This window comes from Chryseobacterium sp. KLBC 52 (assembly GCF_003347605.1).
Taxonomy (GTDB): domain Bacteria; phylum Bacteroidota; class Bacteroidia; order Flavobacteriales; family Weeksellaceae; genus Chryseobacterium.
Window position 1 is genome coordinate 1 of sequence record NZ_QDFZ01000009.1, and the last position, 57,671, is coordinate 57,671.

Annotated in this window: 56 protein-coding genes and 16 tRNA genes (1 of these 72 running past the window's edge); 11 read left to right on the top strand and 61 right to left on the bottom strand. The window is 36.2% G+C overall.

What is annotated here, in order from left to right:
- Positions 1-465: IS3 family transposase (locus DDF69_RS11105; RefSeq protein ID WP_114820850.1), on the top strand; the 465-nt coding region annotated here is incomplete at its 5' end.
- A 62-nt stretch (positions 466-527) separates the two neighbouring features.
- Here the strand turns inward: DDF69_RS11105 and DDF69_RS11110 are convergent.
- From DDF69_RS11110 to DDF69_RS11140, 7 genes are all read right to left on the bottom strand, one after another.
- Positions 528-1,571 (bottom strand): TerC/Alx family metal homeostasis membrane protein, encoded by a 1,044-nt coding sequence (locus DDF69_RS11110; protein ID WP_114820851.1) that lies wholly within the window; start codon positions 1,569-1,571, stop codon positions 528-530.
- A gap of 85 nt (positions 1,572-1,656) precedes the next feature.
- Entirely contained in the window at positions 1,657-2,265 is a 609-nt protein-coding gene (locus DDF69_RS11115) for a TerD family protein (protein WP_089694597.1), read from the bottom strand.
- Between the two features lie 66 nt (positions 2,266-2,331).
- Complete coding sequence (locus DDF69_RS11120) at positions 2,332-3,279, bottom strand: hypothetical protein (RefSeq protein WP_114820852.1); 948 nt, start codon at positions 3,277-3,279, stop codon at positions 2,332-2,334.
- A 16-nt stretch (positions 3,280-3,295) separates the two neighbouring features.
- Positions 3,296-4,471, bottom strand: a complete 1,176-nt coding sequence (locus DDF69_RS11125; RefSeq protein WP_185144336.1) for a toxic anion resistance protein — start codon at positions 4,469-4,471, stop codon at positions 3,296-3,298.
- A 2-nt stretch (positions 4,472-4,473) separates the two neighbouring features.
- On the bottom strand, positions 4,474-5,031 hold the full coding sequence (locus tag DDF69_RS11130) for a TerD family protein (RefSeq protein ID WP_114820853.1): 558 nt from the start codon (positions 5,029-5,031) through the stop codon (positions 4,474-4,476).
- Positions 5,021-5,845 carry a phosphoribosyltransferase family protein gene (locus DDF69_RS11135; protein ID WP_114820854.1) on the bottom strand — a complete coding sequence of 275 codons (825 nt, stop codon included), beginning with the start codon at positions 5,843-5,845 and terminating at the stop codon, positions 5,021-5,023. Before DDF69_RS11135 ends, DDF69_RS11130 begins: the two co-directional genes overlap by 11 nt.
- Positions 5,846-5,847: 2 nt before the next feature.
- Entirely contained in the window at positions 5,848-6,522 is a 675-nt protein-coding gene (locus tag DDF69_RS11140) for an HAD family hydrolase (protein WP_114820855.1), read from the bottom strand.
- A gap of 630 nt (positions 6,523-7,152) precedes the next feature.
- On the opposite strand from DDF69_RS11140, the gene fusA reads away from it, so the two are divergent.
- A complete protein-coding gene (fusA, locus tag DDF69_RS11145) occupies positions 7,153-9,219 on the top strand; it encodes an elongation factor G (protein WP_114820969.1) in 2,067 nt (688 codons plus the stop codon).
- Positions 9,220-9,328: 109 nt separating this feature from the next.
- On the opposite strand, the gene DDF69_RS11150 is transcribed toward fusA, so the two are convergent.
- Positions 9,329-10,867 carry a SulP family inorganic anion transporter gene (locus DDF69_RS11150; protein WP_114820856.1) on the bottom strand — a complete coding sequence of 513 codons (1,539 nt, stop codon included), beginning with the start codon at positions 10,865-10,867 and terminating at the stop codon, positions 9,329-9,331.
- Between the two features lie 619 nt (positions 10,868-11,486).
- Between DDF69_RS11150 and DDF69_RS11155 the strand changes: the two genes are divergently transcribed.
- Together DDF69_RS11155 and DDF69_RS11160 are read left to right on the top strand one after the other, a co-directional pair.
- Positions 11,487-11,915, top strand: a complete 429-nt coding sequence (locus tag DDF69_RS11155) for a transposase (protein ID WP_079240508.1) — start codon at positions 11,487-11,489, stop codon at positions 11,913-11,915.
- Positions 11,916-11,925: 10 nt separating this feature from the next.
- Positions 11,926-12,264 carry a helix-turn-helix domain-containing protein gene (locus DDF69_RS11160; protein WP_114820970.1) on the top strand — a complete coding sequence of 113 codons (339 nt, stop codon included), beginning with the start codon at positions 11,926-11,928 and terminating at the stop codon, positions 12,262-12,264.
- Positions 12,265-12,700: 436 nt separating this feature from the next.
- On the opposite strand, the gene DDF69_RS11170 is transcribed toward DDF69_RS11160, so the two are convergent.
- The 4 genes from DDF69_RS11170 to DDF69_RS11185 all read right to left on the bottom strand — a co-directional run bounded on the left by DDF69_RS11170 (position 12,701) and on the right by DDF69_RS11185 (position 17,170).
- On the bottom strand, positions 12,701-13,540 hold the full coding sequence (locus tag DDF69_RS11170; RefSeq protein WP_114820858.1) for a hypothetical protein: 840 nt from the start codon (positions 13,538-13,540) through the stop codon (positions 12,701-12,703).
- A 529-nt stretch (positions 13,541-14,069) separates the two neighbouring features.
- On the bottom strand, positions 14,070-14,594 hold the full coding sequence (locus DDF69_RS11175; RefSeq protein WP_114820859.1) for a DUF6584 family protein: 525 nt from the start codon (positions 14,592-14,594) through the stop codon (positions 14,070-14,072).
- Between the two features lie 241 nt (positions 14,595-14,835).
- Complete coding sequence (locus DDF69_RS11180) at positions 14,836-15,495, bottom strand: hypothetical protein (protein ID WP_114820860.1); 660 nt, start codon at positions 15,493-15,495, stop codon at positions 14,836-14,838.
- Between the two features lie 157 nt (positions 15,496-15,652).
- Positions 15,653-17,170 carry a TROVE domain-containing protein gene (locus DDF69_RS11185; RefSeq protein WP_114820861.1) on the bottom strand — a complete coding sequence of 506 codons (1,518 nt, stop codon included), beginning with the start codon at positions 17,168-17,170 and terminating at the stop codon, positions 15,653-15,655.
- A gap of 417 nt (positions 17,171-17,587) precedes the next feature.
- Between DDF69_RS11185 and DDF69_RS11190 the strand changes: the two genes are divergently transcribed.
- Entirely contained in the window at positions 17,588-18,040 is a 453-nt protein-coding gene (locus tag DDF69_RS11190) for a VOC family protein (protein ID WP_114820862.1), read from the top strand.
- Positions 18,041-18,122: 82 nt separating this feature from the next.
- Here DDF69_RS11190 and DDF69_RS11195 read toward each other — a convergent pair whose 3' ends face one another.
- From DDF69_RS11195 to DDF69_RS11205, 3 genes are read right to left on the bottom strand one after another with little or no spacing between them, the layout of a single operon-like run.
- The gene (locus DDF69_RS11195) at positions 18,123-19,469 is read right to left on the bottom strand and encodes an SWIM zinc finger family protein (protein WP_114820863.1); all 1,347 of its coding nucleotides are present in this window, start codon (positions 19,467-19,469) and stop codon (positions 18,123-18,125) included.
- Positions 19,470-19,472: 3 nt separating this feature from the next.
- Positions 19,473-22,169 carry a DUF6493 family protein gene (locus DDF69_RS11200; protein WP_114820864.1) on the bottom strand — a complete coding sequence of 899 codons (2,697 nt, stop codon included), beginning with the start codon at positions 22,167-22,169 and terminating at the stop codon, positions 19,473-19,475.
- Positions 22,170-22,174: 5 nt separating this feature from the next.
- Positions 22,175-22,468 (bottom strand): hypothetical protein, encoded by a 294-nt coding sequence (locus tag DDF69_RS11205; protein WP_114820865.1) that lies wholly within the window; start codon positions 22,466-22,468, stop codon positions 22,175-22,177.
- Between the two features lie 824 nt (positions 22,469-23,292).
- Here DDF69_RS11205 and DDF69_RS11210 point away from each other — a divergent pair.
- From DDF69_RS11210 to DDF69_RS11225, 4 genes are read left to right on the top strand one after another with little or no spacing between them, the layout of a single operon-like run.
- On the top strand, positions 23,293-23,718 hold the full coding sequence (locus DDF69_RS11210; protein ID WP_114820866.1) for a MarR family winged helix-turn-helix transcriptional regulator: 426 nt from the start codon (positions 23,293-23,295) through the stop codon (positions 23,716-23,718).
- Between the two features lie 7 nt (positions 23,719-23,725).
- Positions 23,726-24,064, top strand: coding sequence for a GIY-YIG nuclease family protein (locus DDF69_RS11215; protein ID WP_114820867.1), 339 nt, complete (start codon positions 23,726-23,728; stop codon positions 24,062-24,064).
- 4 nt (positions 24,065-24,068) lie between these two features.
- On the top strand, positions 24,069-24,506 hold the full coding sequence (locus DDF69_RS11220; protein ID WP_114820868.1) for a DUF1330 domain-containing protein: 438 nt from the start codon (positions 24,069-24,071) through the stop codon (positions 24,504-24,506).
- Positions 24,507-25,391: an alpha/beta fold hydrolase gene (locus DDF69_RS11225; protein ID WP_114820869.1), complete on the top strand. Its 885-nt coding sequence runs from the start codon at positions 24,507-24,509 to the stop codon at positions 25,389-25,391. It abuts the gene before it with no gap.
- 65 nt (positions 25,392-25,456) lie between these two features.
- Here the strand turns inward: DDF69_RS11225 and DDF69_RS11230 are convergent, their stop codons facing one another.
- The 32 genes from DDF69_RS11230 to DDF69_RS11370 form a co-directional block, all read right to left on the bottom strand.
- The gene (locus DDF69_RS11230) at positions 25,457-26,008 is read right to left on the bottom strand and encodes a 3'-5' exonuclease (protein WP_114820870.1); all 552 of its coding nucleotides are present in this window, start codon (positions 26,006-26,008) and stop codon (positions 25,457-25,459) included.
- 109 nt (positions 26,009-26,117) lie between these two features.
- Positions 26,118-26,660 carry a 3'-5' exonuclease gene (locus DDF69_RS11235; protein WP_114820871.1) on the bottom strand — a complete coding sequence of 181 codons (543 nt, stop codon included), beginning with the start codon at positions 26,658-26,660 and terminating at the stop codon, positions 26,118-26,120.
- Positions 26,661-26,740: 80 nt separating this feature from the next.
- Positions 26,741-27,304, bottom strand: a complete 564-nt coding sequence (locus tag DDF69_RS11240) for a metallophosphoesterase family protein (RefSeq protein ID WP_114820872.1) — start codon at positions 27,302-27,304, stop codon at positions 26,741-26,743.
- A 186-nt stretch (positions 27,305-27,490) separates the two neighbouring features.
- Positions 27,491-28,507, bottom strand: a complete 1,017-nt coding sequence (locus tag DDF69_RS11245) for an RNA ligase, Rnl2 family (protein WP_114820873.1) — start codon at positions 28,505-28,507, stop codon at positions 27,491-27,493.
- 15 nt (positions 28,508-28,522) lie between these two features.
- Positions 28,523-28,894, bottom strand: a complete 372-nt coding sequence (locus DDF69_RS11250; protein WP_114820874.1) for a cyclic-phosphate processing receiver domain-containing protein — start codon at positions 28,892-28,894, stop codon at positions 28,523-28,525.
- 50 nt (positions 28,895-28,944) lie between these two features.
- Positions 28,945-29,430 carry a ribonuclease H-like YkuK family protein gene (locus DDF69_RS11255; RefSeq protein ID WP_114820875.1) on the bottom strand — a complete coding sequence of 162 codons (486 nt, stop codon included), beginning with the start codon at positions 29,428-29,430 and terminating at the stop codon, positions 28,945-28,947.
- Between the two features lie 78 nt (positions 29,431-29,508).
- Positions 29,509-29,579 (bottom strand) — tRNA-Trp (locus DDF69_RS11260).
- 8 nt (positions 29,580-29,587) lie between these two features.
- Positions 29,588-29,659, bottom strand: a tRNA-Gln gene (locus DDF69_RS11265).
- A gap of 97 nt (positions 29,660-29,756) precedes the next feature.
- A tRNA-Phe gene (locus DDF69_RS11270) sits at positions 29,757-29,829 on the bottom strand.
- Between the two features lie 85 nt (positions 29,830-29,914).
- A tRNA-Leu gene (locus DDF69_RS11275) sits at positions 29,915-29,990 on the bottom strand.
- A 91-nt stretch (positions 29,991-30,081) separates the two neighbouring features.
- Positions 30,082-30,155 (bottom strand) — tRNA-Leu (locus DDF69_RS11280).
- A 409-nt stretch (positions 30,156-30,564) separates the two neighbouring features.
- Positions 30,565-30,636, bottom strand: a tRNA-Glu gene (locus tag DDF69_RS11285).
- 77 nt (positions 30,637-30,713) lie between these two features.
- Positions 30,714-30,800 (bottom strand) — tRNA-Tyr (locus DDF69_RS22045).
- Positions 30,801-30,996: 196 nt separating this feature from the next.
- Positions 30,997-31,078 (bottom strand) — tRNA-Cys (locus tag DDF69_RS22050).
- A gap of 217 nt (positions 31,079-31,295) precedes the next feature.
- Positions 31,296-31,367, bottom strand: a tRNA-Asn gene (locus tag DDF69_RS11290).
- A gap of 4 nt (positions 31,368-31,371) precedes the next feature.
- Positions 31,372-31,445, bottom strand: a tRNA-Ile gene (locus DDF69_RS11295).
- A gap of 5 nt (positions 31,446-31,450) precedes the next feature.
- Positions 31,451-31,522, bottom strand: a tRNA-Glu gene (locus DDF69_RS11300).
- Positions 31,523-31,528: 6 nt separating this feature from the next.
- Positions 31,529-31,600 (bottom strand) — tRNA-Pro (locus tag DDF69_RS22055).
- Positions 31,601-31,668: 68 nt separating this feature from the next.
- Positions 31,669-31,742 (bottom strand) — tRNA-Arg (locus tag DDF69_RS11305).
- 7 nt (positions 31,743-31,749) lie between these two features.
- Positions 31,750-31,823 (bottom strand) — tRNA-Lys (locus DDF69_RS11310).
- A 68-nt stretch (positions 31,824-31,891) separates the two neighbouring features.
- Positions 31,892-31,965, bottom strand: a tRNA-Arg gene (locus tag DDF69_RS11315).
- Between the two features lie 8 nt (positions 31,966-31,973).
- Positions 31,974-32,041: transfer RNA gene (locus DDF69_RS11320), tRNA-His, on the bottom strand.
- A 63-nt stretch (positions 32,042-32,104) separates the two neighbouring features.
- The gene (locus DDF69_RS22390) at positions 32,105-32,230 is read right to left on the bottom strand and encodes a hypothetical protein (RefSeq protein ID WP_262510849.1); all 126 of its coding nucleotides are present in this window, start codon (positions 32,228-32,230) and stop codon (positions 32,105-32,107) included.
- A 387-nt stretch (positions 32,231-32,617) separates the two neighbouring features.
- A complete protein-coding gene (locus DDF69_RS11330) occupies positions 32,618-32,746 on the bottom strand; it encodes a penicillin-binding protein (protein WP_185144337.1) in 129 nt (42 codons plus the stop codon).
- A gap of 490 nt (positions 32,747-33,236) precedes the next feature.
- A complete protein-coding gene (locus tag DDF69_RS11335) occupies positions 33,237-34,265 on the bottom strand; it encodes a soluble NSF attachment family protein (protein ID WP_228411971.1) in 1,029 nt (342 codons plus the stop codon).
- Positions 34,252-35,949, bottom strand: coding sequence for an APC family permease (locus tag DDF69_RS11340; RefSeq protein ID WP_114820878.1), 1,698 nt, complete (start codon positions 35,947-35,949; stop codon positions 34,252-34,254). Before DDF69_RS11340 ends, DDF69_RS11335 begins: the two co-directional genes overlap by 14 nt.
- The gene (locus DDF69_RS11345; RefSeq protein ID WP_114820879.1) at positions 35,939-38,317 is read right to left on the bottom strand and encodes a hypothetical protein; all 2,379 of its coding nucleotides are present in this window, start codon (positions 38,315-38,317) and stop codon (positions 35,939-35,941) included. Before DDF69_RS11345 ends, DDF69_RS11340 begins: the two co-directional genes overlap by 11 nt.
- Positions 38,308-39,051, bottom strand: coding sequence for a hypothetical protein (locus DDF69_RS11350; RefSeq protein ID WP_114820880.1), 744 nt, complete (start codon positions 39,049-39,051; stop codon positions 38,308-38,310). The genes DDF69_RS11345 and DDF69_RS11350 overlap by 10 nt, the downstream gene beginning before the upstream one ends.
- The gene (locus DDF69_RS11355) at positions 39,024-40,157 is read right to left on the bottom strand and encodes an AAA family ATPase (protein WP_114820881.1); all 1,134 of its coding nucleotides are present in this window, start codon (positions 40,155-40,157) and stop codon (positions 39,024-39,026) included. The genes DDF69_RS11350 and DDF69_RS11355 overlap by 28 nt, the downstream gene beginning before the upstream one ends.
- Positions 40,158-40,169: 12 nt before the next feature.
- Positions 40,170-40,751, bottom strand: coding sequence for a DUF4919 domain-containing protein (locus DDF69_RS11360; RefSeq protein ID WP_114820882.1), 582 nt, complete (start codon positions 40,749-40,751; stop codon positions 40,170-40,172).
- Positions 40,738-41,394 carry a hypothetical protein gene (locus tag DDF69_RS11365; RefSeq protein ID WP_185144338.1) on the bottom strand — a complete coding sequence of 219 codons (657 nt, stop codon included), beginning with the start codon at positions 41,392-41,394 and terminating at the stop codon, positions 40,738-40,740. Before DDF69_RS11365 ends, DDF69_RS11360 begins: the two co-directional genes overlap by 14 nt.
- A gap of 242 nt (positions 41,395-41,636) precedes the next feature.
- A complete protein-coding gene (locus tag DDF69_RS11370) occupies positions 41,637-42,029 on the bottom strand; it encodes a VOC family protein (RefSeq protein ID WP_114820883.1) in 393 nt (130 codons plus the stop codon).
- Positions 42,030-42,284: 255 nt separating this feature from the next.
- Here DDF69_RS11370 and deoD point away from each other — a divergent pair, with 255 nt between their 5' ends.
- Complete coding sequence (gene deoD, locus DDF69_RS11375) at positions 42,285-42,995, top strand: purine-nucleoside phosphorylase (protein WP_034693505.1); 711 nt, start codon at positions 42,285-42,287, stop codon at positions 42,993-42,995.
- Positions 42,996-43,047: 52 nt separating this feature from the next.
- On the opposite strand, the gene DDF69_RS11380 is transcribed toward deoD, so the two are convergent.
- The 3 genes from DDF69_RS11380 to DDF69_RS11390 all read right to left on the bottom strand — a co-directional run bounded on the left by DDF69_RS11380 (position 43,048) and on the right by DDF69_RS11390 (position 45,475).
- On the bottom strand, positions 43,048-43,833 hold the full coding sequence (locus tag DDF69_RS11380) for a TatD family hydrolase (RefSeq protein WP_114820884.1): 786 nt from the start codon (positions 43,831-43,833) through the stop codon (positions 43,048-43,050).
- Between the two features lie 274 nt (positions 43,834-44,107).
- On the bottom strand, positions 44,108-44,758 hold the full coding sequence (locus DDF69_RS11385) for a hypothetical protein (protein ID WP_114820885.1): 651 nt from the start codon (positions 44,756-44,758) through the stop codon (positions 44,108-44,110).
- Positions 44,759-44,761: 3 nt separating this feature from the next.
- On the bottom strand, positions 44,762-45,475 hold the full coding sequence (locus DDF69_RS11390; RefSeq protein WP_185144339.1) for a DUF434 domain-containing protein: 714 nt from the start codon (positions 45,473-45,475) through the stop codon (positions 44,762-44,764).
- Between the two features lie 268 nt (positions 45,476-45,743).
- Here DDF69_RS11390 and DDF69_RS22280 point away from each other — a divergent pair, with 268 nt between their 5' ends.
- Entirely contained in the window at positions 45,744-46,583 is an 840-nt protein-coding gene (locus DDF69_RS22280; protein ID WP_228411972.1) for a DUF4822 domain-containing protein, read from the top strand.
- A 93-nt stretch (positions 46,584-46,676) separates the two neighbouring features.
- Here DDF69_RS22280 and DDF69_RS11400 read toward each other — a convergent pair whose 3' ends face one another.
- From DDF69_RS11400 to DDF69_RS11445, 11 genes are all read right to left on the bottom strand, one after another.
- Positions 46,677-47,726, bottom strand: coding sequence for an MBL fold metallo-hydrolase (locus tag DDF69_RS11400; RefSeq protein ID WP_114820887.1), 1,050 nt, complete (start codon positions 47,724-47,726; stop codon positions 46,677-46,679).
- A 163-nt stretch (positions 47,727-47,889) separates the two neighbouring features.
- Complete coding sequence (locus DDF69_RS11405; RefSeq protein ID WP_162800908.1) at positions 47,890-48,528, bottom strand: hypothetical protein; 639 nt, start codon at positions 48,526-48,528, stop codon at positions 47,890-47,892.
- Positions 48,529-48,859: 331 nt separating this feature from the next.
- Positions 48,860-50,611: an alkaline phosphatase D family protein gene (locus DDF69_RS11410; protein ID WP_114820889.1), complete on the bottom strand. Its 1,752-nt coding sequence runs from the start codon at positions 50,609-50,611 to the stop codon at positions 48,860-48,862.
- 237 nt (positions 50,612-50,848) lie between these two features.
- Positions 50,849-53,035, bottom strand: a complete 2,187-nt coding sequence (locus DDF69_RS11415) for a peptidase domain-containing ABC transporter (protein ID WP_162800909.1) — start codon at positions 53,033-53,035, stop codon at positions 50,849-50,851.
- Positions 53,036-53,044: 9 nt separating this feature from the next.
- Positions 53,045-53,962: a hypothetical protein gene (locus DDF69_RS11420; protein ID WP_114820891.1), complete on the bottom strand. Its 918-nt coding sequence runs from the start codon at positions 53,960-53,962 to the stop codon at positions 53,045-53,047.
- Positions 53,963-53,972: 10 nt separating this feature from the next.
- Positions 53,973-55,328: a radical SAM/SPASM domain-containing protein gene (locus DDF69_RS11425; RefSeq protein WP_114820892.1), complete on the bottom strand. Its 1,356-nt coding sequence runs from the start codon at positions 55,326-55,328 to the stop codon at positions 53,973-53,975.
- A 56-nt stretch (positions 55,329-55,384) separates the two neighbouring features.
- Positions 55,385-55,561 carry an ecotin gene (locus DDF69_RS11430; protein WP_228411973.1) on the bottom strand — a complete coding sequence of 59 codons (177 nt, stop codon included), beginning with the start codon at positions 55,559-55,561 and terminating at the stop codon, positions 55,385-55,387.
- 110 nt (positions 55,562-55,671) lie between these two features.
- Entirely contained in the window at positions 55,672-55,872 is a 201-nt protein-coding gene (locus tag DDF69_RS11435) for an ecotin (RefSeq protein WP_114820894.1), read from the bottom strand.
- A 339-nt stretch (positions 55,873-56,211) separates the two neighbouring features.
- A complete protein-coding gene (locus DDF69_RS11440; RefSeq protein WP_228411974.1) occupies positions 56,212-56,445 on the bottom strand; it encodes an ecotin in 234 nt (77 codons plus the stop codon).
- A 55-nt stretch (positions 56,446-56,500) separates the two neighbouring features.
- The gene (locus tag DDF69_RS22060; RefSeq protein ID WP_162800910.1) at positions 56,501-56,692 is read right to left on the bottom strand and encodes an ecotin; all 192 of its coding nucleotides are present in this window, start codon (positions 56,690-56,692) and stop codon (positions 56,501-56,503) included.
- Positions 56,693-56,742: 50 nt separating this feature from the next.
- Positions 56,743-57,671 carry the end of an outer membrane beta-barrel family protein gene (locus DDF69_RS11445; protein WP_114820895.1) on the bottom strand. It continues 1,198 nt past the right edge of the window, so the window shows 929 of its 2,127 coding nt (coding positions 1,199-2,127); its start codon lies beyond the right edge, outside the window — the gene reads right to left on this strand; the stop codon is at positions 56,743-56,745.

The following is a 57,671-nucleotide window of genomic DNA, read 5'->3' on the forward strand; positions in this document are numbered from 1 at the left end:
ACAGAATTTAACGTTTCGGGCAGTAAATTGTATCTTTCGCCGATAATTGACCTTTACAATGGCGAGATTATCAGTTACGATCTCTCAGAAAGGCCTGCCTTTGCGCAGGTTGTGAATATGCTCAAAAAAGGATTCAGAAAAATTAAAAATACTGAAAACCTCATTATCCACTCTGATCAAGGCTGGCAATATCAGATGAAAGCCTATCAGCACCTGTTAAAAGAAAAAGGCATTATCCAAAGTATGTCCCGCAAAGGAAACTGTCTGGATAATGCAGTAATAGAAAACTTCTTTGGAACTTTAAAATCTGAAATGTTCTATACTAAGAAATTTAAAACCATTGATGAGCTCAAAAAAGAAATAAAGAAGTATATCAAGTATTACAATAACGACAGGATAAGACTTAATCTAAAAGGAAAGAGTCCGGTACAGTACCGAACTCTTTCATATAATAATATTGTTTAATTTTGTCTAAACTTTTGGGTGCAGTCTAAATTCCGGAGGCTTTTATATTATTTTAAATGTGATTATTTTTCGTCCAATTCTTCCTTCTTCTCTTCTTCTTTTTCAGGGAAGATGATCGATAAAAGAACAGAGATGACCAATACTCCTCCTACGATTCCCAATGAAACCGGAGACGGAATATGAATCCATGGTGCAATAAGCATTTTAACCCCAATAAAGGATAGGATAATCGCCAATCCGTATGGAAGTTTGCTGAACATATGGATAAAGTTCGCTAACAGGAAGTATAATGATCTTAATCCTAAAATTGCAAAGATATTCGATGTATAAAGGATAAACGGGTCATTTGAAATGGCGAAGATTGCCGGAATAGAGTCTACTGCAAAAAGAACGTCCGTAAACTCGATAACCCCAACCACTACTAGAAGAGGTGTTGCCATTTTGATTCCGTTCTGGATGGTGAAAAACTTATCTCCATCGTAATTGTCTGAAACTTTCCAGAAACTCTTGATTAATCTTGCACCTGCCGTATTGCTGTAATCTTCATCATCGTCATCGTCACCGTCGCCCCAGGATTTGATCCCCGCATACACAAGGAATAATCCGAATAAGGTCATGACTACGTTGATTTTCACTGCTTCTCCGAAGATATTCATTTCAGGAAGATATGTCAGGTTGATCAACCCAACTCCTGCAAAGATGAAGATCGCTCTGAAAATCAGGGCTCCGATAATCCCCCAGAAAAGGACTTTGTGATGAAGGTATTTCGGAACTTTAAAGAATCCGAAAACCAGGATAAAGACAAATAAGTTATCCACCGACAAGGCCTTTTCAATCCAATAGGCAGCCTGATACTGTGTAAATTTCTCTACTGCCAAAGCATGACTTTCAGGACTTCCATCGGTATTGAATACCCAATATACCACTCCTGAAAAAACCATTGAAAGTGAGATCCATACGATAGACCAGATGGTAGCTTCTTTGGAAGATACTTCATGACTTTTTTTATTAAATACCCCTAAGTCCAGGAGCAGCATGATAACAACTGTTACTGCAAATCCCCACACCAGACCAGGGTGCAGTTCTAAAATACTTTGATGTTCCACTTGAGTTATGTTATTATATGATAAAAGCAATAGATGCACAGCGTGCAAATATTGCTATTTTATTTATCTTTTGATTGTCAATTGATTATAGATAATTCATCTGTACCGTCTGAATCGTCTGCTCCAGCTTTTTATCTGCTGTAGGATCTCCGATCGCGTTGAATTTCCACTCTCCGTTTCTCTTATAGAAAACACCCATTACCATAGCGACGTGTCCTCTGAAAGATGCGTCATTGGCAATATCATATTTTGCAAAAACTTCTCTTACATTGGTAGGTGATCCTTCATAAATACGGATAGAAGCAAAAGGAATTGTTCCGAAATCCTGACCTCTGTAGCTGTTCAAAACCATTGCTACGTGCTCTACATTCGGTTCAAGCTGGCTGAAGTCTACTGTGATTACTTCGTTATCCAGTCCGTCATCACCATCTACATCCCCGGTAAGATCATCTCCGCTGTGTCTTACAGATCCGTTTCTGGATTTAAGGTTTCCGAAATAAATTACTTCAGTAACGTTTTTGTTTGAATCATATAAAATACAGCTTCCGTCTAAGTCTACTGCTTCTTTTTTAGTTCCAAAAAATCCTTTCTTTTCAATTGCTCCCCAGTTGATTCCTACACAAGCCTGGGAAAGTTCAGCTCCATTTTCTTTTTTAAGGTTTATTCTTTGACCTTTTTGTAAGTTGATAGCCATCTTTTTATGTTTAGTTGTTATTTATTTTTTGCAAAAAAGTGAATCTTCTCTGCTTCAAATTTCGTTCTAGTTATTATTCAAATTCAAATTAAGCATTGCCCGCAGAATATTCGTCTCTTCATCGAAATCAAATATCTTGCTCATAATGTCCATATTTTCCAGGTTTTTGATATAATCTTTCAAAACACCTTCTACTTCCGGCGGTAACGTACGTTTTCTTTCGTTCATACTGTGTTCCAATTGTTCATTTTTGCTTCTAAGCTGATCAATAATGGAACTCTGGTTAGACTGATTTTCAGAAGTATCCAGCTTATCCAGTTCTTTGTCAAAAAGATACAATTTCTTTTCGTCTACACTGAAAATAAAATGATCATCCGACTGAAAGATTTTAAAAAGCTCATAATCATGGGTTCCAATTAGGTAACCACAGACAAAACGGACTTTAAATCCCTGTATATTAAGCCTTCCCAACAGTTTTCTTTCAATGGAATAATCCTTATACTGATAGGCCGGGAAAGAATCAGATTTCAGCAGCGTTTCATCTGCATCTGTTCTGTAAAATTCCTGAGCATATTTTTTATGAAAATACAGTACATTCTCCCAATTGGCTGTAAAGCTATCTTCTGTAAGATCTTTGTACAGTGTTTTCAGATGTTGGGAAAATACACCGCTGTACATTTTCCTGTCGGTCTGAAAGTTATCTGACTGTCTTTCTTCAAAACCTGAAATATATTTACCGTTGATGTTAATTTCATTAATGACTGCCAGCATATCATTTTCCTTCTGCTTTTTAATTTTAGTCAGAAGCTCTATGAGGCTGTCCGTATACTGCAGGTGAAAAAGTTCCAGTTTATTATAATCTAGAGCCGTATTTTCCTGGAACAGATTGTGAATAATATCCGTTTTGATGTAAATAGATATAATATCAATATGTTCAAAAAAATTAGCGAGAAGCTTAAGCTTTGTTAATCTTCTTTTGCTTTGCGACAATATGGTTGCTGCATCATCCCCCACCTTAGTATGCTATAAATTAACCTCTGACATTAGCTTTAAGTTCATGCTCCAATGTCTGAAGATCCTGATCCAGTTTTCTTCTGTTATCTGCTCCCTGTTTCTGGATTTGTTTCACTTCATTCAATGTATTGATCAGCATTGATGTTGTTTCTCTCAATGTTTCCACAGATACGATAGTCTGCTCGTTCGCTCTGGCAACATTCACAGAATTCTGTCCAAGACGTTCCGCATTCTTTCTTAAGATCTCTTCTGTAGTGGAAGATACTTTCTGCTGGATTTCAATATTCTGCTGTTGTCTGTACATTGCTACAGCCAGTGAAAGCTGGTTTTTCCAGACTGGAAGCGTAGTGGTAAGAATCGTCTGTGCCTTTTCAGCAATAGAAACGTTGTTGTTCTGTACGAGCCTGATCTGCGGAAGCGACTGCATCATGATCACACGTACCACCTTAAGATCTGCCATTCTTCTGTCTAATCTTGCAATAAAATCTCTTTTATCTGCAATCTGATAATCCTGATAAATCTGCGGATTCGCTTCCATCTGAGCAAGCTCGCCTGCAGCTCTTTCCATTCTGATATTACCTGCAATGACAAGATCTTCAATCTGCTTGATAGAATTCACATTGCTTTCAAAAATAGTCTGAAGTACAGCATTATCTTTTGTAGAGGTGATAATCCCAGCATTTACTTTATAAGAAATCTGCTCAATATTATTGATGATCTTGTCATATTTTGCGAATAAGTTTTCTACCTGAGTCATTACCTTCTTCATGAAGGGTAATTTGCTCAGGAAACTTTTCACTTTATTTCCGTTAAGCTCTTCTACGTCAACATAGTTAAGCTCTACCAAAAGGTCGTTGATAAGCCCTCCTACTTCTCCTGAGTTTGATCTTCTTACATTTCCTAAGAAGCTGTCACTCTGGTTGGTTAAAGTTTTCTGAAGCTCTGCTCCAAAATTCACAATGGAACCTGGGTTTGCTTCATCAATAGAGTTCGCAAGAACTTCATATTTCTGACGTTCTTCTGACTGCAATTGCGTCAGGTTTACATTTCCTTCTCTATCCACAAGAACTGCCGGTGCTGCATTCTGAACAGGCTGAGCCGGAGTTGGAGGAACCATTGGAGTTGGTTCAAAGGTTTTAAGAGGTTCTATTGATCCTAGTGGATCTATCGGTTGATTTTCCTGATTGTCCATAATTACTTCTGATAAATTGATACAAATTTCTCAAGGCCTTCTCTCTGTCCTGCCCCTACAGCCTCAAATTTCCATTCTCCGTTTCTATTGTAGATTCTTCCGAATTCTACAGCAGTTTCGATTGAGAAATCTTCGTCTAATTCATATTTTAAGATCTCTTCATTCGTATCTGTATTGAAAATTCTGATGAAAGAATTTCTTACCTGTCCAAAGTTTTGCTTTCTTGAATCAGCCTCGTGAATCGTTACTACTACTGTAATTTCTTTGATAGCGCTGTCAATTTTAGTAAGATCAATTTTGATCTGCTCATCGTCACCTGCACCTTCTCCTGTAAGGTTATCTCCTGTATGAATGACGGATTTGTCCGGAGACTCAAGATTGTTATAGAAAATAAAGTGATTATCTGAAACTAATTTTTTGTCGTCTCCAAGCAAAAATAAAGAAGCATCAAGGTCGAAAGCTGTTCCTGTAGAAGTATTATTGATATCCCATCCTAAACCTACAGTAAATTTAGGTGCGTTAATGTTTTCTCTTTGTCCTTTTTGTAAGTTAATAGCCATAATATAATTCCGTTTGTGTTAAAGTATTGATGTTATTTTCGTATTCTTTTATTAAATGATAATTGTTACTGATTGCCAGCTCCAAAAGCAGGTCCATCTGTTCCTTTTTTACTTTAGACGTAAGATAATCAAAATTACTTGATTCCAGGCCTAAAATATATTTTACAATCCTTGTATTGAACTGAAAACTTTCTTTATTCATCACTTCTGCAACATGTTTTACATTTTTTACGGCATAGTAATTAAAAAAGTTTTCAATTTTCGGGTCAAGGTCAAAATTCATCAGCTCTGCATAATACAGGAACATAAAATCTGCTTCCACGCTATATTGATTCAGGATTCTGTTCACTGTATATTCATGGCTTCCTGTGATTTTTATATCGTCTATAAAAATACAAAGTTTTCCTCTCAAAAAATCCTTATCGATATAATAAGTATCATTGGCAATCAGATTTTTGCGGTCTTCAAAATTAAGATTCCCGTAATCTGTGATGTAAGTATGGTTTCTGTTGATTTTAGATAAAATACTTGATTTCTTTCCTTTCTGAAACAGATAAAAATCCAGGTGTTTTTTAAAGTAGAAACATAAAAAGTTGGATGCGGTAGGAATCGCCATATAAGGGCTTGGAAGCACTACAATCTCTCTTTCAGTATTTAAAAGTTCTTCATTTTCGGAAATAAATCCGTCGAATAATTCTCTTGCAAATTTTTCAGCATACGACTTATCGCCATACTTGAAAAAGCTGTATTCCGCAGGAGAGAAAGTAAACTCATCCGCCGAATGAATGTGGTGTAAGCTGTATCTTTTATTCATGTTTATGGATAGTGTTTAAGTAAATGGGCACTGAAACCGAAGTTCTTTGCTCCCTGATAATCTGCCACCGGATTGTCTCCGATGTGCAGAATCTGGTGCATGGGCAAATCCTGATCATTGATCCTGTTTTTCACTTCCTGAAAAATAAGCGGATTAGGTTTGGAACAGTTGATTTCATCAGAATAAATATGGAAATCTATGTACTGATCCAGGTTTTCATGAATCAGAAATTTTCTCATTGTTTTCCCTTTGATAAATCCGGTGTTACTCAGAATATTAATGGTCTTTCCCTGATTTTTGATATCCTCAAAAAAATCATGAATATTTTCAAAAATTACAACTGGTTTATATTCCAGAAACAATTCTTCACTTTTGTTGTAAAACCCATTGAGCTTTTCCTTATTCAAAAGCTTCACATCCACATCCAGAGCACCTAGAATCATCAGATAAATTTCAAAAGTATCGATATTTTTCCCTGTAACCTCATTGATGGTATTGCAAAGATCATCGTAATATTTTACAGTTTTCGCAACCTGTTCTATCGGTTTATCTACGTTGAAAAATGAGGAGAACAGCTCAACTCTTTTTGCTTTAAATTCAGGATGAGATTTGATTAAAGTGAGCCACAGATCAAAGGAAAAATGACAGTGGTTATGGATGTCGATATCTGTTTTCAATAGGTTTTAAGTTAAAAGTTTTTATTTAGCTTCCTGAAAAAGATTTAAAATTTTTTAATCATCAAAAAGTGTTTACCATACTATTCTTCCCAAAGATAAAATATTTATCATAAAAGCATTACGTCCGTTATCTGTTTTAAGATATTTTTATGAAATTCTATGAATTTGAGAGGCTCAAAGTAGATAGATTACGAAGTGTTTAATATCCCTTTACAAAAAAATAATTTCAAAAATTCTTTGAAAATCAAAAAAAAATTATAATTTCGCAACCGATTAAAAATCAACAATGTCAACAAAAATGATAAATATTATAACTTTAAGCAATCCTGTCAGAGCTGTGTTCTTTGGCAGCAATGAATATTTATCTGAATAGTTCTATAGATCTTTTATACCCAAAAATATATTAAAGACCTGTCTATTCGGATAGGTCTTTTTTGCTGCCCTATTTTCAGACTTTAACAATTCAACAAATTTGTGTTATTTGTTAAGATCTCTGAAAAATTTTCCTTTGATACGAAATACGAAAAATGTTTTGCCGGCTTTATAAGACCGGAGTGTATTTTGTGTTCATTTTTTTTCAGAATCTTTTCTAAACACAGATCTAAAAATCAACAATTTAAATCAAACAAAATGAAATACAACACACGAAATATAGGGATTATAGCACACGTAGATGCAGGAAAAACAACGTTATCAGAAAGACTTCTGTATTACACAGGACTTATTCATAAAATCGGTAATGTAGATGATGGAAATACCACCATGGATAAAGACATCCAGGAAAGAAACAGAGGAATTACCATTTCTTCTGCTGCAGTTTCTACCCAATGGAAAAAAGGCGATAAAGTGTATAACATCAACATTATTGATACTCCGGGACATATTGATTTTGCAGTAGAAGTGGAACGTTCATTAAGAGTCCTGGACAGTGTTGTCGCTGTTTTCTGTGCTTCTTCAGGAGTTCAGCCACAGACTGAAAATGTTTGGTTCCAGGCTGAAAAACATGGAACATCCAAAATCTGTTTCATCAATAAAATGGACAGAATCGGGGCAGATTTCTTTGCGGTTCTCAATGAGATAAAAACCAAACTGAATGCTGTTCCTTTGGCTCTTCAGATTCCGATGGGTGCTGAAATACATTTTGAAGGCGTCATTGATCTTATCAAAATGAAAGCGTTATACTGGGCCGATGAAAATGGTGAAACCATTGTGGAAAAGGAAATTCCCGATTATTATATTGCTGAAGCTGATGAATATAGAATGAAATTAATGGAAACGCTTGCAGAAAATGATGAGAAGTTCTTTGAGATGTTTATGGATACAGAACAAACCTTCACTGTTGAAATGATCTCGGAAGCGATACAAAGAGTCTGCAGATCCGGATCAGCTGTTCCCGTTCTTTGTGGTTCTGCCTTTAAGAATAAGGGAATCCAGCCTCTTCTTGATGCTGTGGTCACTTATCTGCCCGCTCCGGATCAGCTTGCTGACCTGCAGGGAAGAGATCCTCAAACAGAAGAAACAGTAACATTGGAAAGAAATGAAGCGACTGCTTTTTCAGGGCTTGTCTTCAAGGTTGTGATCGACAAACATATGGGAAGGCTGGCGATGCTTAGAGTGTATTCCGGAAGGATACAATCCGGAGATACTATATTGAACGTAAGGACGGGTGAAAGCTACAGGATTTCCAGAATTCTGCAGATGCAGTCCGATAAAACGTTATCACTGGAAGAAGCTAAAGCTGGAGATATTGTTGCCTTAACAGGAATAAAGGATGCCAAAACCGGAGATTCTTTATCGTCTACAGAGCAACCGGTTTTACTGGAAGCCATTACAATTCCGACTCCTGTGATCAGAGTGGCTATCGAGCCAAGAACAAATGGTGATGAGAAATCTTTCGGATTGGTACTGGCAAAAATCCAGGAAGAAGATCCATCTTTGGTGGTTGAAAGAGATCCGCAGACCGGGGAAACTTTATTAAGTGGCTTGGGAGAACTTCATCTCGAGGTTACTCTGGAGAAAATCCGTCTGAATCATGGTATTGAAATCAATCAGGGAAAACCTAAAGTTTCTTATCGTGAGATCTTAACGGAAACGAGAGTTCACAGAGAAAAGCTTTCCAAGCAAAACGGCGGAAGCGGTCAGTTTGCTGATATCACTTTTGAAATCGGACCAGGAAATGATCATGAACATGGACTGGAGTTTGTTAATATGATCAAAGGAGGTGTTATTCCTACTGAGTTTATCCCTTCTGTTGAAAAAGGTTTCAGAGAAGCTATGGAGCATGGCCCATTAAAAGGATATCCTCTGGAAAACATGAAGATCACTCTTCTTGATGGTTCTTTCCACGCTCAGGATTCTGCAGCATTTGATTTTGAAATTGCAGCAAGAGAAGGATTCAAAGCAGCGGCAAAAGGATGTAGTCCTAAATTGATGGAACCTGTCATGCAGGTGGAAATTCAAAGCATTGAGGAATATACAGGTGCTGTCACTGCGGATATCAACAGAAGAAGAGGAATTATTACTTCTATTGATGAAAAGTCAGGAAGAAAGATTTTTGCTGCGGAAATCCCGTTAGCTTCAACTTTCGGGTACATTTCAGACTTAAGAACGCTGACAAGCGGAAGAGCATCTATTAACATGAAATTATCACACTATGCTTTAGTACCTGATTTTATCGCCAATACATTAATAACCTAAACAAGCAAGGACTGTAGATTTTTCTTACAGTCCTTGTCTTGTTATTGGAATATATTCTTGATAATTGATATTGATAATTGATAATTGATAAACAATTCAATTTTATTTTCTATTTTTCCGGCATCACCTTATACGTTGGGTCATCCTGAATATTAACTTCCACCACAGCTTCTGCATTTTTAAGTATTTTCCTGCAGTCCTCACTGAGATGACGCAGATGAAGGGTTTTATGATTTTGCTTATAACGTTTGGATAATTTGTCCAGCGCATCTATGGCACTCATATCTACAATACGGCTTTCTTTAAAATCGATAACCACCTGATCCGGGTCATTCATAGGATCAAATTTATCCGTAAACGCTGTTACTGAACCAAAAAACAAAGGTCCATATATTTCGTAGTACTTCACTCCGTTTTCATCCACATGTTTTCTTGCTCTGATTCTTTTAGCATTATCCCAGGCAAAAACCAATGCTGAAATGATCACTCCAATTAAAACCGCTAAAGCAAGATTGTGTAAAATCACGGTAATTAAAGCTACGGTAACCCCCACGAAAATATCAGATTTCGGCATTTTATTCACAATTCTGATGGATACCCACTGGAAGGTACTGATCGCAACCATCATCATGACTCCTACCAGAGCCGCCATAGGGATTTTCTCTATCACAGGTGCTCCACACAGAATGATGATTAAAATTAACAATGATGCTATTATCCCGGATAATCTGGCTCTGGAACCTGCGTTGAGATTCACCAGCGTTTGTGCAACCATGGCACAGCCACCCATTCCTCCAAAAAAACCATTGGTAATATTGGCTAATCCCTGAGCTACGGATTCTTTATTGGCACTTCCTTTTGTATTTGTAATTTCATCCACCATAGATAATGTCAGAAGAGACTCTATCAGGCCTACTCCAGCCATAATCAAGGCATACGGGAAAATAATCTGTAAAGTTTCCAGAGAAAAAGGAATCTCAGGGATATGGAAACTCGGAAGATTTCCACTGATATGGGCGATATCTGCTACTGTTTTTGTTGGAATATTAAATCCGAGAACCACAGCAAAGACAATGATAATGGCTACCAGAGAGGCAGGAACAGTTTTTGTGATTTTTGGAAAAAAATAGACTACAGCAATTGTAAGCGCCGTTAGTCCTGCCATGATGTATAAAGGCATTCCCTGCAGCCAGCTTACCGTTCCACTGCTATCTGTAATTTTGAATTGTTGTACCTGCGCCATAAAAATAATAATGGCAAGACCATTCAGGAATCCGTACATAACAGGTTGCGGAATCAGTCTTACAAATTTCCCAAGTTTAAAGATTCCGACCGTCATTTGAAGGATTCCGGCAAGTGCAACAGTGGCAAAAAGATATTCTATCCCATGAGATTGTATCAAAGCAATCAGTACAACGATTGTTGCTCCTGCTCCACCGGAAACCATTCCCGGCCGACCTCCCAAAACAGCGGTTACAAGACCCATCATAAAAGCTGCATAAAGACCTGTAAGCGGAGACAGACCGGCCAGGATAGCAAATGAAAGAGATTCGGGAATCATTGTCATCGCTACGGTAAAGCCAGCCAGCAGTTCATTTTTATAATTGATTTTTTTCGAAAAGTCGAATAAGCTTATAGTATTTTTCATTGATTTGCAAAGGTATGGACTGTCCGGATGGTATACAATTTTTTCTTTTTATGTTTTTTCACAGGCAAATATGTTACTTTAAATAATTCACACATCAGTTCTTATAATATGTTAATTTTAATTAAAATAAATACATAAGACATAATTTTTATATTTATGATTGTTTTTACGTCTTATTTTTGTCTACATTTGAAAACGAATAAGCAATTATTTGGTACTAATTAAAAATTCAACGGGTAAAAAGCTGTATATCAATCTATCTGCAGCTTTAATCATAGAATTGTGTAAAACCTTAATAGGTTATATATTATTTCACACAAATGGCAGGAAAAGAAGTTTGAAAAAAAAGAAGAGGAAACCATTGAAAATAAAGAATATAATCCAAGTACGTTAAGGTGATCCCTACCCACCTGTTTTTAAGATATTTGGCAAAATACAGATTTAGTTTTATAGGATATATGGTCTTATTAAATCTGTCGTAAGATTCTTACATCATTATTTCTCCTTCATATCAATTTCAAATTTCTGTGAATTATTTCCCGTTATGTAAAATAATATATATCACCTATTCTCGTTTTTTTATATATAAGTTTAAACAAAAGAACAATATTTAGTAAAAATGTTATATAAAGAAATCCATATTGGGAAATTTATTAAGGAAAGAGTTGATGAAAATGAAATTACAGTAGAGAGGATATGTAAATTTTTAAGTAAAGATGAAGAGGCTGTCGAAATGATGTATGACAGCAGATCAATGGATACGGATCTTCTTTTAAGATGGAGCAAATTGCTGGAATATGATTTTTTCAGACTGTACAGCTCACATTTGATTTTATACGCTCCTCCTTCCGCTATTAACAAAAACCAGCAGAAGTCCGAGAAAACACCTTATTTCAGGAAAAATATTTATACACAGGAAATTAAAGACTTTATCATGAAAAGGATTCTTTCCGGTGAAATGACTCAAAGTGAAGTTATTAAAGAGTATTCTATTCCAAAAAGTACTCTTCACAGATGGCTTCAGAAGAGTGATAATGCAAACGGATAAACAGATAAAGATGCGCCCAAATTACAAAAAGATTTACCAGGATATGCTGAGGATGGAATATCCCGAAAAGCTTAAAGATCCAAAAATTAAAGATCTTCTTGAAAAGCTTCATACGAGCGAAGATGTCCTTAAGTTCAATGAAAAACTGTTCAAGCAATCCAGAGAAAATCAAAAACTTAAAACCTATGACAGGCAGACTATGCTGAAACTGCTTCAGTATCAAAAAAAGCATGGTCATTCTACAAGCTATATGTCACGAAAATATAAAATAAGCCGAACAACGCTTTCAAAATGGAAAGGAATGTTTGAAGAAGAGCTTGAAAATACAATGAAAAATGCCGGTAAGTAATCTACCGGCATTTTTTTAAAGGTAATAGTAAGGAAAAAACCGGGCTAAACGTTTGCCGGAGTCGAACCGGATAACCTTGCCGGAGTGACCGGCTTCGCTATTCCTCCCATAGTTGTGTTACGATGAATTTTTTCCTAACGACACTTCAAAATGGTAATATAAAGAAGCTGGAAGTGGGCAGAAGAAAGGGGTTAAAGCCTGAAAATCTATCTGACTTTATAGAAAATTATGATACAAAGATCTTTCAACCTCCCACTTCCGGCTTCTTGTATGTTTTAAAAACAAGGCTAAAAACGAATAATGTAGTCGTGCTCTAACCAACTGAGCTACTCTTCCTATATAGACCGTGTTTTTTTGTTGTGGAAGAGACGGGATTCGAACCCGTGACCCCGTCGTGATGAGCGAAGTAACATTTTTCTACGGCACTTGTTTGTTTTTATTTTTCTTCTTCAGCAATATATGTTTTGACAATAGGATGAATCCGGGCATCTTCAGAATAATAGCTTAAACCAAACCCACGCCATCCGGAGGACCAATAGAGAATCATTTCTTTCAGATAAGGAATGTCTTTGGTTTCATCATACTTAAAGTTTTCATTGAATATTTGTTGTACCTCATCAATAAGTTCCGGATAAAACCTCTTATCTTCTTCATCATATACGTCTGTATAAATATCAAGATGATCTCTTAGTTCATATAGTAAGTATGTTCTGAAATCCCAACCCAGAATAACAACATCCGAACCACTAACGCTTACTACAGGATTCCATTTTAAATTGTTGTTTTCTACAACACAAGCTGAATCCCTGACAGGTAATAATTGGGGAAGCTTTGAAAACCATTCATCAAAAATTTCTTTTTTTCTCTCCAAAGATTTAGGCTTTATTCCCCAGGATTTCAACCAAACGTGATTGACACTCATAATATCATCCCACATCCATTTATAAACAGAATTTATCTGACTGATAATTTCTGTTTCATTCTCTAACCAATTATAAAAGAAAGTACATTCTTCTGCAATCAGTGTCCCTTCATCTTCATATTCAACAATTTCTTTTTTGTCAATTGCATGAAGAATCTTTAGAAATTCTCTGTGTTCAGACGTAAAGCTCACCTCATATTTTCTTTCAACCTGATCAATCTGTTCTTCAGAAAGCCCTTGCCATTTGGCTCCGTAAAATCCTTTTGGACAATTTTCATCATTTACAGACCACAATTTTTCTGTGCGTTCTTTGACCCAGTGTAAAAATTCAGTCAGATTACTTGGTATATGCATGGTTATTCATTTTAAAATAAAAAAGAGGCAAGATTCGAAAAGACTTGTACAAGATCACTTTCATGACCTTCTGGAGTCGAACCAAATTAAACCGAAGTAGGCCTTTTCTACGGCACTCTTTTACAAATCAAGGTAATATTTTTCAGAATCTTCCGTGCATTTGCTCTACCTGCTGAGCTACCTCTCCTTTTCGAGGGAGAAGGCAGGATTCGAACCTGCGACCCAATGTTTACTCAATCTCGAAGTATGATTCTAAGACGACACTTGATTTTAATTATTCATAGTTATTAGTTTTCTTTTTACGCAGTTATTTTTTATTAAAAACCAAGCAAAGAATTATAAGAGTAGCTGATGTTCAATTGAAAGTTGACGATGAAACTCTTATTAACGGCATTGGTTAGCTACCGGGCAATCTGGTGAAAGACTCTGTCAGTTTGGAATCGAAGGAGGTCTTTCTAACGGCACCAGTATTATTAACACTGCAAAATTATATTGTAAGTACGCAATCTTTTTACGTAGTTTAAATTTATTAAGAAAATAATGATGAAATCATTTCAAAAAGTTTAAAAATACCTAACAGAGGAAGTGATATAATAAATCCTACGATTAAACAAATTCCGATTTTACTTAAAAAGCCTGTTTTGTTTTCTGAATAGTTTTCTTTCTCTCTTGTTTTGGCTTTGAAAACAGGAATATGTTTTGTGATTTTAAGACTATGTTGTTCAAGTTCAGTGATTACTTTCAATGCAGATTCATCAAGCAGATTTTTATCTCCTCTGAAAACAATATCTTTTAAAATAGCATTTCCTGAATTGCTTAAAGACTTTCTATAAATCTCTACTGCATTTTCCATTTCGTTATTCTCCGGTGTAGACAGAATCCAGAACTTACCTGCTTCATCAAGAAATCCTGCTTCAAAATAAATCTGTCCTAATTTTTTTCTTAGGGAAAGATCATTAGGAAACTGATTGATCATATTTCTTAATCTGTCGCATGCTTTTTTCTTTCTGCCTTCTTTAAGATCCTTTTCAATTCTGTAAAATAGATTTCCCATTGTTTTTTAAGCAGTTTTATTTTTCATTTACATATTCGTTCGTTTTACCTTGAAGCAAAAGAACCAAAAGTTCAAGACCTGGAAACTCCGGCTAAAAATAACCTACACGCTCTAAAAATTCTAAAACTTGCGCGAATCTAATGTTACTTTTTCATTTCACTTTCTGTCTCGCGCTTCAAACAGTAGAATTTTCTTAACGTTCGTATAGCTTATTTTCTTAACGCCTCCGTTTCCTATGTCATTATTTAATTCCAGCCAATTGTTTTGAAATTTTCTCGGAATATTTATAATTCATCGTTTTTAAAACAGATAATATTCTGCTTTTTAAATTGACTTGTTGCATGGTTACTTTTTCCAACTCAGTTTTAAGTTCGGATTCTTCTACTTCTGCAACAATTTTTATATTTTCAACATCTTCAACATTGGATTCTGTATATTCTGAGAAAAAGACTTTCCCATTTTCTCTTTTGTAAAACACCCACGGATGTCCTATCCAAAGCATTCTCCATTCTGAAGTTGGTGTCTTAAAAATATTTTCCCAATCTTCAATATTACTTATATCACTACAACAGTTAGGTTGTATCAGTATTTTATCTTCTATTTTTAATACAATTCCGCCGTCAAAGGCCATGATACCAATATCTTCTTCAGATTCGTCTGATTCCATATCTTCTATTTTGGCTTCTACAATCATCTTAAGATTTTCATCATCGATGGTTTCAATATCCACCAGGCAAGATCCTTTCTCAATAGCCTCAAAATTAAAATTCAGCTGAGAAACTACTTCTTCCCATTTGGCAAACCATTCTTCGGGATCGGGATAATCTGAAATTTCCGGCAATTCGAATTCTTCTTTGGAATATCGTAAAGGACTAATTTCAATGGTATTAATGAGTTTCATAGTATATAGTATATTGTTTAATTTCTAGCCCCGATTGCAACGGCATCCTTTTTCTAAAGGGCTTGAAGAAAGCTTTGGCGAAAAAGATAAAGTGGAAAGCGGGATTAAGCTCCTGAATATATTGATTGTTTTTTCTATATTTTAAAAGCAGTGCCTGTTACAGCACTACTTTTTGAATCATTTTCACTGCAGATTTTTTGTCTTCCAAAGCATTCAATACATCGAAAATTTTGTCTGACCAACCTGCAATAAGGTGTACATCATCCTTTCTGATATCAAGCGGCTGCGTACCATAACCTGCAAGGTCAAAAATATACAGCTTTGCATGAGGTGCGATGGCTTTGTATTTTTTCCACACGTCTTCAAAGGAGTTTCTGTTTCCTGTGCTATCCCACATCTGAGTATCGGTGAACAGCATTACTTTATCTACCTGCTCTCTTCTTTTGATGAGATCTTCAATTACCAGGTAACCATTGGTGGAATATCCTACCTCACCTTCACGTTTGTAGAATGCATCTACATTCCTTAAAATACCGTTTTTCGGCATGGGAACTCTCAGCCAACGGTCACCGAAGATACCTGTCACCACATTTTTACACTGTGACTGGAGGATCATAGACATCAGCAAACCGATATCATACAGTAAAATTTTACTTTTGCGGGAAACTGCTTTCTGCATAGAACCCGACACGTCCGCTGCGATTACCACTGAAGTATCAAAACCAAAGCCTTTGATATTTCTGGCACTTATCACAACAGCATATTCCAATGCTTCCAGTACTGAGGACAAATACGGAGAATCAAAGTTTTTTAATTCTCTGTAAGCCGCCAGGAATCGGAATGGGAGCTGTTTTGAATTGGTTACGGCTCTCTCATCGGAAAGATATCTGCACACTTTGTTCATCGCATCAGAAGATACTTTAGCTTCCAGAATATTCCTCAGGTTTCTCATGGTTGCCATATAGCCCAGTTTGTTGCTGAAGATCAATTCTTCCCATTTATTTTTGACAGCCAGTTTTCTTTCTGCATCATTTGCAAATTTCGTCTGACCCAAAACGGAAAGCTCCACTTCCCATGTATAAGGAGTTTCCAGGGTATTGTTAGCAATTTTGTTGAAAACTGCCTGCTGGTTGTCATCTTTAGCTTTCGGGTGAACCAGGAATAATGCATCTTTCAGCGTTACTTCTGATTTTCTGTTGTATTTGGCAAACTGGTATTCATCAAACTTATTGAATGATTTCACCAGACCTTTCTGAATCTGTTTGGACAGTTTGTTCAGTTTCTTGGTATCTGTTCTTTGATTGGCAAGCTGGTAGTAAGCCAATAATTCTGTGATTTCATCTGCTCTCTGAACGACTCCATCTACTGTTTTGCTTACAAGGTCTGTACCTGAAGTCTGCTTTGCCAATTCAGTTGTCAAAACCAATGGGATAGATCTCAGATACATATCTTTTCTTGCATATACGGCCAGCTTTGCCACAAATTCGGGATCATTTTTTTTGATCAGAGACTGGATTCTTCCTAATCTGTCATTTCCTTTTTCATAGTTGGCATCTGACAGTCCTGTTGTAACAACAGCACTATACAATTCTTCTGCAGGCGTCATGGCATAAGCTTTTGCACCTTCGTAGTTCTGTACTACTTTATTTTCTTTTTTTAAAAAATTAAATTTCATGGTTACTGTTTTTATTGTTAAACATGGGAAGGATTGATACTTCCTCTCTGATTTCTGATGCAAAGTAAAAACAGTGTTGCGCAACCTTTTTGCGTAGTTTATTTTTCTTTGATTTTTTTATTTTTTTAAATGATTCTCGCAGATTATTCAGGATTACGCAGATTTTAAGTTTTGGCTAAGCCGAATGAAAGGTGCTCTATTTGAAAGGCGGGCTAAAGCCCACCGCTATTGAACAGTATTGATTTATAGAATTTATTTTAACCACAGATTAGCATAGATGTTGTGGCGATAAATAGAATTCATCATTAATCATTAATCATTATAAAATCCTTCTATCATTCATTTTCATTAAAGAAATCGCGTATAGAGCGTTTCCAGATGAGAGTTTTCTAGCTTTGTTATTATTAAAATTAAGCTATGATTAAAGGAATATATGAGACTCATGTTCAGGTGAGCAATCTGGAAAATGCAATACAATTTTACACCGATATATTAGGACTGAAGCTCGCTCACAGGGATGAAACCAGACCTATTGCTTTTTTATGGGTGGGAAAAGGAAAAGAGTTTATGCTGGGGCTTTGGGAGCAGAAGGAGAATCTTCAGACCAGACATTTTGCTTTTTCCAGCAGTAAGGAGGATATTTTGAATTATTCTGTGGAGTTTCTTGAAAAGAAGGATTTAAAACCTTACAATTTTCTGAAAAACGGAACTGTAGAGCCTATGGTATTTTCATGGATGCCTGCATTGGCTATTTATTTTAATGATCCAGATGGAAACCAGCTTGAATTTATTTCTATTCTGGAGGGTGAAGGCAGACCGGAACTGGGAGTACTGAGCTATGAGGAATGGATGAAGCAGACTGGTCATTAATAAGACACTCATACAACACAGTGGCGCAAGATGTTGCGCCTTTGTGTTGCTCAACAAAATGATCAGATGAGCATCAGCAGTATTAAACATTAACCAGTTTTTTCACTGCCAATACATGTTTACAAGGGCCTCTTTCCCCTTGATACTTACTGAACCACTCGCAGGTACAGCGTTCTTTTTCTTCCTGAATGATTACTGTATGATCTACACCGGTTCCTTTTACTCTGGCTTCTGTTCTTTCTTTATTATTATTCAAGATTTCTACTTTTCCGTCTTCGATCAGTTTTTCCGCATTTTTTATGCGGGGATTAAGCCCGATAATACGGCTTAATTTAAAAGGAAGTCTACGATAGAAAAATTCTCCGTCATTGAGATCGTAACCAAGTAATCCCATTGCAGCGAGTCTGCCAGTACTATTTTCAATTTTTTCAAAACTGATATTCTCTTCCAAAGCAATTCTGCCAGGATTAAAAGTCTGATTGGCATAGGCATATTTATCCAACGCATCAATCCACTCATCAGGGACATCTGAAATCAGGCTATCCAACACTGCTCCCTCACCTGAAAAACCTCTCCAGCATTCTCGTGATAAAGAAAAACTGAACCGGATATTTCCCATAGTGAGCTGCCATGTGGTAGACTGCATATGAGCATGTGCAAAAACCTGCAACCCATCAATATAAGGAAGAAGAGGTTCTAATAGGCGCAGTCTGTGAAGTCCTCCTATACAAACAGAATCTGCAGATTTTACCGGAGAAAAAACAGGTTTATTTCCTCTCACAATTAAATAATAATCTGACTTCACCACTCCTTTCGGCATTCCTCTGAACAATTGCTGTGTCTGGATTTTGTTGAAGGTATTATGACGCTTTTCGGATTCTGATAAATACACCTGAACAGTTCCCAGTCCTCTGATCCATTTAGCAGGCAATGGTACTTTTCTTTCTATTATTTTGCTTTCCCCCTTGTATAGCCCTACTTCTTTTTGCCCTACAGAAAGCATAATTTTTTCATTCGGACGAATACTTCCCAAAGCTGTTATCATAGGCTGATTGAAATCCACATTCGTAGTTCCGTTTTCAAGAAACTCCCCATCTAAGCCCTCTGGCAGCACATCTACTCTTGCATACACTCCCGCACAATGAGAAAAACCTTCAAACCTTACTCTTTCATTTCCTGCTGTCACAATAGGATCTTTAAGAAGCGACATCTGAAAAGGCGACAGGTTAAAACTGGATTTCACAATGTTGGAAAGTGTGATCAGACATCGGGCCAAAATAAAGGGTTGCCTTACATCTCCCCAGAAAAAGCAGGGAACATCGGTATTTTTATCAATCTCACTGTATTGGGCAAGAAATAGTTCTTCAAGTGCACCTCTCCTGACTAAAGAGGACGTTCCTGAATAGTTATAACTAAGTATATCTTCCATGATCTATTTTTTCAGAAGAAGATTACATATTTTTTTAAGACTCGAATTTTCTTTCCAGTTGTTTAATTTTTCAACGACTTCCTGATGTACTGAGGAATGATTCAAAGCCAATACTTCATGGTAGATTTCCAGAATTCTTTTCAGATTGGTAACCGGTTCTTCCATTTGGAGTAAAATATTGAAAATCAATTCTTCGAGCGCTGCATTATGATTTTTACTTACATTAAGCATGTGGTGCTGCATCAGATCGGTTAATCTTTTCACCGGTGCCCATTCTAATTTTTCGTGCAGGCCAATCACTCTTCCCAGTCTTGCATTATCCATCATCTGACCAGAAACATGTTCAAGCCAGATTTCAGCAGCTGTTCCACGAATAGTTTTGTCACTGTCCAGGAAAATAGTTCCAAGAAACAGATACCCAATTTCATCCAGAGGTTTTTTGATCTGATACAACGTATTTGCAGTATTCAGAACAAGGCTTCTTTCAAAAACTTCTGCAATTCCTGAATAGAAAAGGCAGTATTTAATTACTTTCGCTAACGCATTTGCAGGTGTATTGGGGAAGCAAAGCATCAGCGCAGGAATTTCATTAAGCTCTTTCTGCTCGGCAACAAAATATTCCATGAACAAAGGTTCTGTTCTTTTTTCAAGATGATATTTTGGAATTGTAATGTTCAGCTCTACCGGATAATATGAGTTTTTCTTATTGTCAATAGTTTTCCATTGATAATCCCCTGAAAAGAATTCTGTGGGAATATTATCATATCCGAAATTTTTAAATTCCTCAAAAACAGCTTCCGGTGAACGGGTAATTCCAGCTGTCATCCACCATGAAGGGTGTATAAACTTACCTTCCGGCTTTTCATTTTTTCCAAAGAAGAAAAGCAGTAATTCTTTATACTCACCTTTTAATCTTTTCTCTGTTTCTTCAATAGCTTTTGAAGTATCATCTAAAGCACAACGTTGCAGGGCCAGCTGAATATCCAGATGGTGAGGCTCTGCATTATTATTCTGATAACTCTCCAATCTCTCAACCAGCGTTACAGGAGAAATCCAGCATGGTGCATGGGTGATTGGGAATAACAACGGAAGTTTGTCTCCTGATTTTATTTTTTCAATTGCATAGATAGCAATCTCCTTAAATGCTTGTCGTGCAGGGCAATCTGCTCCTACATCTTCTATCGGACCCAATTTTTTCTGATAATTGGAGTAAGACTCTCTCGTAGCTTCCTCCTCTTTGGTTTTCTGGTATATTTTTTCCAGACTCTTTAGCTGAATCGGATATTTTTCCATTAAAGCCAGCCCATAATTGATGATTGCATTGCATAGTAAAACATTCAGATAAGGAACTTCCCATTTTGCAATGGTTTTACAGGCTTTCAAAAACACAGGTTCCATCAGTTTTACAGATTCTTCATCCACGTCTCCGGCAAACCTGATAAATCCTGTCAAAGCAATATCACAATGGTAGCTATACGGATCGTCCATTGCTAAAGGCAGATAGAACATGAGATCTTCAAAGTTCTGAAGTATCTGCACTGCATTTTCATCTGAAGTCAGCAATAATTTTTCTGATGCTATCGCCTCAAGTTCCGGCTGTTTCTCTTCAATATATTTTACCAGAAGAGGACGTACATTGGTTAATATATTATCTGAATAATGAGAAAGGGCGACTATCATATTTTCTGAAGCCGGAATGTATTTCAGGATGATCTTCGCTGCTTTTGATTGGATCCCATCATCTTTACTGACAAATGCTGTACTTAAAGCCATCCCAAGCATGTCCAGATCCATTTTCTTTCTCTGGAATATTTTTTCCGTAAGCCCCAGACTGGAAACCACTACTGTTTTTACCTCAGAGCTTAGAAGATTCGGAAGATAATGTGAAAATTCTTCATTCTTAAATTCTGAAGTTCCCACAATTTTTTTCAAGTGGGATAATATTGTATTCACGGCTTTTGACTGTGAAGAAACAAGCCCTGCAAGAAGCTCATCCTGCAGATCAGATAATTCTTCTTCCGTTGGTTTTAATGAGGTAAACGCATCCATAAACCAACCTGTGACATTTTTATTAAAATTCCTGTTGGCAGCCAGAAGGCACTCTTTCAGGAACCTTTTTCTTTCAATTTTCTTATCTGTAATAAGTTTTTGAACAATAGGAAACCATTCTTTGCGGAAAGGTAAAGATTTGGAAGGAAATTCGCACAAATACCAAAAATGAGTATTGAGTGTTTCAGGATGGCGGTCAAGATCTGCCGGATAATTGCTCAGATGATGTCCCAACAATTCTGGTTTGGGCTGTACATATCCTTTCTCCGTCCATCCTAAAATATCTTTATAATTAAATGCTGTAAATTCAGCTTCAACAGATTCATTGATAAAGTCTGAAAACCAATCCGGACATCCCCATTCCAGGATCTGATCAGTCTGTTCTACGTTGCGGAAAAGACTCCAGTAGTTTTTACCAAAATTCTTTTTGTCCATGCAGACAAATGAAGCAATATCTATAATGGAATGCTGATTTACAGATCCTGCCGTATGGTAGGAGTTTTTAGTCATTACAATTTTACTGATCTCACGGTCCATTTTCTTGATAGATGGTACCAGGGTTTTCCTCTCTTCAATACTAAGCTCTTTTAGAAAGGGAATAATCTCATGTATTTTTTCCTCATTAAGGATCTCATAAAGTCTTTCTTTCATGTGCTTTAATTTGATGTATAAATTTGTTTCAGGTTATTCATTTTATGCCATTCTTTACTCTGCATGACAAGATTTTTTTTCATCCCGGCATCATTTTGTTTGATCCGTTCATGATCAGGTTCAAAGAACCTTACAGGATTCTGAACTGTTTTTTCAACTGTTGAAAGAATGGATATCAGCAGTTTTCCGAAAGCAATATAGCAACTGGTAATCAGAATGATAAGTTTTGGAATTTCATGCATAAATCCTTTTATCTGATTCCGTTTAAAACTTAATTTTTTACCGGTTATTGTTCCCACTTCATTTCTTTAAAATTATTTAAAATCATCCTGGTTTTAGGGCTTCAAAAGCCGTACCACATAGCGTTTGATAATATTAAACAGTCCCGAAAAAAGGATTATATAAAGCCTTTTCAGGAAAGGGTATTCTGTTTCATTAAAATATTCACAAACATAATTCCCGTTCAAATAAAACACTGATATTCAAAACCTGACAAGTTTTACTATTTTTCACCTGTCAAAGCAGAGTCTGAAAAAACAGGAAATTCTATACAAATTCTATTCAGCTGGTTATCATAAACACCTTGAAAAAATGGAATGAATTATAAAAAAAAGAAGCACTTTCAGGATATAAAGATCAAAGAATGTACTTACAATATCAACTGATGTTTTATCATATCCGTAATCTTATTCTTTGTACCCTTTTCCTCTTTTGCCATAAGCCAACAGTTTAAGTTTTTCACCTGAAAACCTTTACCAATAAGCATAAATTCATTCTTATCGGCTAAAATAAAAAAAATTGACTGAGAGACAGTAAATTATCCCTTAAAAGTGATTTTTTTAACAAATATTAAGTTAATGAAACAATCACTAATAAAGCATTTAACAGGATAAAAATAAATCCCTGTTTAAAGATATATCAATAGAAAAGTAGCTAAATGCTGTCTAGGATGATATTTACACAACATTTGGTGTCTTATTTTCAGGATTTGTGATCGCCCACAACACAATCAATTTACCACACGGATACGTTAATTTTTTTTAAAATAATAAATGTAGGATTGTAATTCGTTAAATTTTATATATTTGCAGAACAAAATACTTGACAACTCAAATACTTTTCAATGATTAGCACGGAATTATTATTTTTAATCAACATCAATAAACTACAGTCTGTAATTACCAGAAAATTTGATTCTCTGAGTGTTCATGGACTGGGATTCAATGACTTTGTGATTCTTTATGTGCTTTATTCTTCCTCTGAGAGCAGAATGAGAAGAATAGATCTTGCTGAAAAAATAGGTCTGACCGCATCGGGAGTCACCCGTTTATTGAATCCATTGGAAAAAATCGGGCTGGTAGCCAGAGAAACCAACGAAAGAGATGCCCGGGTAAGTTATGTGGTCATCACTCCTAATGGTAAAAAGATATTTGAAGAAGCTAGGCTAAGCGCTGAAAATAGTACTAAAGAAATCCTTTCATCCAAAAAAAATAAATCGCTGCGCATGGTCAATGAGTTTTTATTTGATTTAGGAGGAAATATACAATAATGAAAAGATGAAAAATGCGTTAAAGAAACAGCTAAGAGAAAAGGCAAAAGACCATACAACAACAATGGGAGTACTTGCTGTTACCAACACTTTAAACGGGAAAAAATACGTTCAGGCTTCTTTAAACCTGGAAGCACTGGTGAACAAGATGAAATTTCTTTTAAACGGAGGATTATTTACCCATTCACAATTACAAAAGGAGTGGACTGAGTTGGGAAGTGATTCTTTTACTTTTGAGTTTGCAGTCGTTGTTCCTGATCAGAACAATGAATTTATCAACTATCGTAAAGAGATTCAAAAGGCTGAACAGTTTTATATTTCCGGACTAACTACAGAATTGTATTAAAGTGATGGCAAAAAAATATCTATCTCCTACTTTTGAGGCAGGAAAGCACCTGTTTGCGAAAAATATACAAGGAGCCATTATTAATCTTAATCTCATCAGATTAAAGAAGGAAGCAGATTATTCTGAATATCCGGATTTGAAACCTCACGAGAAAACAAGCGGCAGGGATGCCTATCTTACTTATATCAGGGAAACTGAACCCTATTTAAAGGAAAGTGGTGGAGAAATTCTATTTATTGGAAAAGGAGATCAGTTTCTGATAGGTCCTGAAAGTGAATATTGGGATTTGTGCCTCTTAATCAAACAAAAAAGTGTCAATGATTTTTTCGGTTTCGAAAAAAATGAAGATTATATGAAGATTATGGGTCATAGAATGGCTGCAGTAGAGGATTCAAGGCTTTTACCATTGGAAGAAATAGTATTAAATATACAAAGAGATTAAATGAAAACAGTCAAAATGAATGAGGCGGAATTATGCTATGAGGAATTTGGCGAGAAAAATTCTGATACCATTGTATTAATTTCCGGATTAGGAAGCCAGATGATCCGTTGGGATATTACATTCTGTGATCTGTTGGTTGAAAAAGGATTCAGGGTGATTCGGTTTGATAACAGAGATTCGGGAGTTTCTGTTTTTAATGCAAAAAGAGAAATTCCTGCTGGTAAAAGCATTGAAGAGGTTTTCGGGAATCTCAGTAACGAAGGGATTCCTTATTCTTTAATGGATATGGCGAATGATGTTATTGGTCTTCTTAATTATTTAAATATTGAAAAAGCTCATATTGCAGGGCGTTCCATGGGAGGAATTATTGCACAGCTTTTAGGTTCCTGTTATCCTGAAAGAGTTTTATCATTGACGATCATCATGTCAACATCCTTAAATCCTTCCCTTCCCAAACCTGATCCGGAAGTGATGGCTATGATGACACAGGTGTCCGCTGATCCTGTTCTTCAGAAAGAAAAGTATTTGAAGGAAAAGATCCGTTTTGCAAAAAAAATATCGGGTTCGGGATATATTTTTGATTCGAATCTGGAAAAAGCTTTGCTTGAAGAGGAACTTATCCGTTCCAGAACCAAAAACGGAATTATCCGACAGCTTTTAGCGATGGGTTCCTTTCAATATAATCCTGAAGTATTGAAGAAAATATCGGCTCCGGCTTTAATCATCCATGGAACAGACGATCTGATCTTTCATCCTGATTGCGGAAAAGATATTGCGGATTCTATTCCGGGTGCCGAATGGCTGCTTATTGAAGGAATGGGACATTCTATTCCTATTGAGCTTTACAGTTTTATTAGTGACAGGATATCTGATTTAACAAAATAAAAAAAGGCTGCCTCAACATTTGAGACAGTCTTCATTTTTAAATATCTGTTTCTATTTCAGAGTATTTAATAATTCTTAAGACACCAATGCAGAATCTTTGCAATGTTTTTGGCGTCATCTACACCTCTGTGGTGGGTACCTTCTAAAGTCATACCCAATTCTCCCAAAGCTCTGTTCATTCCTACACTTTTCCTGATCGTAGGATGAATTTCACCAAATAATGTCTTCACATTGATGTGGTCATCGCTCATGGGATAATCTGTGTAGAATCTTCTTGCCTGGTTTTGAAGCATATTCAGATCGTAGTTTCCGTAGCTCGCCCAAGTCAGTTCTTCCGAATCATATTCTGCTCTCAGGATATCGAAAGCATCATCCAGCATAATGCCTTCATGATCCAGCATATTTTGGGTAATAGTAGTCAACTCTGTACAGAACGAACTTACTTTTGAATACTGGGGTTTTACTAAAATTCCTTCATTTTTAGAGATCTTACCTGTTTTTGCATTCATAATGCATACCCCGATTTCAATGATTTCGCTTTCCTGACCTCTTGGCGGGCGGTTTTCCCAACACGTTGCTTCGAGGTCTACTATTAATATATTGTCTGTTGTTTTCACTTGTTTTAAATTTAATTGTTAAAGCATGGATGATGTGGGATTGAAGAAGTTTTTATAACGTCTCATTTACTTCCAGCCTCCAGCATCAATCTTCCAGCCTATTGATTATTTACAGAATCTTACTTAAAATTCTGGCTGTATTATAAGCATCGTCTGCTCCGCTGTGATGGGTGCCTTCAAAATCCATATTCAAATAATGTAAAGCTCTTTTAAGCCCTATTTGTTTATGCAATTTGAAATGTCTTTTAAATTCATGCATCACATTCATATAGTTTTCTGAAAAAGGATTGGTTATCCCGAGCCAGTCACATTGTTCTATGATCTGCTCTCCGTCGAAGTTTCCATATCCTGCCCAGGTAAGCGGTGCGGAATGGTATTGATCTCTGATTAATTCACAGGCTTCTTCGAAATAAATTCCTTTTTCTTCTATCAGTTGTGGCGTAATTCCGGTCAATTGTGTACAGAATCTGTTGATTTCTGAACGTTCCGGAATAACATAAATGCATTGTTTCTGGGAAATTGCCTTTGATGTTAAGTTTAATTTGCAAATTCCTATTTCTATAATATCGACCTGTTGCCCAATGGGAATTCTGTCGTTTTCCCAGCATGTGGCTTCCAGATCGATGATGATCATCTCATTGGTTGTTTTCATGATTTTTTTAGAATTAGAAGCTAGAGGTTAGTTCGGTTTATACTTCTCATATCCTCAAGCTTCATTTTCATCGTTAATTGTTAATTTCTGGGAGCAAATGGAGGCGTCCATTTTTTCCTCTTCATTATTTCTTTGACTTCCTCGTAGGAAACCGGATAAAAATTGTGGCAGTCTACTCCAACATCAAAACTCAGTGCCATCTCATCATCCGGCAAGGTTCCGTGTGAATGGCCGTATAATTGCCAGACCCCGCGATGTGAGCCATTCCATGTACGCATGGCGTAATGGAAAAGAATGATTTTCTGTTTGCCATTACTTTGATCCGGTTCATCAATTCTCAGTTCATGGTAATCTCTGATGGAAGCAAATCGTTTGGGATACGTTAAAGCAGCTCCTTCATGATTACCTTTGATCAGATGAATATTGCCATGTAACTGGTCTAAAATCTCCTTTGTAAAATCCGGTTTTCCTAAACTCATGTCTCCTAAATGGTATACCGTATCACCGGGCTCAACTTTCTCGTTCCATCTTTTAATGAGCTCTTCATTCATATAGTCCAGAGATTCAAAAGGCCGCTCTGAAAATTTTATAATATTCTCATGACCAAAATGATGGTCTGCTGTAAAAAATATATTGGGTTTCATTTTTTTAATTTTTTTTTAAACCACCCCATCAAAAATTCTTTGAATTTTCGCCAACCCTCCAAAGGATGGGAATTGTCACACTTTCAGTAGTTCTATTTCTCTTAAATACAATGAAGTGTTTTCGTTATTCTGACTTTGATGGTTACTTGTTATACATAAAAAAGTTTCGGTAAAAAATTACCGAAACTATACTTTGAGCGTCATTAACTCTTCTTTTATAAAATCAATGACTAGAGAATTCAACTTTTTGTTGATCCTTTTCTGCTCTTCTTTTTCAATAGCTGCAAAAGCTGCCGGGAAGTCTTTCTGGAAATCCTCTAAAATATCCTGTGAAAAAAGACCAATGACCTTACCTATCATTTTAGGTTCAAATTCACCGATTTTGCTTACCACATTATTCAATCTGTTGGCTGTAGCATATTTTTGGATTTCTTCCCAGATCTCCTGCGCTTTTTCGCTGAAGTGAATCTGTTTTTGAACAGTTTTACCCTCTTTTTTAACCATTTTGGACTTTTCGACCCATTTTTCATTCTTATTTTTCAGAATAATTCTGGCACCGTTACCAAAATATCTGGTTTTCAAAGTTTTTACGATGGTACCTTCACACCTATTGTCTTCCAATTCAGGTAATCCAAGCCAAACCGGAATTTTTGAATTGAAAACATTAGGGAATTTCAAAGCTTCCTCAAGAGTTCCCTGAAACAAAATTTTTGCATAGAAAAATCCTGTCTCTTCAAAAATCTGATTGACCACTTCTGTATCCAAATAGGTAATTCCATTCAGTTTAATATCGAAAGCGTAAAATTCGTTGTAAGGTGCATATTCAATACCTTTCTGTACTTTCACAGCATCTTTTACGGGCTCTACTTCTTTATGTTTGTAACCACCACCGAACAATTCACCGTAGATCACTACAGTTTCTACATCCGGGTAAATGGTTTTCACTTTTTGAAACACTTCTATTACATTTTTTCTGTAGCGTTCCAATATCTGATGGGCATTGAAAAATTTCTCATCTTTTTCGATAAAAGCAGTTCTCTTCGCGATTTTAATTTCCTTTCCGTCGGTAAAGAAAGAGAAATTAGCTCCGTGAACTTTTTCCTGTACGATGAAAACCTCATCCCCAAAACCCTGCATCCTGATCTGTTCGATCACGCGGGCCTGGTAAGCATTTTCTATAGCGTTATATGTTTTGAAAATCATTTTGTTTTAGTTTTTTTAATTGTTTCTAAAATTTTTTAAAAGGTTTAGAATATTTTCCTTTCCTACCGGATTCATGGAATGGCAATAGAATTCAGGAAGGCCCAGATCATTGTCCATGCAATATTCTATCAGCCATTTGGCACAGTCATATCCTGTTTTTTCAACAAATTCCTGAGAATCCTGTTTCAGATAGTGTTCATCCGCCAGATCATGGTCAAAAGAGATCATTTCCGGAAGTCCTTTTTCCAAAATCCTGTTGACAAACTGTTCGTAATTCCGAGCAATGTGCCAGTCGCTTCTGAGGAAAATATCCTGTTTTGTATAATGATAAGCCTCAATCGGGTATCTTATATCATCCAGAAATAGTAATCTTTTTGTTTTTTCCATGAGTTAATTTTTATAATTTTTAAGCTTCCTGCATCTTGCTTCCAGCTTTATTACACCATCATATCAGCACAGTTGGAACTGGCGAAAGCGTAAGGCTTTGCTTTAAACACATATCCCATTCCCAGAATATATCCCATAGCATCTTTCAGTGCAACATTGGATTTAAAATCCGGGTCGGTATTAATGTCTGCGTGTACCTCCATTTCCACACCATAAGCATCCAACACAGAGCAGATTGCGTATGCAATTTCAACAGATTTGTTGACTTCATTCAGCATTCGCTCCTTGATACTGATACTCTGTATTTCTCTTTCTTTTCTGATAAAGGTAAACGCTCCTTTTCCCTCACGAATAAATACTACTGCCGTAGCATAGTTGATGGCATCTCCGTATACATGGGAGTCTGATCCCACACATACTTTCAGACGGTGTCCGTTGGCCTGTTCGCGGAGGATGGCTTCTTCTACCAGCTGTGTGATAGAGTGTTGGAAAATTTTCCCATTCATATTCTGCCATGTTTGTTGTTGCGTTTCCATTTTTTCTACATGTTTTAAATTTATAAATGATTGTTGATAATTGATAAATGATAACTGTCTATTGGTTGCCATTTTGAGCACTCCGAACCGGACTCGAACCGATACCATCAGTTTTGGAGACTGAGATGCTGCCATTACACCATCAGAGTAAATGCTGTTGATTCATTAGGACTCGAACCTAAACTCCAAGAATCAAAATCTTGTGTGCTGCCAATTACACTATGAATCAATTTCATGAGCAATAAGTAATTGGTAATGAGTAATATCAGAAATCAGTCGGGTATCAATGATTGTTCATTGCTTATTACTTATCATTCATGTTTTTGTGGAACAGACAGGAATTGAACCTGTACCTTTAGTTTTTCAGACTAACGTGCAGACCTTCTACACCACTCTTCCGGATTTTATAAGTAATGAGTAATTGGTAATGAGTAATTTTCACACTACAACATTACTTATTGCTCATTGCTTATCATTTATATTTTGGTACGGGAAGAGGGATTCGAACCCCCAAAAGCTTGATCCTAAATCAAGAGTGTCTACCATTCCACCATTCCCGCAGGTTTTTTATAAGTAATGAGTAATTGGTAATGAGTAATATTTTCTATTTTCATTATTACTCATTGCTCATTACTTATTACTCATATTATGTACCTCTCCCCAGATTCGAACTGGGACTTTACGGGGTTTAAAGCCGTTTTCTCTGCCAATTGGAATAGAGAGGCGTAATTTATTAGTAATGAGTAATCGGTAATGAGTAATTTGAAAATCTATGGTTATTACTTATTGCTCATTGCTTATTACTTATTGCTCATTGCTTATTACTTATTGCTCATTGTTTATTACTTATGTCATGCTAGGTTTGAGAAAGCTCTGTCTGTTGATAAACTATGCCTGTTAGTGTTTGTAAAGATCTTCTGCGCTTGACAAACCTTTCTCGTTTCCTAATTGTATTTTGTTTTAAAAAAGTAAAAGGCTGTCTGTTTTTATTGACTAAAGATCTTCTGCGCTCGACAGTCCTTTTTTCTCTTTTCTTCATTTTTTGTGTGAATGGTAACTGGCCAATTTTTTAAAAAAATCTGAACTTTCATGGTATTATTATCAATTCAATATTGACCAGCTATTCACATCCAGTACTCTATAAGGGAATCGAACCCTTGTTTTCTGCTCGAAAGGCAGGCGTCCTCACCATTAGACGAATAGAGCGTTAATCCACAAACCAGGAATCGAACCTGGACAACAAGAGTACATTTCCTGCATGCTGCCATTACATTATCTGTGGTTGGTGGAAGTAGTAGGATTCGAACCTACTCAGCAATGAAGCAACAGATTTACAGTCTGCCCCGACTCTCCAACCTCGGCGTACTTCCGGATTTTTATGAGTAATTAATAAGTAATTCCTCATTTTTCCTTTTAAAAAGAAAAGGTCTGTCTTTATTGAATGTTTGATTAAAGATCTTCTGCGCTCGACAGCCTTTTTCTTTTATTAATAAAGGATATTCTTTGCTATAGATGATAAAAGATCATTGATAAAAGATTCTTATATTTCCTATAGTTTCTACTTTGAGATGGCTATGGGATTCAAACCCACTCAGTTTACACAACGGTTTTGCAGACCGCCCCGACTCTTCCACTTCGGCGAACCATCAGATTAAAAAATAAAGTCTGTCTTCATTTGTTTGATATAAGAACTTCTGCGCTTGACAAACTTTATTTTACCTAAAAATTTATAAATGATATTCCTACTTTTAATTCATCCGGAGAGAAGAAAAGCCTGTCTCTATTTTTCGTGTTTGGCGTAAAGATCTTCTGCTCTCGACAAACTTTTGCTTTTTCTCCTGAAACAATTAACAATTAGTTACCTGCGATTCTGGAAAGACTCGAACTTTCAACTTCCGGTTTAACAGACCGGTGCTCTGCCATTGAGCTACAAAATCATTGTAATTCCGGAAGGACTCGAACCTTCAACCTTCGGTGTATCAGACCGACACTCTAACCACTTGAGCTACGAAATCATTTGTATTCCATAAGGGGATCGAACCCTTGTCGTCCGGTAGAAAGCCGGATGCACTTGCCACTATGCTAATGGAACCAATTGTCTGGAAAGCAAGATTCGAACTTGCGACCTCCCGCGTCCAAGACGGGTAAACAACCACCGTTATCTTTCCAGCTTTGGGGTTCACTTCTGTTTCTTTTCCGGGAGACAGCCGGATGGGAAATTTTCCATGAACCTTTTTGTGATTCCGAGAGGACTCGAACCTCTAACCCTGGGTTTAGAAAACCCATGCTCTGTCCAGTTGAGCTACGGAACCGTTTTTGTAACCCCAGAAAGATTTGAACTTTCAACCCCCGGTTTAAAAGACCGGTGCTCTAACCATTTGAGCTATGAGATTGTTTTGGTTTTGTGAATCATCAATAATCAATTTGCTTGACTTGCTAATTTTAAAATTCACATTCTTTGTAATCTCAGAAGGACTCGAACCTTCAACCTTCGGTGTCGTAAACCGACGCTCTATCCAATTGAGCCATGAGATTTTCTCCTTTGGGTATCTCCGGGGATCGAACCCTGTTCTCCGGTTCCACAGACCGGCGCTTTACCAAATAAGCTAAAGAAACCATAAAAAAAAGCGCCTCTTTTCGGGAGGCGCTTCATCTATTTAAACGTAAGAGATCATTAAATGACCCACGTATATAAGCACCTTTTATCCACAATTCCACTTTCAAGAATACACGCAACACCTGTCGGCTCCTGTCCGAATAGTCTTGAATATTGATTGAATATGTTGTGTAACTGTTTCATTTTATTTTTGTTTGTTTCTAAATTATTTTTAATTGAATCCTGAAAACCTGTTGCTTTCAATTTTCGGTTGCAAAGTAAATATGAATTTTTCGAATCTGCAAATAAATTTTCGAATTAAAACATTGAAAATCAATTAATTACGCATTAAATTTAGAATAGAGAATTTCTGTCCGCAATATTTTGCAGATATCTTAATTACCTAAATGACTGTCTCTCACCGGGTTGCTTATCACTCTATTTTATCGTATTAAAGTTTCATTGTTGATTAAAAATTTTTCATGTTTATGGTTATTTTTTTTCATTCTAAATAATTTCTGACCTAAAAAACAAAAAACGCCTCGGTTTTCCGAGGCGTTTCTGTTGTATTTTGATTAATTTTTTACAGGTTTATAGTAAATAATTTCCAAAGTCAGCACATTTCGCCTCATTCCATATCACCTCATCATATCCGAATAATCCTTTATTAGAAGGACTTTTGAATAGTTCTGCATTGATATGTGCTCTTTGTATTGTCATAATTTTCTGGTGCAAAGATAAATCTTTTTTAATATTATTTTATAATATTCACAATCTCGGGAAGGTTTTCAGCATGCAAAGGCGCAATATGACATCAAAAAATGGTTATAAGGCGCAAGGATTTTAATTGCGATAAAATTAAATACTTTTTATTTTTTATGACAACTAATACAAATTTACACCATTGTCATTCTGACGAAGGAAGAATCCCATGTAAAGCTTAGATTCTTCATTTCACTGCGTTACATTCAGAATGACAGAGGATAGCAGGATTAATGTAAATTGTATATAAATAACTTTTATTATATACTTACTGAAAATCTTTGCGACTTTGCGATTTTCCAACAAAACAAAATTATTATGTTATCTTCAACGCAAGGTTTTAATTTCAGGAGTTTCTTATTTTAGGGAGCTAAGAAGAATCAATTACGAATTGATTTGATGAAGCAGACGTTTTATTTAATTTTTAAATTATTCAATCTTTACATATTTAATTCCTGAACATTTTATTTCTTCCTGTCTTAAATCTTGAAATATCTTTCAAAATCACTGCGTCATCAGGATTAAAAAATTTCAGTTCGTTTACAATTTCAGAATGGGTGTTTACTTTTTCTGCAATGATTTCGTAGGCTATTTTTCTGGTTGCTGCATGCAGCTTCGGATCTTTTTTAAATTCATATTTTATCGCTTCCAGAAAAGTAATCTTTTTATAGGCTGGAGTGTTTTCATATAAATTCAGAATTTCAGATTCTAATTTTTTAATGTCAAAGATATTGGCAAAGTAGTTATTCAAACAATTGAAAGCATCTTTATCTTCTTCCCATCCTTTCATTAGAACCTTCTGAGCATCTTTTGGCTGCTCCATTTTTTTACGGTACACCAAAGAAGCTTTTACCATCTGGTTGTTTTTCACATAATCGTCCGCTACTATCTGATAATAATAATGGGCATTTTTAAGATCGTTGATTTCTTTATAAAGATCTCCTACCTTTTCTTTCTGTTCCATTTCTTTGTAAAGGTCAATGGCTTTCTTATGTTGTTTTGCTTTTTCATAGCAGGCTGCAGCATCGGATTTATTATTGAGTTTTTTAAGGTATACAACTGCTGCTTCATTGTAGAATCCCCCATTTTCCAGGGTCTTTGCTCCTCTGTAGTTGTCATGCAGAAGATTCATATAGACTCTCGCTGCTTTTTTATAGTCTTTTTCGGCAATGTATTTTTCGGCAAGTTCTTCATATTTGCTCCGGATCCTGTCGAAAAGTGAATTTTCCAGATAAAAACTGCTGCTTCCCCGGCCTTTTTTTCCGGCTGAATTTCTGTCGTTTTGTTCTTTGTCTTTTAAAGAAGTAATCACAAGGAGAATGATAAAAGCCACAATTAAGAAAACTCCTAATGTTCCGATAACACTCCAGAAACTTTCATGGAATAACTGGGCTACAATTCCGACAATCTTAAACATGGCCAACAGCACGAATGCCGCCATGAATTTGTCTATAAATTTCTGTTTATTCATCATCATCTGAGTTTAAAATGGTTTTATCTTCTCTAAACAGACGATAAAGGAGTAACAGCACACAAATTACCAGAATCCATACAAACCAGTTGTATCCAAACATTTCTACCAGCGGGTAAAATAAATATACCAGCATCGCTACAAGAATGGTTATTAAAATAAATTTCACCCAGCCAGGTACATAATCACCGCCAAGGTTTAATGATTTATTTTTAAACAGAAATGAATACAATCCTACTCCGGCAATCATCAGAATTACCATATACAGAATATCGGAAACCGGGGCCTTTTTTTCTAAAGAAGTTCCGTCTGTACCCAAACCTTTTACTTTCGATTTGTCAATGGACGCAGAAGAAGGATCTACGATATCCAGCGTACCGTAAAGTTTTCCTAATGAATCCGCCATCAGGGCTTTCTTCTTTTTCAGAAGATATTTTACAACATCACCATTCACTGCTTTCCCTTTAGTGTATTGCTTTAAAGAATCTGAAATTTTACGTTTCAGATTTTCATTTTTCTGTTCAAGATGTTTTGTAATTTTTTTAGTATAAATACTTTTTAGGGAATCTCTGCTCTGTTTTTCTTTATTAACAAGATTCTCTATGTCTCTTCCTATTTCACTTACGTTTCTTCCTCCCGTTTTTTTATAGTTCTCATTATCTTCTTTTGTTTTGAATTTTGAGATTCGCCCCTTAACAACCTCTTTGGATAATGCTTTTCTCTGCTGATGGTACATTGAATCTATCTTAAGATCAATTTCCGAAGTTCCGGACTGGAAAGCTATCATATCTGAAGATTCTTTTATGGCATTGTCTACAATAGTTCCAGATGAACTCGTGTTTGGTTCCTGTTCTGAACTACTATTATCTGCAGGTAATGCTATCTTTAAAACAATGGCCGCAACAATGATCCCCCAAAATACTCTGCGAAAATTTCTGGTTCCTGCACTTTCTTTTTTACCTCCTGTGCCACCGCCAAACAATCCTTCAAGCCATGTAAATTTACCAAAACCATCTCCTCTGGAAGTTCCCATTACATCCAGAGAAACACCTAATTCAACAGCTCTTTCGGGGTATTTTTCAATATATTTTAAGTATTTTTCTATTTCCTTTTTATTTCCTGACATTACTTTTTTAAGATCAAATGGCAGATCTTTCATCCATTCTTCTTCGGTTTGTTTGGGCTGTAATGCTTCCAATACTTTTTCATCATCCATTTCCACCGTATAGCTTTCTATTTTTTGAGGAATTGAAACGCCATTCAGTGGTTTACGGATACTTTCAGTTATCGATCCCGGCTGTTGAATCAATGCGGTCCAGTCGATTTCATCAGACAGTTTTACCCAGCCGAATTCGGGATGCATAATCAGAAAACGGCAATCAAGTTGTGTCCAGTCTTCAGGATTTATTTTGGGATAGAAGGTTGTATTTTCAGGAATAAAAAGCCTGTCGTCCACACTTTGAAAGTAAGCATTTCTGCCTATTTCATGCGGAGCATGATCATTAAAAATGAGAAAGCAACCGTACAGCACATGGGGATGATCTGCCGGAATCGCAAAAGATTTTACCTGACTTAAGCTGATCCCAAGGATTTCCATTTCCTGAAGCCATACCACAGGTGAAGATCCCCTGATTAAAAGTCCTTTTTTGGGATAAGTATTTTTCGGGAAAGGTTTTATTCTAAGCTCCATAATCCAAAATCTGTTCTATAAAAGGTTTTAAAAACCTGTCATACATATCATCCATTGTTTTTACTTTCAACAGGGCGTGTTCCGGAAGATAATATTCTGATCCTCCAAATTCCGTATAGGTAGCCAACGAGAGAAAACCACCCAGTGTGGACGGAATAAAGAACTCCTCAATACTCTTGTTGCTGCTTCTGAAAGTCAGCATTCCCCTTGAATCAGTAATAATCTCACTTCCATCAGGAAATGTGAATTTATTTTTATTCTGTTCTGCGGAAACTCTGATATCATATTTGTTTTTAGAAAAATTAAGTGTGTTTTCGGAGGCACTGTACAGCTCACTCCCGGAAACAACAAGGTTTTCATTCTGGTTAATTCCTATTTTATTGAAATTATTGATTATCCTCAATCCGCTTTTTTTCAGCTTGGCGACCTCAGCTTCGGCTTTTATGATATTTTTTTCAAATCTTTCTTCTTTTCCGGTCGTAGGCTGCACAGAAATATTCCCGTCAATATTGATTTTGTAATGGGTAACATTGTCCGGATGATACAGATAAAAGCTCCGGCCAAAATAAATCAACCGGTAATATTCGGGAATATTCATTCCTGTAAGGTTCTGCTCAGAATATTCTCCGGTGTTAAGATTAATCTTTGAAACTAATTTCTGAACAGACTGATACTGGCACAGAATAAAATGCTGCTGTCTGTTTTTTGCGAGAGCAAACTGTCCTTTCGGCTTTATAGAGATCTTATCAAAGAGCACTTCACAGCCATGATGGGTTTTATAATAATCATAGGAGTGTCTGTCATAATAATTATCGGAAAGATACGTTTTCAGCAATTGTTTTTTTGAACTCAGAATAAAAAATTCTCCATCATATAAAAATTTAGCAATCTTATTAACAGGTGTTGGGAATAAAATCGGATAGTTTTGCGGAAGATCAGTTTTCTTTCCGTTGAAGTTCTGAGTGGATTGTTTTTGCTGGGGCGGATTGGCCCACAGCTCATGCAGTGGAAGTTTTATTTTCTGGATATGCTTTCTTGCTCCTTTATGGTGTTTGTAAAAATTGATCTCCCCATCGGAAGCCGTTGTTACTAAAAATTTCAGCTGATTCCTTTTCTGATGTACAACCCTCTGAATTTCCTCATCAGCCATATTATCCTGATGGGTAATGAAGAAAACTTCAATATCTTTTTCTGAACGGTATTCATTAAAAAACTTTTCCAGTGCGTCCGAAACTTCCAGAACGGCACTTACCTGATTAAGATTTTCCACCACATCTTCCACTTTGTTCAGCGCAATAGGAGTCGCCGCCTGTCCCAAAGCAAGAACTTTACATTCTGAATGGGCTTTTGGATGTTTAATAACAGCTATTGCAGAAGCATAAGCCAATACTTTTGGTGTTCCCCAGTTTCTAAGGGAGGTATCGATTAAGATAATTCTTTCAAAAATATTCTCTTCAGGCGGAATTTCTCTTTGAATATAAAGTGCTTCGTTGTTGACTACTCGATTCATAAAAACCTCATCTTCACTTGCAAATTCGGAAATAAGCATCCTGTGAAAATCGCCTTTGTTAGTTATATCAGAAATTCCTCCGATAGGCTGTTCACCTGGTGAGAGATGACGCATTGGAATTTTAAGACCGCTCCAGATTCTTTTGATCAGGCTTCCTACCTGAAAAGTCTTGGGCTCATCCTCTAATTCTTTGATAAAATCTTTAGTGGAATCTGCCGTTGTTTCTTCTTCTACGACCTCATCATATAGCTCTGGCTCATGCATCAATCCTTTCATGGCTTCAATGATGGCTTGTACCGTAGGGAACTTTTCGTTCAGGTTCAAAGCACTTAAATCTTTGTTTAAAGCTGATGACCCATCATCATGTTTTTCTGCACTGGAAGCAAGTTCATGCGGTCTTTTATAATAGAATCTCAGGAAACCATCGGAAAGGCTTGGGGACAATCTGTTGTGCCCGTTTTCAAAAAGAGTCTGCAGCAGTACAATTCTGTTCTGTCTCTGTTTATAGGCTTTGGGAAGTTCTTTAATTTTTTCAAGAAATTCAATTTGTTTTTCCACATTGAATTCAAAATCTTCTCCACTATAAAACTCTGCTGTACGTCTTAACGGGTCCGCAAAATCAGTATAGCCGTCCTGCATTGCATACAAAACCATAAGCAATGCCCCGAAAGGAGGCCATCCTACGGGCTGAAGATAATTTAAAATCTCCATGACATAGGGTCTGTAAGCAATGGCACCTACTCCCGGTACCGAGAGGAGATTATGATCATGATAACCGGAATCTCCGGGAACATCTTCATCTGTTTTCCATTCCCAAAAGTAATTTTCGTAGGATTGGAAGTAAGTATTTAGTTCCATTCTCTTGATTTTTCGGTAAGGCGGAATGAGCTTACGGACAAAGCACGGAAATCGGCATTTTTTATTAAAATACAGTTCCCATTTTCATCCCATAACAGCCACCCTTCCTGCTCTTTATTATATTTCTGCTGCAACAGTGGGCTTACATTTTTAAATTCAAAATCCAGACCTGCGGGCAGCAAATGTCTGTCTTTGGTCCAATAGGTTTTTCCGGGTAAGCTTAGCAGGGGAACACCTACAAACAGGGCTTTATCTCCCAGCAAAGTCCATTGTATATTTTCAAGTTTAAATTTGGGCAGTGCCACAATATTTTCTTTAATATCATCAATATTGCTAAGTAAGGCAATCACCGGCTGTTCTTCATTACTTTCTTTTAGTTGTATCTGAACCTGTTCCTGAATTCCAAAATAATTTTGGTTCGAAGGGGGCAGGCTAAGCTGCAATGCTTTGTTGATAGGAATCCAGAGTAATGCTGTTCTCATTTTTTTATGGGGAACCAAGGCCTCTTTTCTGAATAAAAGCCCATCACGAAGTTCGTATAAAATAAAATCCGGCAACTGTTGTAATTCTGAGGCAGCGGCCTGTTCTTCAGTAAAGCCTTTCAGCCAGATTGTATCATCATCTACAGCAAACTGAATATTTTGCCAGTCTCTGATTGAGCCCAGAAAATCTTCATCATTACGGGGAATTTCCGCCCGGAATTCTTTTAAACGCTTTGAAGGATCTTCTGCCATAAGCTTTCAATTTCTTGCTGGATATACTGCTTCTGTTCCGTATTCCTGATCCAGTCGCAACGCGTCTGCAGGTATCTCAGTTTATCTTTAATTACATTCTGTTCTTCAAAGCTCAGTGTTCCTTCATTCCATTTTTCCACAAGAATTTTCACGTCTTTCATGACTTCTTCGGGATTGGGAGTTTTGTTTTGCATAGCCTGTGGATGAGAAGCCGGATGATCATCTTTCTCGATCGTTCTGTTGATAATTCCTTCCAGAATTTCAATCTGTTCTTCTGTATCCCAGATATGTTTCAAAACCCACAAATCAGAAAGTACAGCTTCTTTTCTTCCGCAGATCAGAGCGCTTGCAGCAATCAGGTTCTGAAGTTTCACCGCTCTACGGTCTGAAATGGCAATCCCGGTATTTCTGAGGCTTATGATGGTATTCAGATAAACTTCATAAATGGGTTTAAGATCTATTGTTTTGCACAAGCTCTGAAGCTGTCTGATTTCGTCCGCATGGATTTCCGGAATGTTCGTTTCCTCCTGGATTTCCAGTTTTCTTCCTGCCAAAAGTACCTGTTGTAAGAGTTCAGGATTCACGTAATTTACATTAATTCTTACCAGAAAACGGTCAAATAAGGCGTTCAATGCTTCATCTTCCGGAAGAACATTACTGGCTCCTACAAACATCAGTGCAGGAAGATGTTTGGTTTCTTTACCTCTTTTAAATATTTTTTCGTTGAGAGCTGTCAGAAGTGAATTTAAAATAGCTGAGTTGGCATTGAAGATCTCATCAAAAAAGACCATAGAGGCTTCAGGCATCATTCCTTCTGTATTGGTAAGGAGCTCACCTTCTTTCAGTTTTCTTATATCAAAAGGTCCGAAAATTTCGTTCGGTTCTGTAAAACGAGTTAATAAATATTCAAAATTATTTCCATCTTTAACTGTTTTAGCCAGCGTTCTGACAATTGCAGATTTTGCAGTGCCGGGAGGTCCGTACAAAAAGGCATTTTCTCTTGCCAGCAGGCATATTCCCAACAGATCTACGACATCATTTTTACCTACAAAAGTATCTTTCACGTAGGTAAGGACTGTATTAAGCTGATTGATATTCTGGTTCATTGATTTAAAAAATTAAAATTTCCACCACTTTTTCTTCAGGATTTTCTCTTCTTCTTTACTTTCTGCCTGTCCATTTCTTTTATTAAATGAAAAAGCCAGTCTCTGATAAGGCACTCTGATATCGAAATACAGCTGAGTTCCGTCATCCAGTGTGAGTGCATCCATAATTCGATCTCCATCTTTGATCAAACTTTGTGATACATCCTGTTTATTGAAGTGATGTCTGATCAGATCTCTTTCATCGGAAATTCTTGTGATCATATAAGGAGAATCTTTGGTTCCGTCTCCAGTTTTTTCAAGGCATTCAAAAATAAGCTGTGCTATGGTCATTTCAATATTCCTTCCTTTGTCGTCCCCCAATTCTTTGTAAGCAAAATATTTACAGATATGCGCTCTGGGACTCAGTAGAATGTTGACATTAACATATTGTATAACCTCTTCAAATTTTCCTTCATTTAATAAATCCTGCATGTTTTCAATATCTTCCGAATAGGGATCATATTGCGGATCATGAATCACCAGTTCACGGCATTTCAGGAATGTTTCTTTTGTAGGGTCAGTTAAAAATTCAAATACTTTCTCATATGCTTTCATTGTGGTCTTCGGTTATAGTTTTTAGTTCCCGCCAGAATGCCTCTTTGTGCATTCCGAATTCGGCTATTAGTATTTTATTGATAAACGGAATTTCCGCCAGTTTATAATCTCTTTTTTCAACAATTCTTTCCAGGTAAAGTTTTCTGTACGTGTTGTCATTCAGTTCTTCCTGCCAGTTCACATTCCTCAAGTCAAGATCGTATCCTATTCCGGAATAGTGAAACTGCATCAGAATATTTTCCAGCATAGCAATCAGTGGATCTTCAGGATCAATTGTATGTAATGCAACGATGACCTGTGGTAAAAATCTCAGTGATAAGTCAGCAGATAAGATAGAAGGAATATCCCGGATTCCTTTGAATCCGGGAACAAGATTTTCAATATTTTTTTCTGTATTTTCTCTGATGAGGTAGAGTTGTGCGCTATGGTAGAGCACTTTGGCAGCCCAAACAGCAGTTTCTTTGCTGCAGGTAAATTGATCAGACAAAAACTCAAGTCGTTCTTTTTCAAATTCTGTTTCAAAATAATCTCCTGCTTCCACCTCTTCCTGAGGGGAAATTTGCTGTAAGCTTGAAAAAAGAGTAATACATTCTTCCTTACGAAGCAAAAAGATTGTGTCTAAAAACGGTGACCTGGTTTCCATGATCTAACAAAAATAAAATTATTTCGCTGAGAATAAAATTTTTATGAAGAAGATTCTTGTTAAATATGGAATTAAAGTGTTGGAAAACGCAAAGATGCAAAGGTTATAAGCATTATGCCGTTTTTAAGGTGCAAGAAAATCTTACAATCTAAACCTTATAGGTTTTAAAAACCTATAAGGTTTGAAATTACGTATTCATTACTACTAAAGATCGCCTCGGCGCTAAAGCTCCTCGCAATGACTTACTGGGATACGATTTCGATGATATTATTTTCAGGATCAAGAATCACGCTTTCGTAATAGCCATCTCCCGTAGTACGGGGTTCGCCGGCTACTTTATATCCGTCTTTTCTCAATATTTCTGTAAGTTCATCTACTTTTTGTTTGTTATCCACAGAGAATGCAAGATGAATAATTCCATACTGCTGGGATTCATAAGAGTTTTCGCTTTCTTTGATATCCGGTCTGGTCATGATTTCAAGACGGCAGCCATTTTCAAAACTTAAAAAATAGGATTGAAAATTTTTAACAGGATTATGGTATTTTTCATTAGAAACCGCTCCGAAATATTTCTGATAAAATGCTCTGGATTTTTCAAGATCTTTCACCCAGATGGCAATATGTTCGATTTTCATTTTTAAAGATTTTTACTTCTGCAAAAGTAGCCGGACTGCTTTCACTATACCCGCTCTATGTTATTATTTTGTTGTTCTGTATTTACAAGGTGAGGTTTTGGATTATACAAAGGACTTTATTAAAAATATTATTTAAGGCATTTATTAATAACATCTTATATATTTTATTAATAAGAGGTCGTTTCATTGTTTCCATTTTCGTAATTAGAGAAACAAACTAAAAGTTATTATCTTTGTCGCATTCAAAAAAACATTATGAGTATTCACATCAGTGCAAAAAAAGGAGAAATTGCTAAAGTAGTATTGCAGCCGGGGGATCCGCTTCGTGCACAGTATATTGCTGAAAATTATTTAGAAAATGCTAAACTGGTAAGCAAAACCAGAGGTATTTTTTATTATACAGGACTTTATAAAGGGAAAGAAATCACTGTAGGAGCAAGTGGAATGGGTTTTCCAAGTATCGGAATTTATTCTTTTGAGTTGTTTACAGAATATGAAGTAGATACGATCATCAGAATCGGAACTTGTGGTGCTTACAATACAGATCTTCAACTTTTTGATATTTTAAATATTGATAAAGCTGCCAGCGAAAGTACGTACGCTAAATATGCATGGGGAATTGAAGACGAAATCCTTTCTCACCAGGGGAATATCTTTAACACCATTAATGAAACGGCTAAAGATTTATCTTTGAATGCTAAAGCCATCAATATCCACAGTAGTGATATTTTCTACAGAAAAGATCCTAACACTCCGGAAATTGCTACCAAATATAACTGTCCTGCAGTAGAAATGGAAGCTTTTGGTTTATTTGCCAATGCCCAGCATTTAGGAAAAAATGCAGCAACTATTCTTACGGTAACGGATATTATTCCTACCCACGAAAAAATCTCTGCTGATGAAAGAGAAACAGCTTTGAATCCTATGATGGAACTGGCTTTGGAATCGGCTATAAAAAGTTTGTAAGAACTCAATTCATTATAAAAAAAGAGCTTTACTTCATCAGTAGAGCTCTTTTTTATAGTCTGAAAAAATTTCTGGCAGTTTCTGTAGTCTCATCTGCCACTTCAGAAATGCTGATCTTCTTCAGATGGGCAACGGTTTGTGCTACATAAGATAAGAATGAAGGTTCATTTCGTCTGTTATGTATTCTCGGCATATTCTTCGGAAGCATAAAAGGGGCGTCTGTTTCAATCATCATCCGGTCAAGAGGTGTATATTTTATAACGTCTTCAAGGTGTTTAAATCTTTTCTCATCACTGATAGCGCCTGTAAATCCTAAATAAAATCCTTTATCCAGATAGGTCTTTGCCTCATTCAAGGTTCCGGTAAAGCAGTGTACAACGGCTTCAGGTAGCTTTGAAAGATAGTTATCTGTGATTTCATTAAACCTTTTAAATGCGGATCTTTCATGAAGAAAAAGGGGTTTATTTGTTTCTACGGCGAGTTCCAGCTGTGCCTGATAACATTTTTCCTGCAGAGATCTCGGGGAGAAATCACGGTCAAAGTCAAGACCGCACTCTCCTACGGAAATCACATGATCCTGCTTTAATAGTTTTCTGAGCTCATCAATACTTTGTTCATTAAAAGATTTGGCATCATGGGGATGAATTCCGGCTGTTGAAAATAAAATTTCGGGATATTCTTCTGCAATTTCCGCCGACTCTCTGCTTCCACGTATGCTGGTTCCGGTGAGAATCATATGTTCAACACCCTCGTCCAAAGCGCGGTTAATAATTTCTTCGTGTTCGTTATAGAACTGTTTATTGGTCAGATTAATGCCAATATCAATATAAGCGTTCATATATTTTTTACTTTTTATTCGATGTTAATTTCTGAATATAAAATGGAAACTGACAGAATTCTGTTAGAAAATTTTTGTTCTGATTGATTCATAGCTTCTGTTTCTTGTCTGCAAAACTAGAAGCATGGTGCGCAATGTTTTTACGCAGTTAAAAAGAAGAAAAGTAAAAAGACAAAATACTTTTAAGATTAAAAAATCTGCATAATCTGCATAATCTGTGAGCGTTTTTATTTTCCCACGGATTTCACAGATGGCGCAGATGTTTGTGGATAACTTATTCGTTGATAAATTTTTCGAGAAAACCAATCAGCTTTGTTCCTCCGTGGCTCCAGCGGATTCCATGGCCTTCTTTTTCCCGAACTTCAAAAACCAACCCATGCTTGTAATGGAAGAAAACATTCCACCAGGTTTTATGATCAAAAATATCATTGATTTTTGCCATTACTTTTTCCTGCTTCTGTTGGTTATTTCCTTTTATGTCTCCCCAAAAATCATCATCCATTCTTCCAATATGCTTTTCCCAGGCTCTTTGTGCAATGGTAATTTCATTGTTGAATGGTTCTTTGCAGGCATTGATCAGCATTGCTTTCAATGGCGGAACAGCATTTTCATCACGGATGCTGGCAGAGGTAAGTCTTTGTCCCAAAACATTCAGCCAATGCTCAAAAGGAATTGCTTCCAGAAGTTGAACTTTTACCTCATCTGAATCATTATCATCAAGAATTTTCAAGAATTTTTCAAAGCTTTCCTGTCTGTTGATCTTTATTTCTTCATTAAAATAGGGAAAATCCCAATCTAAGATTCCTTCTTTAAATCTGTGAATATTTTTCTCCAGGTTTTCCAGATGTTCTTTTGCTAAAAGAGCTTTGTATTGATCTTTCCATGGTTCGGAAAACAGAGCAATATAAGGTTCGAACATATTCATATTTTACGTCATTTTGATCAGATTAGCAGGAAGTCGTTCTTCTGTGATCAGGTAGCTGATCAGATTAAACCATTCTTTACAATGATCCAGAATCCAGGCATCTGAGGAAATAACGATTGCGGAACTTTCTGCCAGGAATTTATCCGGATTGTATTGCAGATCTGCCTCCCAGTTAAGATGATATTCTTCGGCAAATTCCAGAATAATCTGTTTGATTCTTCCACTGTTGGAAACCGGCTTATCAAATATCCATATCAGTTGATCAATCTGATTTTTCCTGTAAAAAGAAGCTACCAATTCGACTGCTCTTAAGGTTTGATTCACTCTTTTATAAGTTCCATGTACACCTGAAAGATCTCGGATGCAGCCATCCAATCCTTCAAAAACATAAGCTTCTGAAAGCAGACTTTCCAGTAAGATAAGAATATTGAACCCATCAAGATATACCGTTTTATCTTTTAAATCTGAAGCATCAACATGCTTTAACTGTCTGTTATGAAGCTGTTGAATAGATGCTGATGCTCCCCGAAGAGCTTGTATCTGGCGGGTTTTCAATCTATATCTGTTACCCACAAGATCTGAAGCCGCTTTTTCCGGATACTCTCTGCTTAACAGGTACTGCATGTCTTCAACAGCCATTTTCAGCTTACTGATCTGTTTTTCTGAGCCAAATAAGGTATCATCACCTGTATTTTTTCCACGGTTTCTGTTATTCATACTCAAAAATAGAGTTTTTGGTGAATTTTTATGGTAAGAAATTGATTTTAATAGGTAATGCTAAAAACCACCCCGTCAAAAATTCTTTGAATTTTCGCCACCCCTCCAGAGGATGGGAATCGGGTACTTTTGATGCAAATTTTGCCCATAATATTATTTTTCTCATTCTGAATTGGGATCTGTTATGTTTTCTACAACAAAAGAGATATTTCGTACAACATATTGATGTTTATTAGAAATAAGTTTGCAAAGACTTAAAAATACCCTTATGAATACACTGAAAAAATTATGCTACCTGTCTGCTGCTATACTGTTATCAGTATCTTTTGTTTCATGCTCAAATGATGATAATGAAATAAGTATTGAACAACAGACCCCCTCACAGGTATTGTCTTCTACTCCATGGGAAACTACAGGAGCCAGAGATAAAAGTGGAAACAATGTAGCCCTTACTGATGCCAGCGTGGCAGGATATGTAGGTTTTGCTTATTTCAAAGCAGATGGAAAGTTTGCGATTTATAATCTGACTGACGTATTAAGATCCATGGGAACATGGTCTGTAGATGCTCAGGGAAAGACCAGAACTATTGCAGCATTAAACCCGGATGGGACAACTATTTTTACCCGTGATGTTGAAATTCTTGTTTTGAACAAAAATGAGTTCACTTACAGAATTCGTCCTAATTCCAGTGATCAGTCAGTTTATTATGATATCATCCACACAAGAACCACTCATGCAGAGCCAGCCAATGGGCAGCTTACTTTGGCTTCTACTCCATGGGAAACTACTGGTGCTAAGGATAAAAGTGGGAATAATGTTGCATTAAATGATGCGAGTGTAGCCGGATTTGTGGGATATTCTTACTTCAAAGCCAACGGTACTTTTAAAATTTTCGGTTTAAATGATGTGTTAAGATCTGAAGGAACATGGTCTATCTCTCCGGATGGAAAGAAGAGAACCCTTACCACTCCTACTTTTACGCGCGTTGTCGATATTCTGGTTCTGAACGAAACGACATTTACTTACAGAATTACGCCTGATGCTGGTAACCCATCTGTGTTTTACGATATTATTCATACTAAGGTTAACCATAAGGAGCCTTTGTAGTGATTATTTTTTGATAAGAAGGAAGAAACCTGCTCAATGATGGGCAGGTCTTTATATTTTAAAATTAAAAAGGATGTATTATTGGTAAGTTATTTATCTGTATTCTTCCCACCATTTTTTCCAGATTGTAGTTCCCAGTTGATCCAGATTGACTTTTTCTCCCATCATCGGAAGGGTTATTGGTACCTTATTTTCTTCTGCATGTTTTGAAGCCAACTCTAAAGGTTCGTACCATGTATGCTGAGCCAGCCTGAATTTGGAATGGTGTACCGGGATAAAGTTTTGGGCTTTCAGTTCTTTTATTTCGGTCATCAATTGCTCCGGTAATGTATGGATATAAGGCCACTTTTCGTTATACTGTCCATTTTCCATTACGGCTAAATCAAATGGTCCGTATTTTTCTCCAATTTCTGCAAAATGGTTTCCATAGCCGCTGTCACCTCCTAAAAACAGATTTTTAGTCGGAGTTTTTAAAACAAAAGAAGTCCATAGTGAGATATTGCGGTTCAGCAATCTTCCGGAAAAATGTCTTGCGGGAGTGAGTGTAACCCTGAAGCCTTCTGCAATGTCTATACTTTCCCACCAGTTTTTTTCAATAATGGTATCAAAGCTCCAGCCCCAATATTCAAAGTGCTGTCCGGTTCCCAGGCCACAAATAACTTTACCTACTTTATCTTTTAATTCCTGAACGGTTTTATAATCAAGATGATCCCAATGGTCATGGGAGATGAGCAGAAAATCTATATCCGGCATATGTTCCGGTTTGTAATAATCTGCCCCCTGAAAAGCTTTTATAGAACCGGGCATCGGGGATGCATTACCACTGAAAACCGGGTCTATCAGGAATTTCTTTCCGTCAACCTGTATGAAATAGGAGCTGTGTCCGAACCATACCAACACATTTTCATCCGGCTGAAGATTCTTAAGATCAGTCACTACATACGGAAGAGCTGTTTTCGGTGATGTATTTTCTATTTTGCACAGGCTTTTGAGAAGCAATTTGGTCATGCTTTCTCCTTCTAACAGTGCCGGGGTTGTTAATATATTCTGAAATCGTCCGTTGAGATAATTGGGCAGTGTACTGAAATATTCTTTTCTTTTCTCATCGGGAAACTGTCCCAGCTGTTTTTTTAAACTTTTCATTCATTTAATTTTAAATCCAGCCATAGCTCTTAGAGAAATACACTCTATTTTATTGACCGGCAAATCTTACTATAAAATAAATATAAGCATAAGATTTTGAGATGTAAAAATAAAATTTAAAAGGATATGAAATTTAAATTATTCATTAATCAATGACAGATTCTTAAAAAAGCCATTTAACCAATCCGATCATGATGGTTCCTAATACTAAACAGAATAGTATCATTACCGCAAAAATCTTCCCAAATTCTGTCCAAAACTTTTTATGATCAAAAGTAAAATCAACAGGGTTAATATAATAGACCTCATAAACCAAAGGATTTATACGCAAATCTGGTCGAAAATGCACAATTCCCTGAATATATCTTCTTCGTAAAGCTCTCAGATTTCCAATATAAGTACTGTAACCTGCATCCATTCCATTAAAATCAACTTCTGTTACCGAGCCATTATTATTTACTTTCAATATATAAGTTTTATGCCTTGGACTCACACTCACATCATATTCATCAGAAAAGGAATATTTTTTCAGATTATTGTACAAGATCTCATCTATCGTTCCATCGGCTCTTTCGTAGTGAATTCCTCTATCATCAACCTCTATCGTTCTGACTATTCTTTTTCTGATTCTCCGCCGGTAAAGAAAAAAACGGTATAAACCGAAAGCAAGCGCCGGATAGTATAGTATGGCTACAATAATAAATATGATTAGTTTATCGCTCATCACAACAGGTAATCCTGCTATGATCATAAACGCTGCCAACAATAAAAGTATTCCAAAAGTCCTGGTTATCCAGGTCATGAACCACCATGTTTTAGATGTTAATGGCAAAAAATCTTTTCTTATATCCTCTTGCATCTGTTCAAGATACGAAAAAATTAAGTAAACTCTGGTAAAAACGGAAGCTGGAAGAGTGAAGCTGGAGGCAACTGTTAGTCTGATAATGTCTGTTGTTACCACAAACTCAATGAAATTTTTCCTTAAAAAGATGATAGGTTTTTGAGAGTCTCTTTTGTTATGATTTCAATACCTTCCCTCCTCCGGCTTCCGGCTTCCCAACTATAGTACAAAAGAGCCACAGCAGCACCATGACTCTTTTTACCAAATTGAAAATAAGATATAATTATTGAAACTACGAAATCGTATAGGTCTTTTCTGTTGTGGTATTGTAGGTATCGGAAATCACATTGTCTACAAACCTCCATTCTGCAGTAGAACTTCCGGTGGTAAATTTCACATGGAGATAGCCTCTTTTATAAAGATTGGCATAATCCAGATCATCAATCAGTAGTGAAAATGCCTGGGCCAGTTCTATTGCTTTTGTTGGATCTGAAGTAATCCCCAGATATCCTTCCAGGCCAGGAGAAGAAACTGAACTGCAGGCAAGCTCTGTCCCTATAAATTTACCCTGTGCATCGGTTAGTTTTCCCAGCCATGCATTATGGGTATCTCCTGCTAATACCACTACATTTTTGCCTGCAAGAAGGGAATAAAGCTGTTCTCTTTCCATGAAATATCCATCCCATGCATCGAGATTGTAGGGTAAAGTAGTTTTGATTCTTGCAATTTCCTGCGGAGTCAGTGTTGGATCCTGCTGCTGGTGTCTTGTTTTAAGAATAATCAGTTGAGTGATGGTATTCTGAAGAGCCTGCATGGTAGCTGGCTGTGCGCTTCCATGTTGTTTAATTTCTGCCAGAATCTGATTCAACAGCATCAATAACTCTGCTGGAACCATCATTTTAGTCATTAAAATCTGCTGCCCCAATACCTTCCATTTTGCAGTATCGCTGTTGATCTGAGAGCCCAGCCATGCCATTTGCTCATTACCGATCAGTCTTCTGTTAGTACTTAAAAAATCTGTTTTAAACTGTATCTGATTAAAATTTCCTGTGCTATCAATATAATCGGAATATTCCATTTGCTTATCTCTGGCAATCACCCTTGTATCCATCATGTAAAGGGAAACGATATTGCCGAAGTTAAAGCTTCTGTAAATTCTCATATCTTTCCCTGTTTTAAGAGGAATATATTCGCTGTAAGCCTGAAAAGCTGCCATTTTTCTTGCCTGAAAATCTCCTTCGTTAGGCTGATGGTTTTCTGCTCCGGATTTATAGGTATCATTGGCAAATTCATGGTCATCCCAAACACAGATGAACGGTTTTTTCTGATGAAGAAGCTGAAGATTCTTATCTCCTCTGTATTGTCTGTAGCGTTCTCTGTAATCGCTGAGGTTAAGAATTTCCTTCGCCGGCTGATGGGCTCTTCCCAATTGATTGGTGTAAGGGTTTGTCCCGTATTGTCCCGGCGCATATTCATAAATATAATCTCCAAGGTGTACTACAACATCTGCTTCAGATTTTGCAATTGCGCCGTACACATTGAAAAGTCCTGCAGGAAAGTTGGAACAAGATACCACTGCCATTTTCACTTCACTTACAGCATCTGATTTTGAAGGTAAAGTAAGGGTTTCTCCTGTTACGCTGACTTCCTTGGTTTTACCGTTATAAAATCTATAGTAATATTTTGTATTGGAAGAGATATTCTGAACATCTACTGCTACAGTAAAATCGTTGACAACTGTGGCATTTGCCTGCCCTCTTCTTACCACTTCTGAAAAGTTACTGTTCTTACTGATTTCCCACGTAATCTCGGCATCCGTTCCTTTTGAGTACCGGGTCCAGATAATAATTCCTGTTGCGCTGGGATCAAAACTTGCTACCCCGGATTCAAAACCTCCGTTTTTAAGATCATCGGGAGCATTTCCATTTTCAGTAAAATCGTCACTGCAGCTTTCAATGAGAGGAGCGAGAAAAATTCCTCCGGCTGCCAATAGTGAATTTTTAAGAAATCTTCTTCTGTTGAATTGGTGGTTGTTTTCCATCATTACTTTTTTTGCAAAGCAACGGTATCTGGGAAAGAAGCTTGTTAACTGAATCTTAAATGTATTTTATGATTTTTTAAACAAATGTTTAATGTTATACATAGTAAATTACATTTGCTATATACTGCTGTAATGGGCATAGACAAAAGGAAACCTTTGCCGGTTTCCTTTTGTCTGAAAGTTTCACAGGAGAAACTTTATTTTCATCAAATATATCATTTAAGGTCTCTCATTTTTCTTTTATTCCCCCAATTCCAGCTGGTTTCTGACCAAATTAAAATATTCTCCTTTTTTAGAAACTAATTCCTGATGGTTACCTTGCTCTACAACTTCACCCTTTTTCAAAACGATAATATTGTCTGCACTCTTTACGGTGGATAAACGGTGTGCAATGATAACTACGGTTCTTCCTTTGAAAAACTCCTGCAAATTGTCGTGTATAATTTTTTCATTTTCCGCATCCAGTGCAGAGGTAGCTTCGTCAAAGAAAATAAAATCAGGATTTTTATATACGGCTCTGGCAATGAGAATACGTTGTTTCTGCCCGCCACTTAAATCATCGCCTGCTGCGCCTATCTTGGTATTAAACCCCAGAGGAAGGCTTTGAATCATTTCGTAGATATTGGCAAGTTTGCATGCACTGATCAATAGTTCTTCATCTACATCTCCCTGCATTGCAATGTTCTCCTGTATTGTTCCGCTGAAAATGTAAGAATCCTGAAGCACAACGCCACAATTGTCCCGCCACCAATCATGATTTATACGAAACAGCTCTTCATTTCCTATTTTTAATTCTCCGTCTGAAGAGGGATAAAAGCCCAGCAACAGTTTAGATAAAGTGGTTTTTCCGCTACCACTTTCCCCAACGATTGCTACTACTTTCCCATTAGGAATTTGAAAATTAATATTTTTTAAAACATAGGGCTGATGTCCTCCGGGATATTTGAACCACAGATTATTTAAGCTGATATCCTGACGCAGAAGGGTATGATTTCCGTCTTTTAAATTTATATTTTCGTCAGTTTGCTGCAGTATTTCCTGCACTCTTTTATACACCAAACTTGAATCCTGAAATGAGCGGAAAAAAGCTACCAGGTTTTCTATGGGAGCTGATGCAATACCTATTATATAACCTATACTCAGCATCTCTCCAACAGTCATTTTCCCAAGTGACACCCAATAAACACACAAGAAAGTGGTTGAAAATATAAATAATTGCTTAATTATACTGGTAACATTGGTCTGGTAAATATCCAGAGTAAGACTTTTTACTTTAGTCTTGTATATTTTTTTCTGAAGCTCCTCCCACTTTGATATTTTAGAAATGTGAGCATTACTGATTTTAACAGAAACCATTCCGGTAATCATCTCTACAAGATGATTTTTATTTTCTGAATTGAGTTTAAAGGCATAATAATCTATAATTCTCCTCTTATTATTGAACAGGTAAATCCAAACGGTGGAAAAAACAGCGAGGCCAATAAATCCCAATGCAATATAATGATTGTATAGTAAAAGCCTTATAACCAATACAACCAGTAAAAATACTGATAAAACGTTAGACAGCAGCTGCCGGGTCAGTAACTGTTCTATTTTGGCCTGTTCTTCTATTTTTTGTAACAAATCTGTATATAATCTGTTTTCAAAAAAAGATATGGGAAGCCTGACCGTCTTTTGCAGCAGATCATTCAACATTTTGATACTTACCTGCGAGCTGAAATGTACACCCACAAAGTTCTGAAGAATAGTGATGAGTATTTGTCCGCCATATAAAAGCATTTGAAAGCCAAAGATTCCAACAATAATTTTTCCTTCTTTTGACTTCATGCCTTCATCAAACATTTTTTGGATCAGCTGAGGAAAAATATACGAAATAACGGAACTGATTGTGATTAAAAAAATCAAGAAACCTATTTTGAAGTTTTGTTTTTCTAACACAGAATGAATATAGCTTTTAAAGATCTTTAAATCTTTTTGTTCAAACGGAGGTTGAAATTCAACAAATTCTTCTGTTGGAATCAATTGTAATCCTATTCCTTCCTGATCAGATGAAGAGATCCAAAGTTTAGTAAACTGCTCTTTTTTAAGTCTTAATCTTCCGTATTTGGGGTCTGAAATATAATAAAAATCATTTTTGATCTTATAAAGTACAACAAAATGTTCCTGCTCCCAATGTAAGATGCATGGCAGATGCACATCTTCGTTCAGCGTAGATAAATCTACCTTAAAAGGAGTGGTATGGAAATAAAGTTTTCTCCCGGCATCATTAATATCTGCCAAAGTAACACCGGAACGCGTTACTTCGGTAAGATTTCTCAGAAATACCAGATCGCAGTTTTTGCCATAGTATTTTAAAATAATCTTCAGGCAAACCGGACCGCAATCCATCTGTTCTATTTGGGAATAAAAGGGAAATTTGTTGAACACAATAATAAGTTAAATTGTTATGCCTAGTGTTTTTAGCTTTTTAGTAAATTCTTCATCATTTACTAACTGCTCGTTATTGGATATTTTATCTAAATAATTTTCAATTATAATTTTCACTAATTTCTGAGGAGAACTTTTAATATGAGAAAAATTTTCGTTCAGATACTCTAAAAAGTCTTCATCATCAATTTTATCAATGCAGCACATGGCAGCCAGTAAATTTTCCTGATCTCCGGAATATTCATTGGATTTTACAAGCGAATGAAATATTTGCTGAAATATCCTTGCTGTTTTTTGATCATCCTGTATGGATTTCTGAATTGCAACATAAGAATTGTTAATGATATGCTTTAGCATTCCCTGCTTATCAATCAATGGCAAATCTTCAGCAATTTTTTGATAATGGGTATTTTCATGTTTGTTAAACATGAAAAAAGCAATGATTTTCAAAACTTCTTCCTTATAACGCTCCTGATCTTTTACGCGTGCATAAATTCTGATTTTATTGAGTGACTGCTCACCAATAATGATAGCAAAATAAGGAAACGTTTTACTTTGAATTAAAGCACTTTCAATAGCCCTGTTAATATTTTCTTCTGCCAGTTCAAAATCATTTTCTACATAATTTTTATAAGCAAGCAAAGCATAATCTAAACTAATCATCCCATGTTCTATAGGATCGATGAAGTAACTCTGCAGATTCTGCATTTTTAAATAATGGTAGTTTCCTAAAGTAGCATTCCCCACACGAAAAGCAGAGAGTGATTTTTCAGACAGGTTCATATAGTAAAACAACCCAGCCTGGATATCTTCCGGAATATCTTTTCTAAATTCCTCAATCAGATTTTCGAAAATATGTCTTGGCTTTTTCACCTCATATTCCCGGAATTCTACTGTTTTTATTTTGTCTAGAATTATTGTTTCCATACATTATTTGTTAAGAAAGCACAGCCTGTTCATTAATATATCTCTGAAGAAGAATTCTATCATCAATATTAAATTTGAAGGAAGGACACGCAGGAATATTATCGTACCAGTTTTTCGGACATGCTCCACCGCATAAAGGAAGAAATTTACAGCTCTTGCACCATGAGTTATTATCTGGAATTTCATTAAACCAGTTTCTCATTACAATATTTTTACTGTCAACATCTTTATCTTTCACGATATTACCTGCGTAGAACTCAGAGTTGTCATATTTTGGAGTGTACGGAATTTCCCAGCATGTAGAGACATTTCCGAAAGCATCAAATACTTCTGAAGTCTGGCTCACTACCATACATGGCTTTGTAACCCTTTCAGGAATGATCTGGGTTTTAAACTTTGCTTTTGATTGTAAAAGTTTCATATAAACTTCTATTTCAAGCTCTGCAAATTCTTCTTTTGAAACTCCTTTGATGGTTGCCTTATTATCACCCCAGTCGTGAATGGGTGCCAGGTAGAAACTTACATGTTCCAAAATACCTTCAGCTTCTAAATAATCAATAAAGTCTATTACATTGTAGCTGTTTTCTTTATCTACATTACATCTAATATTGAAGCTGGCTTCTTTTTGATACAATTCAGAATTGACAATTTCTTTTATATTCTTAATAATGATATCAAAACTGTTTGAACCGTTTTTCAGATATCTTCTCTTATCATGGAATTCCTGAGTTCCATCCACAGTGATCTGATATTCTGTAATTCTGTAGTTTTTTACCAGTTTCTCAAAAAGTGAGTATTTAAGACTTAAAGCATTGGTGATAATTCTGGAAGAATATTTTAAGTTTTTTTCTTCACACAAACTGATCAAACGGGTTGACAAATTAGAAATCGCTGATAAGCCTGTTAAAGGTTCCCCTCCGTACCAGGTAATGCTTAAATGTTCAAGATCACCCGATAAGTCCTCCATTTTATTAATGATTCTATCATAAGTAAGATCTAAAACTTCTTTAGACATACTTTTGTTGGTATGGAGCTGTCCACAATAGTGACATCCCAGCTGGCAGTTTCCGGATGGCTGAATCACATAAGAAAGTGTTTTAAGATCCTGATGATCTACAGACATGATATTGTCTGAAAGGATTTCTCTTAATTCATCTTCAAACTCAGGTACGTAAAATTCATTTTTTATAAGGTTGATAAAAATTTCTTCAGGAATTTCTGTGGTTTCAAGATTACATATTTTTTCGTATAATCCTTTTTTCACTTCAATAGATGTTCCGGAACGGGTAGAAAAAAGAATGATGTGATCATCTAAAATCTCTTCGTTTTCTATGGTATGGATATATCTTGATAATTTGTATTTCATAATTATTTTTTTTTAACATTAAATAGAGTAGCACGAATGCTACTCTACTTTTTACTTTAGTTGTAACTCCAACAGTCGTTACCACTGCAAGTTTGTGTACCTCCGAACCCCCAGCAGTCATTCTGGCTTGTGCAGGTTGCCGCTAATTCTAAAGGTAACTTACCTCCCTTGATTGTCTTTACTGAATTTTCGCTCATTCCCTGTAGCTTGTTTTCAGTGATTTTTTTAGACAATTCAAACAATTTTTTGTTTTTCATAACAATAAATCTTAGGTTAATTTTTTTTCTTGTAAAGTTTTAATTCCACACAAGACCCTGCAGAACGTAATTGATGGAATCAGAGTTTAGTTATAACTCCAGCAGCTGTTACCACTGCAAGTAGCTGTACCTCCAAATCCCCAGCAGCTGTTCTGGCTTGTGCAGTCTGCAGCTAGTTCTAGAGGCAGTTTACCTCCTTTGATTGTCTTTACTGAATTTTCGCTCATTCCCTGTAGCTTGTTTTCAGTGATTTTTTTAGACAATTCAAACAATTTTTTGTTTTTCATTACAATAAATTTTCATGGTTATCATTTCCCTGAACAGTTTTAATTCCACACAGGGCTATACAGAACACAAATTTCTTTATGAAAAGATCCAGCAATTAGGATCTGTGTGCAGATCCGGCCTGCACCCACTACAGGTACATTGGCTACAATGGTAAGCGAATAAGCCACCGGTAATAAATACCAGGCCTTCTTTCTGCAGTTTTTTCATTTTGACATTTGTGATTTTTTTAGAAATCGTTTCAAGCTTTTTGTTTTTCATAGAAATAAGTTTTTTATGTTTATTACGAGTCTTACCTCTATAAAAATTACTCAAGCTTAATAGATTATGATTTTAAAGAACTAATTTTCTTTTGTCATAAAATACCAGCACTCATTCTTGGAACAATCGCCAGCAGTACCTCCATATCCCCAGCATTCGTTCTCACGGCCGCATTCATTGGGTAATAATTCGAGAGACATGTTTCCCCCGGTAATAGTTCTTATTGAGTGGGCATCAGCTCCTAATAACTTGTTTTGCGTTATTTTTTTGGATAATTCATGTAATTTTTTATTCTTCATCCTGATAAGTTTCATGGTTAATAGTTTTTCCTGAAAAGTTCTGGCTTCAGAGAAGGCTCAATAAAAATCTTTATGAAAAGCTCCAGCAATCATTCGACGAGCAAACAAACGGACCACAGTAGGAATTACAATCAGGATGTCCGTAACAATCTCCAGTAATATTCTTTCCTGCATAGATTGTTAAAACTTCATGTTTTTCTAATTTTTTGATCTTACCAAGGGTTACCTTTTTGGATAACTCCACAAGTTTTTTGTTTTTCATGGTTATTAGTTTTTATTCTTAGTGTATTAGTTTTGTAGTAAAAAAAAGGATTATAGCCGCGGATTTTCGTTTTGAGTTCTACCCTTGTCTATATCGCCGGTATTCACCTTTTTTACTTTGTTGTTTCCAAATGTTTTGGATATGCTGAGTGATATGGATCTTAAATTGGATTGTGAAAGCGTTTCAATATATCCGTCATTATTATATTGCGTATTGCGGGAATTGGAAAGATTCAACAGATCTTTAACTGAAAGCTTGAATTTAAAATCTTTATAATTCTTTGAAATCTCAATCTGATTATTGATAAAATATCCATTCCTCTTATTAACCAGTGTATATGGAGAGGTGTAACCGAAGTTGTAGCTTATGTTCCATCCTTTATTCCATAGGTTGTTTCCACTAATCGTGACGGAAGAGTTATTATACCATGAACTCGGATGAACATCATAGATATCTGCATTATTGATATAATACATTCCTGTAGACAGATTGAACATCCATTTGTTTTCAAACAGTGGTTTGTTATAGTTCAATCCTACATAAAGACGTTTTACATTTCCTTCAAAGTTTTTGGGTCTTGTAATAGAAACATTATCTACGACCTCTGTATAAGGAAGAATAGGATTTTTTACAATTCCGAAATTACTTACAAACACCCAAGTTCTTTTGATGCTGTAGCTGGCATTAAACAAATACATCTTTGCCACATTCAGATCCGGGTTTCCTGTTTCCCACCAGGTTTCATTATTTTTATAAATAAATGGATTCAAATCATCTACATAAGGTCTCCATAATGCGGTTCTGTATCCAAGTGAAACTCTGTTATTTTTATTGATGGTATAGGACAAGTTGATGCTGGGTACAACATTATTGTAACTTCTGGAGAAATTCTCACTAACTGTATTTTGTTTTGCGTTGATGTTTGTATTTTCATAACGCAGCCCCAGGTTTACATCCAACGCCGAAAACAGTTTTTTCT

Excerpts from the sequence above, each read along its gene's own strand:
- DDF69_RS11115 (WP_089694597.1), bottom strand. The coding sequence starts at position 2,265 with ATGGCTATCAACTTACAAAAAGGTCAAAGAATAAACCTTAAAAAAGAA.
- DDF69_RS11125 (WP_185144336.1), bottom strand. The coding sequence starts at position 4,471 with ATGGACAATCAGGAAAATCAACCGATAGATCCACTAGGATCAATAGAA.
- DDF69_RS11130 (WP_114820853.1), bottom strand. The coding sequence starts at position 5,031 with ATGGCTATTAACTTACAAAAAGGACAAAGAGAAAACATTAACGCACCT.
- DDF69_RS11135 (WP_114820854.1), bottom strand. The coding sequence starts at position 5,845 with ATGAATAAAAGATACAGCTTACACCACATTCATTCGGCGGATGAGTTT.
- fusA (WP_114820969.1), top strand. The coding sequence starts at position 7,153 with ATGAAATACAACACACGAAATATAGGGATTATAGCACACGTAGATGCA.
- DDF69_RS11150 (WP_114820856.1), bottom strand. The coding sequence starts at position 10,867 with ATGAAAAATACTATAAGCTTATTCGACTTTTCGAAAAAAATCAATTAT.
- DDF69_RS11155 (WP_079240508.1), top strand. The coding sequence starts at position 11,487 with ATGTTATATAAAGAAATCCATATTGGGAAATTTATTAAGGAAAGAGTT.
- DDF69_RS11160 (WP_114820970.1), top strand. The coding sequence starts at position 11,926 with ATGCGCCCAAATTACAAAAAGATTTACCAGGATATGCTGAGGATGGAA.
- DDF69_RS11170 (WP_114820858.1), bottom strand. The coding sequence starts at position 13,540 with ATGCATATACCAAGTAATCTGACTGAATTTTTACACTGGGTCAAAGAA.
- DDF69_RS11175 (WP_114820859.1), bottom strand. The coding sequence starts at position 14,594 with ATGGGAAATCTATTTTACAGAATTGAAAAGGATCTTAAAGAAGGCAGA.
- DDF69_RS11180 (WP_114820860.1), bottom strand. The coding sequence starts at position 15,495 with ATGAAACTCATTAATACCATTGAAATTAGTCCTTTACGATATTCCAAA.
- DDF69_RS11185 (WP_114820861.1), bottom strand. The coding sequence starts at position 17,170 with ATGAAATTTAATTTTTTAAAAAAAGAAAATAAAGTAGTACAGAACTAC.
- DDF69_RS11190 (WP_114820862.1), top strand. The coding sequence starts at position 17,588 with ATGATTAAAGGAATATATGAGACTCATGTTCAGGTGAGCAATCTGGAA.
- DDF69_RS11195 (WP_114820863.1), bottom strand. The coding sequence starts at position 19,469 with ATGGAAGATATACTTAGTTATAACTATTCAGGAACGTCCTCTTTAGTC.
- DDF69_RS11200 (WP_114820864.1), bottom strand. The coding sequence starts at position 22,169 with ATGAAAGAAAGACTTTATGAGATCCTTAATGAGGAAAAAATACATGAG.
- DDF69_RS11210 (WP_114820866.1), top strand. The coding sequence starts at position 23,293 with ATGATTAGCACGGAATTATTATTTTTAATCAACATCAATAAACTACAG.
- DDF69_RS11215 (WP_114820867.1), top strand. The coding sequence starts at position 23,726 with ATGAAAAATGCGTTAAAGAAACAGCTAAGAGAAAAGGCAAAAGACCAT.
- DDF69_RS11220 (WP_114820868.1), top strand. The coding sequence starts at position 24,069 with ATGGCAAAAAAATATCTATCTCCTACTTTTGAGGCAGGAAAGCACCTG.
- DDF69_RS11225 (WP_114820869.1), top strand. The coding sequence starts at position 24,507 with ATGAAAACAGTCAAAATGAATGAGGCGGAATTATGCTATGAGGAATTT.
- DDF69_RS11235 (WP_114820871.1), bottom strand. The coding sequence starts at position 26,660 with ATGAAAACAACCAATGAGATGATCATCATCGATCTGGAAGCCACATGC.
- DDF69_RS11240 (WP_114820872.1), bottom strand. The coding sequence starts at position 27,304 with ATGAAACCCAATATATTTTTTACAGCAGACCATCATTTTGGTCATGAG.
- DDF69_RS11245 (WP_114820873.1), bottom strand. The coding sequence starts at position 28,507 with ATGATTTTCAAAACATATAACGCTATAGAAAATGCTTACCAGGCCCGC.
- DDF69_RS11250 (WP_114820874.1), bottom strand. The coding sequence starts at position 28,894 with ATGGAAAAAACAAAAAGATTACTATTTCTGGATGATATAAGATACCCG.
- DDF69_RS11255 (WP_114820875.1), bottom strand. The coding sequence starts at position 29,430 with ATGGAAACGCAACAACAAACATGGCAGAATATGAATGGGAAAATTTTC.
- DDF69_RS22390 (WP_262510849.1), bottom strand. The coding sequence starts at position 32,230 with ATGAAACAGTTACACAACATATTCAATCAATATTCAAGACTATTCGGA.
- DDF69_RS11330 (WP_185144337.1), bottom strand. The coding sequence starts at position 32,746 with ATGACAATACAAAGAGCACATATCAATGCAGAACTATTCAAAAGTCCT.
- DDF69_RS11335 (WP_228411971.1), bottom strand. The coding sequence starts at position 34,265 with ATGATGATGAATAAACAGAAATTTATAGACAAATTCATGGCGGCATTC.
- DDF69_RS11340 (WP_114820878.1), bottom strand. The coding sequence starts at position 35,949 with ATGGAGCTTAGAATAAAACCTTTCCCGAAAAATACTTATCCCAAAAAA.
- DDF69_RS11345 (WP_114820879.1), bottom strand. The coding sequence starts at position 38,317 with ATGGAACTAAATACTTACTTCCAATCCTACGAAAATTACTTTTGGGAA.
- DDF69_RS11350 (WP_114820880.1), bottom strand. The coding sequence starts at position 39,051 with ATGGCAGAAGATCCTTCAAAGCGTTTAAAAGAATTCCGGGCGGAAATT.
- DDF69_RS11355 (WP_114820881.1), bottom strand. The coding sequence starts at position 40,157 with ATGAACCAGAATATCAATCAGCTTAATACAGTCCTTACCTACGTGAAA.
- DDF69_RS11360 (WP_114820882.1), bottom strand. The coding sequence starts at position 40,751 with ATGAAAGCATATGAGAAAGTATTTGAATTTTTAACTGACCCTACAAAA.
- DDF69_RS11365 (WP_185144338.1), bottom strand. The coding sequence starts at position 41,394 with ATGGAAACCAGGTCACCGTTTTTAGACACAATCTTTTTGCTTCGTAAG.
- DDF69_RS11370 (WP_114820883.1), bottom strand. The coding sequence starts at position 42,029 with ATGAAAATCGAACATATTGCCATCTGGGTGAAAGATCTTGAAAAATCC.
- deoD (WP_034693505.1), top strand. The coding sequence starts at position 42,285 with ATGAGTATTCACATCAGTGCAAAAAAAGGAGAAATTGCTAAAGTAGTA.
- DDF69_RS11380 (WP_114820884.1), bottom strand. The coding sequence starts at position 43,833 with ATGAACGCTTATATTGATATTGGCATTAATCTGACCAATAAACAGTTC.
- DDF69_RS11385 (WP_114820885.1), bottom strand. The coding sequence starts at position 44,758 with ATGAATATGTTCGAACCTTATATTGCTCTGTTTTCCGAACCATGGAAA.
- DDF69_RS11390 (WP_185144339.1), bottom strand. The coding sequence starts at position 45,475 with ATGAATAACAGAAACCGTGGAAAAAATACAGGTGATGATACCTTATTT.
- DDF69_RS22280 (WP_228411972.1), top strand. The coding sequence starts at position 45,744 with ATGAATACACTGAAAAAATTATGCTACCTGTCTGCTGCTATACTGTTA.
- DDF69_RS11400 (WP_114820887.1), bottom strand. The coding sequence starts at position 47,726 with ATGAAAAGTTTAAAAAAACAGCTGGGACAGTTTCCCGATGAGAAAAGA.
- DDF69_RS11405 (WP_162800908.1), bottom strand. The coding sequence starts at position 48,528 with ATGACCTGGATAACCAGGACTTTTGGAATACTTTTATTGTTGGCAGCG.
- DDF69_RS11410 (WP_114820889.1), bottom strand. The coding sequence starts at position 50,611 with ATGATGGAAAACAACCACCAATTCAACAGAAGAAGATTTCTTAAAAAT.
- DDF69_RS11420 (WP_114820891.1), bottom strand. The coding sequence starts at position 53,962 with ATGGAAACAATAATTCTAGACAAAATAAAAACAGTAGAATTCCGGGAA.
- DDF69_RS11425 (WP_114820892.1), bottom strand. The coding sequence starts at position 55,328 with ATGAAATACAAATTATCAAGATATATCCATACCATAGAAAACGAAGAG.
- DDF69_RS11435 (WP_114820894.1), bottom strand. The coding sequence starts at position 55,872 with ATGAAAAACAAAAAATTGTTTGAATTGTCTAAAAAAATCACTGAAAAC.
- DDF69_RS11440 (WP_228411974.1), bottom strand. The coding sequence starts at position 56,445 with ATGAAACTTATCAGGATGAAGAATAAAAAATTACATGAATTATCCAAA.
- DDF69_RS22060 (WP_162800910.1), bottom strand. The coding sequence starts at position 56,692 with ATGAAAAACAAAAAACTTGTGGAGTTATCCAAAAAGGTAACCCTTGGT.